The sequence below is a fragment of the Pseudomonas sp. PDM25 genome (assembly GCF_019219045.1).
GTDB lineage: Bacteria > Pseudomonadota > Gammaproteobacteria > Pseudomonadales > Pseudomonadaceae > Aquipseudomonas.
This window is the reverse complement of the sequence record NZ_JAHUWL010000005.1, coordinates 1-57,671: the sequence shown is the minus strand read 5'-3', so window position 1 is coordinate 57,671 and position 57,671 is coordinate 1. Positions and strand designations below refer to the sequence as shown.

General features: G+C 60.5%; 48 protein-coding genes and 1 tRNA gene. 10 read left to right on the top strand and 39 right to left on the bottom strand.

From position 1 onward, the window contains the following. The first annotated feature begins 28 nt into the window (after window positions 1-28). Window positions 29-1,018: a sensor domain-containing diguanylate cyclase gene (locus KW848_RS10640; protein ID WP_218536779.1), complete on the top strand. Its 990-nt coding sequence runs from the start codon at window positions 29-31 to the stop codon at window positions 1,016-1,018. Between the two features lie 157 nt (window positions 1,019-1,175). On the opposite strand, the gene KW848_RS10635 is transcribed toward KW848_RS10640, so the two are convergent. The 3 genes from KW848_RS10635 to gabD form a co-directional block, all read right to left on the bottom strand. Next, the gene (locus KW848_RS10635) at window positions 1,176-2,390 is read right to left on the bottom strand and encodes a response regulator (protein ID WP_218536778.1); all 1,215 of its coding nucleotides are present in this window, start codon (window positions 2,388-2,390) and stop codon (window positions 1,176-1,178) included. A 149-nt stretch (window positions 2,391-2,539) separates the two neighbouring features. Next, window positions 2,540-3,817 (bottom strand): 4-aminobutyrate--2-oxoglutarate transaminase, encoded by a 1,278-nt coding sequence (gene gabT, locus KW848_RS10630; protein WP_192409783.1) that lies wholly within the window; start codon window positions 3,815-3,817, stop codon window positions 2,540-2,542. Window positions 3,818-4,000: 183 nt separating this feature from the next. Beyond that, window positions 4,001-5,443: an NADP-dependent succinate-semialdehyde dehydrogenase gene (gabD, locus tag KW848_RS10625; protein ID WP_218536777.1), complete on the bottom strand. Its 1,443-nt coding sequence runs from the start codon at window positions 5,441-5,443 to the stop codon at window positions 4,001-4,003. A gap of 350 nt (window positions 5,444-5,793) precedes the next feature. Between gabD and KW848_RS10620 the strand changes: the two genes are divergently transcribed. After that, a tRNA-Arg gene (locus KW848_RS10620) sits at window positions 5,794-5,870 on the top strand. A 142-nt stretch (window positions 5,871-6,012) separates the two neighbouring features. On the opposite strand, the gene KW848_RS10615 is transcribed toward KW848_RS10620, so the two are convergent. The 5 genes from KW848_RS10615 to KW848_RS10595 form a co-directional block, all read right to left on the bottom strand. After that, a complete protein-coding gene (locus tag KW848_RS10615; protein WP_256365108.1) occupies window positions 6,013-6,279 on the bottom strand; it encodes a hypothetical protein in 267 nt (88 codons plus the stop codon). Between the two features lie 20 nt (window positions 6,280-6,299). Next, the gene (locus KW848_RS10610; RefSeq protein WP_218536775.1) at window positions 6,300-6,923 is read right to left on the bottom strand and encodes a hypothetical protein; all 624 of its coding nucleotides are present in this window, start codon (window positions 6,921-6,923) and stop codon (window positions 6,300-6,302) included. Next, on the bottom strand, window positions 6,920-7,486 hold the full coding sequence (locus KW848_RS10605) for an RNA polymerase sigma factor (protein ID WP_218536774.1): 567 nt from the start codon (window positions 7,484-7,486) through the stop codon (window positions 6,920-6,922). Before KW848_RS10605 ends, KW848_RS10610 begins: the two co-directional genes overlap by 4 nt. Before the next feature lies 1 nt (window position 7,487). Then, a complete protein-coding gene (locus tag KW848_RS10600) occupies window positions 7,488-9,197 on the bottom strand; it encodes a VWA domain-containing protein (RefSeq protein WP_218536773.1) in 1,710 nt (569 codons plus the stop codon). An 89-nt stretch (window positions 9,198-9,286) separates the two neighbouring features. Continuing rightward, entirely contained in the window at window positions 9,287-9,847 is a 561-nt protein-coding gene (locus KW848_RS10595; RefSeq protein WP_111449527.1) for a YbhB/YbcL family Raf kinase inhibitor-like protein, read from the bottom strand. 139 nt (window positions 9,848-9,986) lie between these two features. Here KW848_RS10595 and KW848_RS10590 point away from each other — a divergent pair, with 139 nt between their 5' ends. Next, a complete protein-coding gene (locus tag KW848_RS10590; RefSeq protein WP_218536772.1) occupies window positions 9,987-11,516 on the top strand; it encodes an apoptosis inducing factor family protein in 1,530 nt (509 codons plus the stop codon). Between the two features lie 119 nt (window positions 11,517-11,635). Here the strand turns inward: KW848_RS10590 and KW848_RS10585 are convergent, their stop codons facing one another. From KW848_RS10585 to KW848_RS10555, 7 genes are all read right to left on the bottom strand, one after another. Continuing rightward, the gene (locus tag KW848_RS10585) at window positions 11,636-13,141 is read right to left on the bottom strand and encodes a YdgA family protein (RefSeq protein ID WP_218536771.1); all 1,506 of its coding nucleotides are present in this window, start codon (window positions 13,139-13,141) and stop codon (window positions 11,636-11,638) included. Between the two features lie 328 nt (window positions 13,142-13,469). After that, window positions 13,470-14,108 (bottom strand): NADH:ubiquinone oxidoreductase subunit N, encoded by a 639-nt coding sequence (locus tag KW848_RS10580; RefSeq protein ID WP_111449530.1) that lies wholly within the window; start codon window positions 14,106-14,108, stop codon window positions 13,470-13,472. Window positions 14,109-14,190: 82 nt separating this feature from the next. After that, the gene (locus KW848_RS10575) at window positions 14,191-15,639 is read right to left on the bottom strand and encodes an efflux transporter outer membrane subunit (protein WP_218536770.1); all 1,449 of its coding nucleotides are present in this window, start codon (window positions 15,637-15,639) and stop codon (window positions 14,191-14,193) included. Further along, a complete protein-coding gene (locus KW848_RS10570) occupies window positions 15,636-16,523 on the bottom strand; it encodes an HlyD family secretion protein (protein ID WP_218536769.1) in 888 nt (295 codons plus the stop codon). Before KW848_RS10570 ends, KW848_RS10575 begins: the two co-directional genes overlap by 4 nt. After that, a complete protein-coding gene (locus tag KW848_RS10565; protein WP_008148151.1) occupies window positions 16,520-16,729 on the bottom strand; it encodes a DUF1656 domain-containing protein in 210 nt (69 codons plus the stop codon). Before KW848_RS10565 ends, KW848_RS10570 begins: the two co-directional genes overlap by 4 nt. Further along, the gene (locus tag KW848_RS10560; protein WP_218536768.1) at window positions 16,726-18,798 is read right to left on the bottom strand and encodes an FUSC family protein; all 2,073 of its coding nucleotides are present in this window, start codon (window positions 18,796-18,798) and stop codon (window positions 16,726-16,728) included. Before KW848_RS10560 ends, KW848_RS10565 begins: the two co-directional genes overlap by 4 nt. Beyond that, a complete protein-coding gene (locus KW848_RS10555) occupies window positions 18,795-19,223 on the bottom strand; it encodes a MarR family winged helix-turn-helix transcriptional regulator (protein WP_218536767.1) in 429 nt (142 codons plus the stop codon). Before KW848_RS10555 ends, KW848_RS10560 begins: the two co-directional genes overlap by 4 nt. A 197-nt stretch (window positions 19,224-19,420) precedes the next feature. On the opposite strand from KW848_RS10555, the gene KW848_RS10550 reads away from it, so the two are divergent. Continuing rightward, window positions 19,421-19,600 carry a hypothetical protein gene (locus KW848_RS10550; protein ID WP_218536766.1) on the top strand — a complete coding sequence of 60 codons (180 nt, stop codon included), beginning with the start codon at window positions 19,421-19,423 and terminating at the stop codon, window positions 19,598-19,600. 14 nt (window positions 19,601-19,614) lie between these two features. Here KW848_RS10550 and KW848_RS10545 read toward each other — a convergent pair whose 3' ends face one another. From KW848_RS10545 to KW848_RS10530, 4 genes are all read right to left on the bottom strand, one after another. Further along, window positions 19,615-19,896 (bottom strand): type II toxin-antitoxin system RelE/ParE family toxin, encoded by a 282-nt coding sequence (locus KW848_RS10545; protein WP_218536765.1) that lies wholly within the window; start codon window positions 19,894-19,896, stop codon window positions 19,615-19,617. After that, window positions 19,886-20,131, bottom strand: a complete 246-nt coding sequence (locus tag KW848_RS10540; protein WP_008148141.1) for a type II toxin-antitoxin system Phd/YefM family antitoxin — start codon at window positions 20,129-20,131, stop codon at window positions 19,886-19,888. Before KW848_RS10540 ends, KW848_RS10545 begins: the two co-directional genes overlap by 11 nt. Window positions 20,132-20,274: 143 nt before the next feature. Continuing rightward, a complete protein-coding gene (locus tag KW848_RS10535; protein WP_008148139.1) occupies window positions 20,275-20,520 on the bottom strand; it encodes a DUF2789 domain-containing protein in 246 nt (81 codons plus the stop codon). A gap of 137 nt (window positions 20,521-20,657) precedes the next feature. Beyond that, window positions 20,658-21,119 (bottom strand): aminoacyl-tRNA deacylase, encoded by a 462-nt coding sequence (locus tag KW848_RS10530; protein ID WP_033058638.1) that lies wholly within the window; start codon window positions 21,117-21,119, stop codon window positions 20,658-20,660. A gap of 197 nt (window positions 21,120-21,316) precedes the next feature. Between KW848_RS10530 and KW848_RS10525 the strand changes: the two genes are divergently transcribed. From KW848_RS10525 to KW848_RS10515, 3 genes are all read left to right on the top strand, one after another. After that, window positions 21,317-21,850 (top strand): NfeD family protein, encoded by a 534-nt coding sequence (locus KW848_RS10525; protein ID WP_111449568.1) that lies wholly within the window; start codon window positions 21,317-21,319, stop codon window positions 21,848-21,850. 2 nt (window positions 21,851-21,852) lie between these two features. Further along, window positions 21,853-22,611 (top strand): slipin family protein, encoded by a 759-nt coding sequence (locus KW848_RS10520; protein ID WP_008148132.1) that lies wholly within the window; start codon window positions 21,853-21,855, stop codon window positions 22,609-22,611. Between the two features lie 344 nt (window positions 22,612-22,955). Further along, window positions 22,956-23,339, top strand: a complete 384-nt coding sequence (locus KW848_RS10515; protein ID WP_192409771.1) for a DUF6124 family protein — start codon at window positions 22,956-22,958, stop codon at window positions 23,337-23,339. A 122-nt stretch (window positions 23,340-23,461) separates the two neighbouring features. On the opposite strand, the gene KW848_RS10510 is transcribed toward KW848_RS10515, so the two are convergent. From KW848_RS10510 to KW848_RS10480, 7 genes are all read right to left on the bottom strand, one after another. Then, window positions 23,462-24,412, bottom strand: coding sequence for a sulfotransferase family protein (locus KW848_RS10510; protein ID WP_218536764.1), 951 nt, complete (start codon window positions 24,410-24,412; stop codon window positions 23,462-23,464). After that, the gene (locus KW848_RS10505; RefSeq protein ID WP_218536763.1) at window positions 24,409-25,185 is read right to left on the bottom strand and encodes an aspartyl/asparaginyl beta-hydroxylase domain-containing protein; all 777 of its coding nucleotides are present in this window, start codon (window positions 25,183-25,185) and stop codon (window positions 24,409-24,411) included. The genes KW848_RS10510 and KW848_RS10505 overlap by 4 nt, the downstream gene beginning before the upstream one ends. Then, on the bottom strand, window positions 25,182-25,787 hold the full coding sequence (gene cysC / locus KW848_RS10500; RefSeq protein ID WP_218536762.1) for an adenylyl-sulfate kinase: 606 nt from the start codon (window positions 25,785-25,787) through the stop codon (window positions 25,182-25,184). The genes KW848_RS10505 and cysC overlap by 4 nt, the downstream gene beginning before the upstream one ends. Beyond that, a complete protein-coding gene (locus KW848_RS10495) occupies window positions 25,771-27,285 on the bottom strand; it encodes a TolC family protein (RefSeq protein WP_218536761.1) in 1,515 nt (504 codons plus the stop codon). The genes cysC and KW848_RS10495 overlap by 17 nt, the downstream gene beginning before the upstream one ends. 41 nt (window positions 27,286-27,326) lie before the next feature. Further along, window positions 27,327-35,216, bottom strand: a complete 7,890-nt coding sequence (locus KW848_RS10490; RefSeq protein ID WP_256365107.1) for an Ig-like domain-containing protein — start codon at window positions 35,214-35,216, stop codon at window positions 27,327-27,329. Between the two features lie 51 nt (window positions 35,217-35,267). Continuing rightward, on the bottom strand, window positions 35,268-36,113 hold the full coding sequence (locus KW848_RS10485; protein ID WP_033053006.1) for a sulfotransferase: 846 nt from the start codon (window positions 36,111-36,113) through the stop codon (window positions 35,268-35,270). Between the two features lie 118 nt (window positions 36,114-36,231). After that, the gene (locus KW848_RS10480; protein WP_218536760.1) at window positions 36,232-37,803 is read right to left on the bottom strand and encodes a glycosyltransferase family 39 protein; all 1,572 of its coding nucleotides are present in this window, start codon (window positions 37,801-37,803) and stop codon (window positions 36,232-36,234) included. A 249-nt stretch (window positions 37,804-38,052) separates the two neighbouring features. On the opposite strand from KW848_RS10480, the gene KW848_RS10475 reads away from it, so the two are divergent. Both KW848_RS10475 and KW848_RS10470 read left to right on the top strand, forming a co-directional pair. Continuing rightward, on the top strand, window positions 38,053-38,640 hold the full coding sequence (locus KW848_RS10475; protein ID WP_218536759.1) for a phage tail protein: 588 nt from the start codon (window positions 38,053-38,055) through the stop codon (window positions 38,638-38,640). A gap of 54 nt (window positions 38,641-38,694) precedes the next feature. Next, window positions 38,695-39,006 carry a DUF6916 family protein gene (locus KW848_RS10470; RefSeq protein ID WP_218536758.1) on the top strand — a complete coding sequence of 104 codons (312 nt, stop codon included), beginning with the start codon at window positions 38,695-38,697 and terminating at the stop codon, window positions 39,004-39,006. A 136-nt stretch (window positions 39,007-39,142) separates the two neighbouring features. Here KW848_RS10470 and KW848_RS10465 read toward each other — a convergent pair whose 3' ends face one another. The 13 genes from KW848_RS10465 to KW848_RS10405 all read right to left on the bottom strand — a co-directional run bounded on the left by KW848_RS10465 (window position 39,143) and on the right by KW848_RS10405 (window position 55,992). Next, window positions 39,143-39,640, bottom strand: a complete 498-nt coding sequence (locus tag KW848_RS10465; protein ID WP_218536757.1) for a GNAT family N-acetyltransferase — start codon at window positions 39,638-39,640, stop codon at window positions 39,143-39,145. Window positions 39,641-39,651: 11 nt separating this feature from the next. Continuing rightward, window positions 39,652-41,748, bottom strand: coding sequence for an efflux RND transporter periplasmic adaptor subunit (locus tag KW848_RS10460; protein WP_218536756.1), 2,097 nt, complete (start codon window positions 41,746-41,748; stop codon window positions 39,652-39,654). Continuing rightward, window positions 41,749-43,068 carry an HlyD family efflux transporter periplasmic adaptor subunit gene (locus KW848_RS10455; RefSeq protein ID WP_218536755.1) on the bottom strand — a complete coding sequence of 440 codons (1,320 nt, stop codon included), beginning with the start codon at window positions 43,066-43,068 and terminating at the stop codon, window positions 41,749-41,751. Continuing rightward, complete coding sequence (locus tag KW848_RS10450; protein WP_111449548.1) at window positions 43,065-43,838, bottom strand: efflux RND transporter periplasmic adaptor subunit; 774 nt, start codon at window positions 43,836-43,838, stop codon at window positions 43,065-43,067. Before KW848_RS10450 ends, KW848_RS10455 begins: the two co-directional genes overlap by 4 nt. Continuing rightward, a complete protein-coding gene (locus tag KW848_RS10445) occupies window positions 43,759-44,205 on the bottom strand; it encodes a hypothetical protein (RefSeq protein ID WP_111449549.1) in 447 nt (148 codons plus the stop codon). The genes KW848_RS10450 and KW848_RS10445 overlap by 80 nt, the downstream gene beginning before the upstream one ends. A gap of 63 nt (window positions 44,206-44,268) precedes the next feature. After that, window positions 44,269-45,135: an ABC transporter permease gene (locus KW848_RS10440; protein ID WP_218536754.1), complete on the bottom strand. Its 867-nt coding sequence runs from the start codon at window positions 45,133-45,135 to the stop codon at window positions 44,269-44,271. A gap of 20 nt (window positions 45,136-45,155) precedes the next feature. After that, entirely contained in the window at window positions 45,156-46,016 is an 861-nt protein-coding gene (locus KW848_RS10435) for an ABC transporter ATP-binding protein (RefSeq protein ID WP_218536753.1), read from the bottom strand. 5 nt (window positions 46,017-46,021) lie between these two features. Further along, a complete protein-coding gene (locus KW848_RS10430) occupies window positions 46,022-47,047 on the bottom strand; it encodes an ABC transporter substrate-binding protein (RefSeq protein WP_218536752.1) in 1,026 nt (341 codons plus the stop codon). Window positions 47,048-47,065: 18 nt separating this feature from the next. Next, window positions 47,066-47,962 (bottom strand): TauD/TfdA family dioxygenase, encoded by an 897-nt coding sequence (locus KW848_RS10425; protein ID WP_192409757.1) that lies wholly within the window; start codon window positions 47,960-47,962, stop codon window positions 47,066-47,068. A 186-nt stretch (window positions 47,963-48,148) separates the two neighbouring features. Next, window positions 48,149-50,695 (bottom strand): EAL domain-containing protein, encoded by a 2,547-nt coding sequence (locus KW848_RS10420; protein WP_218536751.1) that lies wholly within the window; start codon window positions 50,693-50,695, stop codon window positions 48,149-48,151. Between the two features lie 388 nt (window positions 50,696-51,083). Continuing rightward, window positions 51,084-52,451, bottom strand: a complete 1,368-nt coding sequence (locus tag KW848_RS10415) for an HlyD family type I secretion periplasmic adaptor subunit (RefSeq protein ID WP_111449555.1) — start codon at window positions 52,449-52,451, stop codon at window positions 51,084-51,086. Beyond that, entirely contained in the window at window positions 52,441-54,597 is a 2,157-nt protein-coding gene (locus tag KW848_RS10410; protein ID WP_111449556.1) for a type I secretion system permease/ATPase, read from the bottom strand. Before KW848_RS10410 ends, KW848_RS10415 begins: the two co-directional genes overlap by 11 nt. Window positions 54,598-54,639: 42 nt before the next feature. Further along, window positions 54,640-55,992 carry a TolC family outer membrane protein gene (locus tag KW848_RS10405; protein ID WP_111449557.1) on the bottom strand — a complete coding sequence of 451 codons (1,353 nt, stop codon included), beginning with the start codon at window positions 55,990-55,992 and terminating at the stop codon, window positions 54,640-54,642. Window positions 55,993-56,347: 355 nt separating this feature from the next. On the opposite strand from KW848_RS10405, the gene KW848_RS10400 reads away from it, so the two are divergent. Beyond that, window positions 56,348-57,671, top strand: a 1,324-nt coding sequence (locus tag KW848_RS10400; protein ID WP_218536750.1) for a retention module-containing protein, incomplete at its 3' end; no start/stop codon positions are given.

Sequence of the window (57,671 nt, the reverse complement as noted above, 5' to 3'; positions counted from 1 at the left end):
GGCACACGCCCTTTGAGACTTTGTGTCGATGGTCAGTAAAAACCTACAAGACTCATCCCTCCCGCAGTGGCCCGAGGCCGCGCAAACCCTGCTGGCGCTGATGCATGCACAAGGCGAAGTGGCGCGCCTGAGCGAACGAGAACAGCTGTTCAGCGCTCTGCTAGTGAGCGTCAACGCGGTGCTTTGGGCCTTCGACTGGGAATCCCGTCGGGTGCTCTATGTCAGCCCCGCGTATGAACGGATTTTCGGCCGCTCCGCAGGCTTGTTGCTGTCCGACTACAACCAATGGCGCGACAGCATTTACCCCGACGATCTGGACTATGCCGAACGCAGCCTGGCCGAAGTACTGGTCAAAGGCGCCGATGAAGACCGCGAATACCGAATCATTGCCGCCGACGGCCAGGTCCGCTGGCTCAGAGACAAGTGCTTCATCAACCGTCAGGCCGAGCCCGGGCAACCGGTGATCATCGTCGGCATTGCCGAAGACATTACTGACAAGAAGCAGATTGAAACCGAGCTGCAACGCCTGGCCACTACCGACGTGCTGACCCAGAGCAGCAACCGCCGACACTTCTTCGAATGCGCCCACCGTGAATTCGAACAGGCACGGCACCAACGCACGCCGCTGGCTTTTCTGCTGCTGGACATCGATGACTTCAAAGTCATCAACGATACCTACGGCCACCAGGAAGGCGACAACGTGCTGCAACGAATCGCCGAGTGCGGTCGCGCGACGTTGCGGCGAGGTGATGTGTTCGGGCGAGTGGGCGGTGAGGAATTCGCAGCGGTGTTTCCCGGCTGTGCGCCAGACATGGCTATGCAAGTGGCCGAGCGCCTGCAACGGGAGATTCAGCGATTGAGTTTCAGCCATGGCGACCAGACGTTCGGCATCACCGTCAGCCAGGGCCTGACCAGCCTCACCGCCGAAGACGAAAGCATCGACAGCCTGTTTGCCCGCGCAGATGCGGCAATGTACAAAGCCAAACACCAGGGCAAGAACCGCATCGTCGCCGGCTGACAGGTCCAACACAGACCCCATGTGGGAGCGGCGGTGCGGCGATCCGACTTGCTCGCGAAGGCGTCGGGTCAGGCAACTCAATGTCGACTGGATGCCCGCCTTCGCGAGCAAGTCGGATCGCCGCACCGCCGCTCCCACATGGGGATTTGTGTGAAGCCTATTTCTTGCGCAAGCGCATCAATTCCGGCAACCCGATCTTGAGCAACCGCGCCGTCCGGCTCTTCGCCAGGTCCTCAATGCCCTCATGCTCGGTCAGTCGCGCCAGTTGCGCAGCCATGTTCATCACCAGCGCTTCACGGGAATAAACCCCGCCACCGAACTGGTAGACCGCCGCAATCAGCTCTCGCAGCTCCAGCGGCAGGCGCCAGCGAGTGCGAAGCGCCGAACCATAAGCCGCGCCGAACTCAGCCAGCGCCTCGCCGACCTCCTCCCATTCATCCAGCTCGCCCCCGGCCTGCTTCCATTCCTGCAAACACCGCAACAGCGCAAGGTCGCCGAGGCGATGCAACATGCCGGCGCAATAACAGCGCTCCTGATCCAGATCCAGCAAACGCGCCAGGGTGCGGCCATACTCGGCAGTGCGCAGCGACAGCTCCCAATAGCGCTCGGCATAATCGGCCAGAAACGGATCGCTGAGTCGGGCACTGCGCTTGAGGGCCAGCCCCAGAATCAGGTTCATGCTTTGCCCGGTGCCGAGGCGGTGCAGCGCCTGTGACAGGGTTTGTACGGCGGCGCCATGGTGCTGGGCCGCGCTGTTGGCTGCAGCGATCAGCACAGCGGTGACTTGCGGATCGGTACGGATCTCGTCATGCAGCAGCGTCAGGTCGAGGCCATTGGGATTGAGGCTGCGTTTGACCGCCAACTGTACGTCGGTCATCAGTGGTGCACCGTCGGTCAACTCACGTCGACGCTCCAGGTAAACCGCCAACGTCATGCCTGGCGACAGTGAAGGCGTTTCGCAAGACACCTCTTCACCGGCGTTCAACAGCAAATCCTGCAGGCGCTGGGTCAAGCTTTCCATGTTAAGGGGCTTGGTCAGGTACGCCGCAGGCGCCAGCGGCAGAGCTTCGCGAACGCTGGCGCTGTCGTTACGGCTGCTCATCAGAATGAAGGGCAGCGGCGGGTAGCGTTTGCGCTGACGGACATTGCGCAAGACATTCAAACCATCGACGCCGGGCAGCTCCCAGTCGACGATCACCAGGTCGTAAGGATTTTCCGCCAACAGGTGCAACGCTTCCTGACCATCGGCACACAGATCCAGCCGTGCGTCGCAGCGCACATTCAACAAAACCTGCTTGAGCAGGTCGCGGGACCAGGGGTCGGCCTCGGCAATTAGCACACGCGGCGCAGCGGGTAACACCACAGCAGTCATTTACACACTCCAAAGTAGTGCTTGCACCTTAGTCAATGCTGGCCATTCGATACAGCGCATTTGCCATCGATGGGTCCCAGGGACACAAAAAAACCCGCCGAAGCGGGTTTTTTTGTCGATCAGTTCACACATTCATCAGAGCTTGGAGATCACAGCTCGGAGAAGCACTCTTCGATGATCGCCAGACCTTTGTCCAGTTGCTCGTCCGGCGCAGTCAGCGGTACCAGGACGCGCAGAACGTTGCCGTAAGTGCCGCAGGACAGCAGGATCAGACCCTTGTCGCGAGCCTTGGCCACAACAGCGGCTACCGCTGGAGCGTTCGGCTTGTGGCTGTCGCCATCAACGAACAGTTCGACCGCGATCATCGCGCCCAGGGCACGGACTTCGCCGATCACCGGGTATTTGGCCTGAATGGCTTTCAGGCCAGTGACCAGACGCTCGCCGACAGCTTTGCAGCGGTCCAGCAGGTGCTCTTCTTCGAACACTTCCATCACGGCCAGGGCCGCGGCGCAAGCAATCGGGCTACCGGCGTAAGTGCCGCCCAGGCCGCCTGGAGCAATGGCGTCCATGTATTCGGCCTTGCCGCACACACCGGCCAACGGGAAGCCGCCAGCGATGGATTTGGCGAAGGTGGTCAGGTCGGCAGCAACGCCCATCTGTTCCATGGCGAAGAAAGTGCCGGTACGACCAGCGCCGGTTTGTACTTCGTCAGCGATCAGCAGGATGCCGTGCTGGTCGCACAGCGCGCGCAGACGCTTCATGAACTCTTTAGGCGCGACGTAGAAACCGCCTTCACCCTGAACCGGCTCGATGATGATTGCAGCGATGTCACGCGGCTCGGCGTCGTTCTTGAAGATGCGTTCGATGCTGGCGATCGAATCGTCGATGCTCACACCGTGCAGTTCGTTCGGGTACAGCGCGCGGAAGATGCCGCCTGGCATCAGGCCCATGCCGGCCGAGTAAGGCACGACTTTACCGGTCAGGCCCAGGGTCATCATGGTGCGGCCGTGGTAAGCGCCGGTGAACGCGATCACGCCGGCACGGCCAGTGGCGGCACGGGCGATCTTGATGGAGTTTTCCACGGCTTCGGAGCCGGTGGTCACCAGCAGGGTTTTCTTGGCGAAATCACCCGGCACCTTGGCGTTGATTTTTTCGCACACTTCTACGTACGGTTCGTAAGCCAGCACCTGGAAGCACGTGTGGGTCAGCTTGTTCAGCTGCTCGGTCACGGCGGCGATGATTTTCGGGTGCACGTGGCCGGTGTTCAGCACGGCGATACCGCCGGCGAAGTCGATGAACTCGCGACCTTCAACGTCGGTCACGGTGGCGTTCTTCGCGGACTCGGCGAAGATCGGGTGAATCTGGCCAACACCGCGTGGTACAGCGGCTTCGCGGCGTTTCATCAGGGATGCGTTAGTCTTGCTCATAAAGTCCTCATTCACCGCTCATCGGGCGGCGTGGTTCAAGGAAAATGCGGCGGGGAGGCAACTACGGCAGCATGCGATGATCGACTGCCACAGCTTTCCCGACCACAGAGAATATTCCGTTTGAAGCACGCAAAGGGACAGCGCTCTCGTGCCCTTTGCGTTTGAAGCAATGCCCTGCCGGGCTTAGATGCCCAGGCAGAGGTATTTGATTTCCAGGTAATCTTCGATGCCGTACTTGGAGCCTTCACGGCCCAGGCCCGACGCCTTGATGCCGCCGAACGGCGCGACTTCGTTGGAGATCAACCCGGTGTTGACGCCGACCATGCCGTATTCCAGGGCTTCAGCCACACGGAACACACGACCCAGGTCGCGAGCATAGAAGTACGAGGCCAGACCGAACTCGGTGTCGTTGGACATCGCGATCACGTCGGCTTCGTCTTTGAAGCGGAACAATGGCGCCAATGGACCGAAGGTTTCTTCCTTGGCCACGGCAGCGTTTTTCGGCACGTTGGTCAGGATGGTCGGCTCGAAGAAGTTGCCTTCCATGACCTTGCCACCGGCCAGAACGGTTGCGCCTTTGCTGATCGCGTCAGCAATGTGCTCTTGAACCTTGGCCACGGCTTTTCCGTCGATCAGCGGGCCAGTGGTGGTGCCGTCATCCAGACCGTTACCGATCTTGAGTTTGGCCACGGCCACTTTCAGCTTCTCGGCGAACGCGTCGTAGACCGAATCCTGAATGTACAGACGGTTGGCGCAGACGCAGGTCTGGCCGTTGTTGCGGTACTTGGAAATGATCGCGCCTTCGACGGCCTTATCCAGGTCCGCGTCGTCGAACACGATGAACGGCGCGTTGCCGCCCAGTTCCAGGGACACTTTCTTGATGTCCTTGGCGCATTCAGCCATAAGCTGACGACCGATTTCGGTCGAGCCGGTGAAGGACAGTTTGCGCACGATCGGGTTACTGGTCAGCTCGCTGCCGATGTCGCCGGCACTGCCAGTCACCACGCTGAACACACCGGCAGGAATGCCGGCACGCTGGGCCAGTTCAGCCAGCGCGAATGCGGAAAACGGAGTTTGCGAAGCAGGCTTGAGCACCATGGTGCAACCGGCTGCCAGGGCCGGGCCCGCTTTACGGGTGATCATCGCGGCAGGGAAGTTCCACGGGGTGATTGCAGCGGTCACGCCGATTGGCTGCTTGATCACGATCAGGCGCTTGTCTGGCTGGTGACCTGGAATCACGTCACCGTAGATGCGCTTGGCTTCTTCGGCGAACCACTCGATAAAGGAAGCGGCGTAAACGATTTCGCCCTTGGCTTCGGCCAATGGCTTGCCTTGTTCGTGGGTCATCAGGCGAGCCAGGTCGTCCTGGTTCTCGATGATCAGTTCGAACCAGCGACGCAGCTTGTTGGCGCGGTCCTTGGCGGTCAGTGCACGCCAGGCCGGCAGCGCTTTGTCAGCGGCTTCGATTGCACGGCGGGTTTCGGCAGCGCCCATTTTCGGCACGGTGCCCAGAATTTCGCCCGTTGCCGGGTTGTTGACCTTGATCGTCTGACCATTGTCCGCATCAACCCAAGCGCCATCGATGAAGGCTTGCTGGCGGAACAACTGGGTGTCTTTAAGCTGCATGTCGGCTTTCCTTAACAGCACCGCGGCAAGCGCGGAGCGAATTATGATTGTAGAAAGGCGCCTTATAGGCTGCCGTCAGGGAAATCATTCACCGGGCTGAAGCACATAAATAGCGCACTGATTGAAACTCGTGCGGTTCAGCACCCAGACAAGAGCGTTTGAAATCTCAAACGAATCCTAGGATCAAAGGGGGTAAAGGACAATAGCCTGTTCGAAAAAAAGAACGAAAACGCCGCATTTGCCTAATTTTTCTGATCAACGTAGCAACCGCAGGTTACGCTTTGGAAAACCGCAGGCGATTCAGCAGCATGGACGCCCGCAGTGCATATGAGTATCATGGCGCCCGCATTGCACCAGTAGCTCAGCTGGATAGAGTACTGCCCTCCGAAGGCAGTGGTCGTGGGTTCGAATCCCGCCTGGTGCACCATACGTAGAAACGAGAAAGCCTCAGATCTTAGGGTCTGGGGCTTTTTTGTGTCCGTCGTTAAAGCCTCAGGACGCGCGCTGGAAGCAGTTGTTCGGTTTAACCGAACAACTGAGCCTGAAAAAAAACCGCCGAAGCGGTTTTTTCATTCAGTCGTCCAATCAAACTCGTCGTACTCATCATCCTCTTCGTCCTCGACCACTTCATCATCAAGAACGTCTTCCTCATACGCTTCCTCTTCCTGCTTCGCCAGCAGAAACTCCTTACGACTCTCAGTCACCGCGCGCCGTAATTCCTGCCCCTTCACCGGGCAGTTGAGCATTTGGGCGATGCGGTCGATTTTTTTTGCCATGGCTTCCTCCAACGCATCGGCTATGGGCCGATAGTGCGCGCTTTCGGGTGTCGATGCCAAATGACTGACCGCCCTGCGGCTCAGTTTTTCTGCAAATCCTTGAGCCTGGCTGTGAGATTTTCCTTGGGAAAGCGTTTGTGCAATGTCGCCATCAGGTCAGCAGCCGCTTGAGCCTGACCAGCCTTTTGCAGGCGGATCACTTCCCTTAATTGATCGTCGATAGACTTTGCCGGCGCTATCGCAGAGCGTTTGCTGACCTTCGCTTCGTCAGCCATTTCAGCGCTGATCGATTCGCTCTGCGCGGGGGCAGCAAGATCGGCCATTGGGGCCGCAGGCGCGGGGGCGGACATCGCGCCGGCCGGAGCTGCCAGAGAGCGCGCAACTGATGGCGGTGCTTCTTTTTTGGCGACTGGCGCAGACACTTTGTGTGCAGGCGCGAAGTCGTAACTCGGCAGTTGTTCCTCCGTGCGTTGCACCAGTGCAAGCATCAGGGCGACGCCGACGAGGCTGGCAAATGCGACCTGCCAACGGGGTTTCTGGCAGGCCTGGACCCAGCGTTTCCACAGACCTGGCTTGTGCATCGGGACTTCGCGCTGTGCGGCAGCCAGGAGGAACGCGTCGAGATGGGCCGGCGGTTCGCTGGTCGCGTGTTCACGATAGTGCTTCAACACTTGGTCTTCTGGCGTAGGACGGGCGTCAGTCATGTCAGTACCTCCTCGGCCAGCAGCCGACGCAGTTTTTGCTGGGCGTAGCGCAAGCGGCTTTTGACGGTTTCCAGCGGTGTTGCGGTGAGGGTGGCGATCTGCGGCAGGTCGAGATCGCCGTGGGCGCGCAGCAGGAACACTTCGCGCTGGTCAGCGGGCAGGTTTTGCAGGGCCGCTTCGAGGCGCTGGCTGTCGCGGCTCAGGCTCAGCAGTTGTTCGGGATCGGCAGCGTCATCGCTCAGCGCGTGGATCTGTTCGTCATAGCTGTCGTGCAAGGGGTTGTGGATTCCGTGTTTGCGCCAGTGATCGATCAGGCGGTTGCGGGCAATCTGGTAAAGCCAGGTACGAAAATTCGCCCGACCTTGTGGCTGACTGGTGCTGCGGATCAGGCTCAGCCAGGTGTCCTGATAAACCTCTTCGGCCAGCTCGGACTTGCCGCTCAGGCCGAGCAGGAATCGGTAGAGCCCTTGGCGGTGACGGGCGTACAGAATCTCGAACGCCGGCCCGTCGCCTGCGCGATAACGGGCCAGCAGCGATTCATCGCTCGATTCAGGAGCAGACATTTCAGTTGTAGCCTCCTTTAAGCGGCTCACTGTTCGATGCGGTCGTGGTCCGCAGACTTTGCGCCAGCTCCACCAATTGCACGAACTCTGCCCGCAGACCAAATCGATCTTCGCCCCGCGCACCGCGCGCCAAAGCCTCGGTGTCCTTCAGGCTGAAATCGCCGGTATAACGCCCGTCCTTGAGCTGCTGGGAAAACGCCGCCACGGCCGCCGCAAATCGCAGGTCTTCACTGGCTGGCGCAGCACTGTCAGTGATCGGCCGCTCAATCAAGCGACTGTTCCCACCTTCGGGTAACTGATAGCGCACGCGCAGTATGGCCATTTCCCCAGATTTCCCGGAAGTAACTGCCCCGGAGCTGCCATACCGCAACGGCTCCAGCCAGCCCTTCTCGCCCTTGGGCACAATTTCGTACAACGCCGTCACCGTATGCCCTGCGCCGATTTCACCGGCATCGACCTTGTCGTTGCTGAAATCCTCACGTTTCAACGCACGATTCTCATACCCCAACAGCCGATATTCACTGACCTGTGCCGGGTTGAACTCCACTTGCAGCTTCACGTTTTTCGCCACGACCGCGAGGGTCGAGCCGAGTTGATCCACCAGCACTTTGCGCGCCTCGCGCAGGTTGTCGATGTAGGCATAGTTGCCATCGCCGGCATCGGCCAACTGTTCCATCAGGTGTTCATTGTAGTTATCCACACCAAAACCCAATGTGGTCAGGGAAACGCCGGTCTTGCGTTTATCCACAGCCATTTGCTTGAGGCTGTCGAAGTCGCTGATGCCGACGTTGAAGTCACCGTCAGTGGCCAGCAGGATGCGGTTGATGCCCTTGGGAATAAACGCCTGCTGCGCCATTTGATAAGCCAGTTCGATGCCTGACGCCCCGGCGGTGGAGCCGCCGGCGGTTAATTGATCGATGGCTGTACGAATTTTCGCTTTTTCGCGTCCGGACGTTGGCTCCAGCACTACACGCGAATCGCCGGCATAGACGACCAATGAAACCCGGTCCTGCTCGCGCAATTGATCGACCAGCAATTTCAGGGTGCTTTTGACCAGCGGTAAACCCTCGCGTCTGTCCATCGAGCCGGACACGTCAACCAGAAACACCAGGTTCGCCGGGGCCAGTTGCGCAACCGCGCGGTCCGAGGCCTTGATGCCAATGCGCAGCAATCGGGTATGCGGGTTCCACGGCGACGGCGCCAGCTCTGTGGTCACGCCGAAGGGCGAGCCATCGGTGGGCAATGCGTAATCGTAGGGGAAGTAATTGACCATTTCCTCCAGTCGCACCGCACCTTCCGGTGGCAGGCGCCCTTGATTGAGCAAGCGGCGGACGTTGGCGTATGCACCGGTGTCGACGTCCGCGCTGAAAGTCGAGACGGGCGCTTCGGCCACGCTGTGAATCGGGTTATCCGCCAGCGCTTGATACTGCTCCCGCTGCTCATCCCGATAGCCCTGCGGAGATGCCTCGCCCGCCGGCATCGGCGCATAGCTCGTCGCTGGTGCCGCACCGAGGCTGCGCTTGGCCATCGAGGTGTCCGCCATGACAGCCTCGCTGCGCACCAGTACTTCAGCCGGCAGCGCACCTTGAGCCGGCGGCGCAGCCGAGGCGGAATCAGGCTTGGATGAAACGCCGCAACCGGCAATGGCCAGCAGCAACCCGGCGGCGAAACCCTGGGCGGCCGGGCGGAGGAAATGCAGAGGGAGGGACATGGGGGCTGACCTCAGGAGGAAATTGATCCATTCATCCTCTGAGACGGACAGCCCGACAGGTTCGGGTTAAACCGCAGTGAAAAGAATCTTCAGCGGTGATAACGCCGCACTACGCTGCTGTTTCTCAGCACATGGTCTTTGATCTTTTCCAGTAGCTGTGCGCGGGTAAGGCCAGCAGGCAAGGCGTCCGGTGCCAGGTCCAGGGCATAAATCTGGATGATGTAGTGGTGCGCGCTATCGCCGACCGGCGGACAAGGACCGACATAACCTGTGGTGCCTTTGACGTTCATGCCCCCGACGCCTTCCAGGGCGGATTTGGCGCCGACACCGGCCGGGATCTGGTGGGTGGTCGGTTTGATGCCGTAATGCACCCAGTGATCGACACCCTGGCCTTTCGCGCCATCGGGGTCATGCATGACGATGGCGTAACTGAGGGTGCCCGCCGGGCCGGCATTCCAGTTCAAGGCCGGTGACTGGTTGTGCCCACCACAATTGGGCGCATCGCTGGCGGCCGCCGAGGTAAACAGTCGATCGTCGGTGACACCTGGGATGTTCAGGGTAAAACGCTCCTGGGCCTGCGCCGGCAATTGCACGCAAAGGGCGACTGCAACGGCCGCCAGCCAAGGGTTCAGAGAGGTCAATCGGGTCATACCGGAGCACCTTGTGCGGGTGGGGCCGTCGTCGGCGTGCAAACTATAGCTGGACCGTTCACTCGGTGGCAGCAGGAATTGGCTGAACCTCCAGATAAGCGCCAAACTCTTAAGTGAAACGCTTGCCTGGAGAGTGATCATGGCACTGCACCGCGTCGCCCGTTTCGCCGATGTGCCCGAAAACCGGGGCCTTGAAGTCCAGGTCGCGGACACGAAAATTGTCCTGCTGCGGGTGGGCGATCATCTGCGCGCCTTTCAGGGCGAATGCCCCCATGCCGGGGCGCCGCTGGCCGACGGCGCTCTGTGCCACGGACGTTTGATCTGCCCCTGGCACAAGGCTGCGTATCGGATCGAGGACGGTGCGCTGTGCGAACCGCCGGCCCTGGACAGCCTCAAGCGCTATCGGCTGGAAGTGCGCGATGACGAAGTCTGGGTCGACGATCAGCCGATGTCCGACGCTCATACCCCACCGGCGGACGACGAGCGAACGTTTGTAATCATCGGCGCCGGCGCCGCAGGTACAGCGTGCGCAGCAGCGTTGCGCGAAAAGGGCTTCGGTGGCCGGGTGCTGTTGATCGACCGTGAAACCGACGCCGGTTACGACCGCACGGTCCTGAGCAAATTCGTGATTGCCGGGGAGATGCCGCCGGAAGAAGTCCCGCCGCTGCGTGATGAAGATTTTTACCGCGAACAGCGCATTGAGCGGATGAACGCTGAAGTGATGAGCCTGGACGCCGCGAACAAGACGTTGCGCCTGGCTGATGGTCAATCGCTGAGCTACGACGCGGCCCTGCTCGCCACCGGCGGCACACCCAATCCGCTTACGCTGCCTGGCGCCGACCTGCCGCAGGTGTTCGTGCTGCGTTCGAAAGATCAGGCGCAGCGGATTCTGGGCTCGGCAAAACCTGGCCAACGAGCGGTGATCATCGGCGACAGTTTCATCGCTATGGAATCCGCGTCCTCCCTGCGTCAATACGGCCTGGACGTCACCGTGCTGGCCCGCCACGCCGTGCCTTTCGCCAAACAGTTTGGCGACGCCGTCGGCAAGGCGATTCGTGCCCTGCACGAGGCCAATGGCGTGGTGTTTCATACGGATGGCAATGCAACGCACATCGAAGGAACCGCCAGCGTCGAAGCGGTGCGCCTGGACAACGGTCAACGTTTACCGGCGGATCTGGTGTTGGTCGGCATTGGCGTCAGCCCGGCAACCGGCGCATTTACCGGCCTTCCTCTGGAAAAAGACCAGTCGCTGAAGGTCGACGGCGGGATGCGCGTGACCGATGGGCTTTGGGCCGCCGGCGATATCGCGACCTTCCCGCTCAACGGCCAGCCCCAACGGATCGAACATTGGCGCCTGGCACAGCAACAGGCACGGATCGCGGCGATGAACATGCTCGGCGGCGACGAACATTACCTCGACGTGCCCTATTTCTGGACCTGGCACTTCGGTAAAAACTACGACTACATTGGCCACGCCGCGACCTGGGACGAGGTCGAGTTCAAAGGCGACCCTGACCACCCTCCCTTTATCGGCCTGTTCGGCAAGGAGGGATTGGTGGTCGCCGCGGTGGCTTGCGATGAAGAACGTGCGATAGCGCTACTCGCCGAACGGATGAAACAGCCGTTGCCGGTGGATGAGGCGTGGCGGTTGATTCGGGACTTGAATTAACGGGAAGTGGGAGTCCTTCGGCCTCCAGCGGGAGCAAGCTCCCTCGCCACAAGCCAGACAGCAAAACGCCCGGCGTCTGCGTTGCGCAGAGGCCGGGCGTCGGTCTGTAAGCCCTGGTGTTACTCGACGGCGACATTACCGCCGAATTTGCTCATGACAAACCCGCCAAACTCTTCGACGGTCATCTTCTGGCCGTTGAATTCCACCTGATTATTGGCGTAGTGCAGTTTGGAGACGATGTTGTTGTCGTCCAGTTTTGCCAACTGCGTACCGACTGCCATGCTGCCAAACATGTCGGCGGTGGCGGTGGCCTGATCGGCGATGAGTTTCGCGTCGGTCTGACCTTCGATTTGCGACTGCACGCTCAGCAGGTCAACGAGCATTGGCTTGGACACTTTCACGTTAACGTCCAGCAGCGCGATCAGTTGTTGGGTCAACTGGTCCGGCGGCAGGTCCATGGATTGTGGTTTGGTCAGGTCGAGCACCAGGTTGGCGCGGCTTTCACCATTGGCGGTGTTGAACGACAGATTCTCCAGGGCGACCTGCGGGCCGGCAGCCAGCAGTTTCTCCAGGCCGGTTTTGACCTGCGCCTCTTCGGCCGGGGTCAGGACCAGCTGTGGCGCCGGTTCACCCGCAGCGGCGGCCTCAGCGGCGGCCCTCTCGTACGGTTGCAGTTTGGTCTGGTAAATCTGCATCAACGACATGGTTGCCGGGATGTCGAGGTTCTTCAGGCTCATGGCCATCTGCGCAGACCCGACAGCCTTGCCGTTCAAGGACACTTCACCCACCTTGTAATCGGCACGCCCCGAAGCGCTGGTGCCGGACTCCTCGGTCTGGTTCTTCATTTCAAATTTCTTGAAACCCAAAACCGACTGCTTGGCGCCGAAGGTGGTCTTGCTGTCGGTCAGCTCGACGGTGTTCTCGCCGGTGTAGTAGCCGTAGGTACTTTTTGTCAGGTTGCTGGCCACGGTCAGGCCATTCAGTTCGACCTTCACCGGCGTCTGATCTTCAGCCACCGTGCTCAGGGTCAGGCTGTCCATGTAACCGTCGGCCTTGAGCTTCTGCGCTTGAGCGCTGGCGGCGACATCGAGGTTCAGCCCGGAGAATTTCAGGTTGGACTTGTCGTCAAGCGCCACGTCCAGCGGCAGCAATTGCAGGGTGCCGTTGGTGGCATTGTCGTAACCGATATTGACCACGCCCGTGATTGGCGATTTGTCCTTGGCAGCGGCGAACCACTTCTCGGTGTTAGGCGTTCTTTCCAGTTCGTAGTGACTGGTGGCCAGGACCGGCAGCCACTTCAACGACATCAGACGCGAAAACGGCAGCGGACCGTGTTCGATGCGATCGACGAACAGCAACTCCACCGGTGCTTCACCGAACATCTCGCCTTCGCCCTTGAGGCGGTAGTGCGCGGTGCTGCTGAACACATGGCGCTCCAGCGACACCAGCTCCAGCGACGCTGTGCCGTTGGAACCGACCAGCGCAGCTTGCAACTCTTTGTTGGCGTCGGCGATCGAGGTGTTCAGCACACCTTCGAGCTTGGTGCCGGTGTACCAGGCACCGCCAGCGCTGATTGCGCCGATGGCAACGACGATTCCAAGAAGCACGCCTGCTGATTTATTCATGAATGACCCGATCAATGTCCGTTGTTTGAAGGTGTGGTCGTCTTCCCTGAACCCGACGGGTTACGGTCACGACTGCGTTAAAAGTGCGATGGAGATTAGCATCAGGCGCACCGGGCGACCCAATGATTAAAGGTGAAAGAGTGTCTATGGAATGCCACTGCTTGTGGACAACTGGCAGGGGGTGAGAGTTTCAGTACTCATTAGATCGCCTTCGCGAGCAAGCCCGCTCCCACATTAGATCGGTGGCGAACACAGAATTTGTGAACACCTGAGATTCAATGTGGGAGCGGGCTTGCTCGCGAAGGCGTCAGGTCAGGCAACATCCCATTCAAGAATACTGAACCTCGATCTCATCAAGCTGATGATCAAAGCTCTTGAGCCGTGCGGTCCATGTATAGACCAGCACTTCGAAGTCGCGATTGATCACCGCCGTGCCGCTAGGGGATTCCGAGCGCGGATCGCAGAAGTCCAGTTGATAACGTTCACGGGCCATGGCGGTGGCGACATCGGAGAGTTCACGGGCGTTATTGAGCCAGTGCCAGCCGTCCTCGGCCACTTGCTTGTCCAGCGCCAGGCATTGTTTTTTCAGGGTTTCGAGGCTTTTTTCCAGCGGGGTGCCGGTCAGTTCGCCCATGACTTCCTGGAACGTACGCCCCGGTTGCCAGTAACTGCCCCAGAAATACCGATCGAACACTGTTTCGACACGGCGTAGCGCGACCTTGGTGTCCCAGATCAGCACCAGGGTCTTGCCTTGTTCGAGCTGTCTTTTTTTGATGCGCGTGCCCTGGACTGAAGCCCAGGCCACCACCACGATTGCCATCACGGCAATCAATGCCGCGGCGCTGTCGAGGAACACCAGTGCCTTGTCGATCTGGTGGGCGAGCATGATGCCGTAGAAATAGGTGGCCGACAGCAACACCAATGCCGCTATAGCGCACCAGAAGCCGGGAGCATAAGGGTTTTTCATTATTGGAATCCCCATGACCAACGCGAGCCTTGATTGATGAGTTCGACGCGCGACCTCATCAAATCAAAGCATAGCAACGGCCTCAGGGTTTGCCGGAGTTCGTGCCTTGCGTTCGTCCGCTTTCCCAGCCGCCGCCCAATGCCAGGAACAAATCGATCTGGCTCATCGCAACCTGCGTACTGGCGGAAGCCAGTTGCGCCCGCACGTCGGTGTAGGTGCGGGTCGCCTGCAAGTCCGCCAGGAACGATGCGCGGCCAGCCTGGAAGAAGCGGTGGGTCTGGTCTGCGGCCAATTGCGCCGATTGCTCGGCGTCGGCCAACGCATCGCGGCGCTGCAACAGCGCGGAGTATTGCGCCAGGCCGGTTTGGGTTTCGCGGATGGCGTTGAGCACCACGCCATCGAAATGCGCCAACGCGCCTTGGGTTGTTGCTTCGGCCTCGCGGATTCGCGCGCGGGAGCCGTTGGACGGCACGGTCCAGGTCAGCAACGGCCCGAAGCCCCAGCGATTGGTCGCCGGTTTGCCGAGGTTTTCCAGGATGCCAACGGTACCGACGGTCGCGCCGATGCTGATGTCCGGGTACAACTCGCCGGTGGCGATGCCGATACCGGCGGTCGCGGCAGCCAGTCGTCGCTCGGCCTGCCGCACATCGGGACGGCGCTTGAGCAACGTCGCGCCGTCACCGACCGGCAACAATTGCGCAATCTTTGGCAGCTGCGCGCAGCGGTCGGTGCCGGCTGGCAGTTGATCCAGCGGTTTGGCCAGCAGCATCGACAAGCGGAACAAACCAGCCTGACGCGCGGCCTCATAACGCGGCATGTCGGCGCGCAGGGATTTGAATTGGGTTTGTGAGCGGGTCACCTGGGTTTCATCACCGCGCCCGGCGTCACGCAAGCGCTGGATCAGCGTGGTGCTCTGGGCTTGCAGGTCGAGAGAATGCTGGGCGATTTCCTGCTCTTCGTTGGCGGCGCAGACTTGGGTGTAGGCCCGAACGACATCGGCCACCAGCGTGATTCGCGCGGTATCGGCTGCGGCTTGAGTCGCATCGGCATTGGCTTTGGCCGCTTCGATGCCGCGCTGCAACGTGCCAAACAGGTCGAACTGATACGAGGTGGTAATGCCAATGTCGCCGACGTTGGCCACCGGCACTTTCTCCGGCAGCAGGAATGCTTCGCCGGACTCCTGCAAACGCTGGGCGCCCATCTTCACCCCGCCGCTCCAGCCACCTGCCGCTTGAGCTTCATCGACCTGCGCACGCGCTCGGGAAAGGTTCGCCGCCGCCACGCGTAAATCGGTGTTGGAGGCCATGGCCTGCTCGACCAATTGATCCAGGCGTGGGTCCTGATACAAGCGCCACCAATCGCTGGGCACGGGTGCCGAGACGACATTTTTGCCGTTCACCGCCAAGTCGCCCTGCAAGTCTTCACGGTGTACGGCGGCCTCGTCCGGCACGTGATAATCCGGCCCGACCACCTGACAGGCCGACAGCAACAGGCCTAACCCGGCGATAGCCAAACCCGAGGCCCTGCTCATTTCGAAGGCTCCTGGGTTTGGTCGTCAATGATCGACACCGTGGCGGTCCGCCCGGCAATCATGCGGAAATCCGCCGGCACATCATCGAAGGCGATCCGCACCGGAATTCGCTGGGCCAGCCTCACCCAGCTGAACGCCGGGTTGACGTTGGGCAGCAAGTTGCTGCCGCTGCTGCGGTCGCGGTCTTCGATGCCGGCGACGATGCTTTCCACATGCCCGCGCAGGCGAGCGCGGTCGCCGATCACCCGAATATCGACGCTCTGGCCGACATGAATGCCGTCCAGCTTGGTCTCTTCGAAATAACCGTCGATGTGGAATGAATTGCTGTCCACCACTGACAACACTGGCCGCCCAGCCGTGACGAATTCCTGGTTGCGCGGTGCACGGTCGTTGACGTAGCCGTCCACCGGGCTGCGGATGGTCGAGCGGTCGAGGTTGAGCTGGGCGCTGTCCACCGCCACCTGGGCTTCCATCAACGCCACTTCGGCGCGGGCCACCCGGGACTGGCTCTCTTCCAGCTGCTCGCCCGGCACCAGATTGCCGAGGCCGCGGTTACGTTTGGCTTCGCGTTGCGCCTGCGCCAGGGTTTCCTGACGGTCGGCGACCGCCGCCTTGGCCTGACGCAGGGCCAGTTTGAAACGGTCCTGATCAATGCTGAACAGCACCTGGCCACGTTTCACCAGTTGGTTGTCACGCACGTCGACCTGCTGGATCAGCCCGGACACGTCCGGCGCGATCTGCACGATGTCAGCACGGATGTGGCCGTCGCGGGTCCAGGGCGCGAACATGTAATACATCACCATGCGCCAGACCACGACAACGGCGAAGCTCACGATCAGCAGGGTCAGCACCACGCGACCGAGGGTCAAAAAAGGTTTTTTCATGTCATCAGGTATCGACTGAGTGAGTCCACGGCGCCGAGCAGCAAAGCGTAGAGAGCCACGTTAAACAATGCCCGGTGCCAGACCAGACGGTAAAAGTGCAGACGCGTCAGCAACCCGTGCACCAGCAGGAACAACACGTACGTAATGCCCATCAGCACCAGTAGCGTGGGCAGGAACACCCCGCTGATATCCAGATCACCGATCATAAAGGCGCTCCATCGATGCCATGGGGAAGCGGCTCTTCGAGCTCGCCACTGCCGACGAATTCCACCCCTGGCAGCAGCGACAGGCGCAGGCCGCTCAAGGCATGCAGCAGATGCAGACGGGCGCCCTCATCGCACTCCGTGTTGAGGGCACGGCGGGTGCGGTCCAGGGTCATCAACAACGGACTCGGTGCCGGCAAACGTTCGCCAGCCTTGAGGCAGGCCTTGAAATACTCGCCGACCTCGGCCACCACCTGGTGCAGCAGCACTTGCGGTGCGCCGAGGACTCGTGGTGTATAGGCGAGCAAATCCAGCAGGTTCAGCGCCACGCGCACTTCCCGCAGGGCGATGCCGGTGTCCTGGCCGGTCATGGCCAGGCGCGGCAAATGCTGCATCAGGCGATCGAGCATTTGCACGCCCAAGTGCCGGTGATCGGCCAGCGACGCCGGTTCTGTGAGGCTGACAATGTCGTGCCAGCTGAAACGGGTCAGGCGCTTGGCCGCCAGTTCGGCGCCGAACGGCCGGGCGATCAGGGTCCAGACGAAGGCGAACAACAAGCCCACGGGACCGGCTAGGTTGGAGTTGGCGAAGCTGAGAAAGTCCGCGTCGTAGGCGCCCTGAATACTGATGAAAGACGAGGTGTTGACCAGGGTCAGCAGCATGCCCAGATAGAACTGCGGCTTGACCGTCAGGGTGCCGATGCAAATAAACGGCACGGCAAACGCCAGCACCAGCATCGGGAAGTCATGCAGGTTGGGCAGGACCAGAAACAAATAAAGACTGGCGAACAATACCGACATTGCCGTCCAGAAAAAGAACCGGTAAATCTGCGGCGCCGGGTCGTCCATCGAAGCGAAAAAGCTGCACGCCACCGCCGCCAGAATCACCGCGGCGCCGCCGTCGGTCCAGCCGAGCAGAATCCACAGCACCGACGCGACGATGATGGCGGTGACGGTGGACACCGCCGAATAGAGCATCAGCCCACGGTCGAGAAACGGCGACAGCCGACCCAGCCGCCAGTGCCGATACACCGCGCGCCAGCTGTCCTGGCTTTCGCACTGGATGGCGTACTGCAGGCTGCGACAGTCCTGCCACAGATCAATCCACTCGCCGAGGCGATACAGGGCGTTGGAGAACAGCAGCTGCTTGCGATCATCCAGCGCTTCGGCGGACGGTTGCAGGGCTTCGAGTTGATCTTTCAGTGCTTGCCAGCGGGCGAGGTCGGCGTCTTTATGGCCGAGCCATTCGGTGGTCGCGGCCAGCAGCGGCGCGAACTTATCCACAAGCTCAGGCGTGCGTCGCTCAAGGGCATAGAGCGCGTCGTCGAGGGCGTCGATCACTGGCAGTAGGTGAATCATGCGACCGCGCAGTTCCTTGGTATTGCGTACGGTTTGCGGTCGCGCGCCTTCGTGGGGCAACTGGCCGATCATCAATTCCAGCGTGTTGAAGGTTGCGACCATCGACGAACGCAGCGCACTGACTTCGTCCGGCTGCACGTTGCGGCTAAGGAAACGCAGGCTGTAAGTCGAAGCATCGGCAAACCATTTGTTCACTGAATCGTTGAACACCGGCGCCAGTCGCCGGGGCCAGAACATGGCGCCGACCACCGCTGCCACGGCGATGCCGAGGAAGATTTCTTCAGTCCGCGCCTCTGCGATGTCCCATACCGCTAACGGGTTATCCACCACGGGCAAGGCAATCAGCGGCAAGGTGTACCCGGCGAGCATCAGCGCGTAATTGTTGGCGGTGCGCAGGTGCATTGAGAGGAACAGCAGAGTTCCGGTCCACAGCGCGATGACCATCACCAGCACATAGGGGCTCTGAACAAACATCGGCACGAAAAAAACCGCGGCGGCGGCACCGAGAAGGGTGCCGACTGCGCGGTACAGCGCCTTGGAACTGGTAGGGCCGACAAACGGACTGGAAACGATGTAGACCGTGGCCATCGCCCAATAAGGCCGGGGCATTTGCATGAGCATGGCGATGTACAACGCGATCATCGATGCCGCGAACGTTCGCACACCGTAGAACCAGTCCCGCGCCGGGGGCATGCCGGTAAAAAATCCGTTCAAGGGTTGATCACCGGCAGATGATTGGCCGATTCAAAAGCCCTCAGCACCCGCAACGCTGCTTCCAGATCACTCTGATCGATCCCTTCGAGCACTTCATGGCGCAAGCGCACCAGCTCGATTTCGACGGCTTGCACCAACTCACGACCCGTCTCGGTCAGGCTCAGGCATTTGGCGCGACGGTCATGGGCGTCTTCAGTACGGCAGACGTAGCCGGCATGACACAACTGATCCAGCAGACGCACCAAAGACGGGCTCTCCATCCCGGCCGCCTGAGCCACCGTCACCTGCCGCACACCCTCGCCCAAACGCCCGATCATCAACAACGGAACGGCGCAGGCTTCGGAGATTCCATAGTTGACCAGCGTGGTCTGGCAGATCCTGCGCCAATGCCTGGCGGCCACCACCATGGAGCTGCTGATGTTCATCTGGAGAGCGTCGAGGTTCTTCGGCACGAGGGAATGCACACACTGTTAGTTTGCTAACTATCAATATGGCATTTGGGGGGAAAGCTGGTCAAGTTTTGAAACAATTTGGTGGGCATGGTCCATGCCTAGACTCGGTAGAAATCGCCATAGCATTCGAAACTGCGTAACGAATTCGCGAACCCACCGAGACTTAAACCATGATTAAACGTCCTGCTGAACCAGAAAGTACTTTAGATTCCGAAGACTCAACGCAGTACCGCAACTTCCTGCAAAGGAAAGTGGACGCCGCACGGCGATCACTGCGCAAGGGCGAAGGCCGCGGTAATGAAGAGATCGAAACTGAATATGCCGCTAAGCGGGCGCAGGCGACAGAATAAAAGGGTCGACGCCATCAGCGTTTCTTGGCTCGATCATAAACAGCGCTTCGCTCACGCTTACCCACTGCCACCACGGAAACGACTACACGCTCATCAATAACCTCGTACACCAACCTGTACCCCGATGACCGCAGCTTGATTTTGTAGCAGTCAGGCATTCCATGTAGTGAATCTGAGGGCACTCGCGGGAGCTCAAGTCGCTCTGTCAGTTTCTTTTTGAATTGCTCGCGCAATGTATGACCCAGTTTGTCCCACTCCTTGCGTGCAGACGGCAGGAATTCGAGCTTATAGGTCATCCAGATTTACCGGGATCGGCGTTTCATGCCTACGTGAGCGAACAATTTCTGCCAATTCAAGGTCATCGAGACGTTCCATCATGGCCTCGAAAACATCGGCCGGGACCATGTAGCCCATCACTCGATTGTGATTCAGCACCGCGACAGGCCCGCCATGGGCGCCGCTCAAAACCGCAGATGGATTTTTCTTCAACTCAGACACACTGACAGCCATGTCGGCCAGAACATTTTGCATAATTAAGACCTCAATTCAGGTCACGATTCTGGTCTATTCACACTTTATGAGCAACCTAGAAAAAAACTTGAAATTGGATATCCACCCAGATTTCTTCAACTCTTGTAAGTTTTTTGCACATTCCAGCCATTTCGCTCAGATTTTTACACCCCCCGCCCCTTCCTCAACAGCACATCCAGCTGATCCACCACCTCCGCCCAATCGGCGTCATCCAGAATGTCGTCACGCAGGAAATCCGCCTGGCTCTTGGTCCAGAAGAACGCATCCGCCAGGTGCAATTCGGGTTTGAGCGGTGAGTGGGTGGCGATGAATTTGTCGATGCTTTCGGCGTCGTCAGGCAGGCCGAGTTGTTTGAACAGGTTGGGGAGGCTGTGGGTTGGGGATTCCATGGTGGGCTCCTTTTTCATGGCAAATGATTGGGTGACTGCTGCGCAGTCAATCGCGAGCAGGCTCGCTCCCACATGGAATCGCGCTCAACTGTGGGAGCGAGCCTGCTCGCGATGGCGATGTAACTGACGCCGAGAATCTACTGACTCAACTCGCACACTTCAGCATGCGGCACCATTTTCAGGAATTCCGGCACGCTCATGTGCACCAGGTTGTTGTGGTTACCCGCCTCCAGGTAGATGTCTTTTTGCCGGGTCAGCAGTGGGTCGATGACCATGTCCAGGCCATAGGATTCGCCCAACGCCGGCACGGCGCCGCGTTCGCAATCCTGGAACAGATGCGCCAGGGTGCTTTCCCGGGTGATCTGCCATTCGCCACTGCCACGTACTTTGCTCAGGTCCAGGTGACGGCTCGCTGGCAGCACAGCCATCAGGTAATGGCCGTGGTGGTCGTCGAGGATCACCGACTTGGCCACCCGCTCGGCAGGAATGCCTGCGACCCGCGCCGTTTCAAGGCTGCTGGCCGAGTGCGGATGGGTGACGACGTCAAATTCGCATTGAGCCTTGTTAAGGCTGTCCTGCACTGTTCTTGCCATACGCATGATGCACCTCGGTGTCCGCAACAACGTTTCGCGGACGATGGTTAAACCTTTCTCACCACTAAAAGTCTAGGCCCGCTGGCGCCATCGCGCGGGAAATCTGCCCGCCGGAATAACGTCAGTAACTGATCAAAATTCGTACAATCCAGAGCTCAGCTAGACTGTATAAAGAACCATCAATGACTCTCCCGGAGGGTCACGTGAACATTCGTTGTTGTGCAGTTGCGCTGCTGTTGGCCTTGAGCGGATCGGTTTTCGCGGCGGACACCGTCGTCCTGCTGGTGCCCAACCCCATCGGGATCTGGCTGATCACGTTCGGCATCGCGTTTCTGATCGCCGAGGCAGCCCTGCCCAATTACGGCGTGATCGGTCTGGGCGGCATTGTGATGTTCGTGATCGGCGCGGTAATTCTGACCAACACCGAGGTGCCGGTTCCGTTGATGATCGGCCTGGGACTGATCAGTGCCCTGTTGCTGATTTTCCTGCTGATCCGCGCCCTGAAAACCCGACCGCGCCACAACGTCAGTGGCGATGCCGAACTCATTGGCAGCGTGACCTCGGTGATGTCGTTACAAGCCGACAACGCCTATAACGGCTGGGTGCACCTGCAAGGCGAACAGTGGCAAGTACTCAGCGCCACGCCACTGCGCCCCGGGCAACAGGTCCGGGTGGTGGCACGCAAGGGATTATTGCTGCAAGTGGCCGCGGCTGACGCGGCGCCGGGTGGAGAATAACCATGGGCCTGCAACTGGGTTTTGCTGCGCTGCTGTTACTGGTGATTGCGCTGGCGGGGTCGACCTTCCGCATCCTGCGCGAATACGAGCGCGGGGTGGTGTTCCAGCTCGGGCGCTTCTGGCAGGTCAAAGGCCCTGGCCTGATCCTGCTGATTCCGGTGGTCCAGCAAATGGTTCGCGTCGATTTGCGTACCGTGGTCCTCGACGTGCCGCCACAAGACGTGATCACCCGCGACAACGTCTCGGTCAAGGTCAACGCGGTGTTGTATTTCCGCGTCCTCGATCCGCAGAAGGCGATCATTCAGGTCGAAGACTTTCTCATGGCCACCAGCCAACTGGCCCAAACCACGTTGCGGGCAGTGCTCGGTAAACATGAACTCGATGAACTGCTGGCCGAGCGTGAGCGGTTGAACATCGACATCCAGCAAGTGCTTGACGCCCAGACCGATGCGTGGGGCATCAAGGTCGCTAACGTCGAGATCAAGCACGTGGACCTCAACGAATCGATGATCCGCGCCATCGCCAAACAGGCCGAAGCCGAACGGGAACGCCGGGCCAAGGTGATCCACGCCGAAGGCGAATTGCAGGCTTCGGAAAAACTCATGCAGGCCGCCGAAATGCTCGGGCGCCAGCCTGGGGCCATGCAGCTGCGGTATATGCAGACATTGAGTTCGATTGCCGGGGACAAGAGTTCGACGATTGTCTTTCCGCTGCCGATCGAGTTGCTCAAGGGGATGGCGGATTTGTCGTCCAAATCCTGACCTTTCCTACAGGCACCAACGTCCGGTAACCGCGTCGGAGATTTCCTTCAAGTTGTAGCGGTGTTGGTGAACTTGTTCCGGTCCGAAGCCGGGTCTAGTCTGGCTTTGTCACTGAATAAACGGTGACACGGACGTGCAAGTCCGACGAAACTGTTTAGGTCGCAATTGCCATATCTCAATGAGCATTTATAGGCTCGCTGCTTTATGGCGGCTGCGCGCAGGAGATCCTCGGATCTGCTGGGTGTCCTAAACAGTCCCGGTCTTGCACACCTGCGCTCAGCCGCCACCCCATTCGCGTGCAAACGAACGGTGGCGGTTCCAACTTACTGTTTAGGGAGTTTTATATGTTCAAGGTATCTCCAAATCCGCCAGACAACTCTGGCACCCCCTCCGAAGATCCACTCGAAGCCGAAAAACTCAAAGAAGCCGCCGACCGCGCCTTCGCCCACTACTTCCCCCCGACCACCGAAAAGCCGCCCAGGCACCGCAAAGGCCACCTCTTCACTGTTGCCCCCGAGGTCAACACCGAAACCCTGCTGGCCAACGCCGCCGAAGACCTGCTGTCCATCAGCGCCATCGCGGCCAATCTGGCAGACGAAGTGGACGGGACACGGCGCTCCGTAGCCCTGGCGCTCAGCCGCATGGCCGATGGCGTGCAATTGCTCGTAGAGCGAGTGCAGGATCATTGGGATGAATCGGAGATCATGCAGGCTCGGGTCAAGGTTTAGCCGGGTAGATTTGTGGTGAATTGACCACCGCTTTCGCGAGCAAGCCCGCTCCCACAGGGGACCGCATTCCAACTGTGGGAGCGGGCTTGCTCGCGAAGGCGTCGGCACGGTCAATGAATGAATCAGCGGTTATCACGGCGATCTTTTTCCAATGCTTCATAAGGCCCTCGCGCCCACCGCTCCACACATTCGTGCAAAAGCGCCGAGGCCTCGCGACGCTTGTCATCGCTGTCCCCGACAAACACCTCTGAAGGCCGTTTGGCATGCTGCCCCACCGCCGCAAACACTTGCTCACGCTGCACGTCATCCAATCCAAAAAAATCAGCTAACCGCCCGGCCATAGCCCCCGGCAACTCACTGTAATTCACCGCCAACCCACCAAACTCCCGACATTGCGCCAACCCCGACGCCAGCAACCGCCCCAACCGCCGTGCGATGAAGTCCTCTCGGCCTTCAAACGGCAATTCGTCATCCAGCACACTCGCGCCGATCATCCACGGCACCATGTGCATGCCCGGGCGGCGTAGATGTGAAACGGCAATTTCCAGCGGATCGCGATAAAGAAACAGCCACGGTGTTTCGGCAAAACATTCGCGCAGCAACGGCAGTTCACCGATGTTCCAGGCATCGAGTTTGATCACCAAACGTTGCTCGACACCGAGCCGACGCTGTCCGTAGGCCGACAGCAACCCTTCGATGGCAGCGCGACGTTCGACGGCGGGCAAGTCGCTGCGCAATAGCGCATCCAGTGGCGGCGGTTCGCTGATCACGATGTGGTTATCGAGTTGTGCGAGCATTTGGCTGATGAGGGTCGAGCCGCAGCGAGACGCGTGAAAGATGAACGCACTCGGGGCCAGACCGGGACTGCAGATTTGCCAGTCAACGAGGGTCGACAACGGCGTTTCCCGGCGAAACGCCTGATTGAACGGCAATCGCAGCGCGTCTTCCACGGCATCGCGAAAAAACGGCTGATGCAGTGGCGTATCGCCGAACCAGCACCAGTCGACGCGCCATTGCCCAGCCTCTTGCCAGACCCGGATCGGCAACCAGCCTTCGAGGTTCATGCCTTTCATTGTTTGTTCCATCGTCGGCGGCCGTCGCGCATGGCTGCGCGCAGTTCTTCGCGGGAGAGCGGCAAGCCTCGCGCCGCCGCCATTTCCAGGGCTCGGGTGATAAAAGCTTCGCCGTCCTGCAACCCCTGCAAGGTTTTGCACAGCGGCGGATCGCTCTCCACCAGTGCCTTGAACTGTGCAAGGCATCCATGAAAAACATCGGTATCTGGCGTGGTCAATTCGCCGTCGATAATCGCCTGCTCCAGCCAGGCGCCGGGCCGACAATCGAGCACCAGATGAATGCGCGCCCGAGTACCACGATTGTCCACTCGATGCGGCCGCGACAGGTCGAGAAACCAGCATTCACCGGCAGCCATCGGCATGCGCTGGCCGTCCAGCAGAAAGTCCACTTGAGGCGCGCTGACCAGCGGGATGTGCAGACGCAGATCGGCGTCCGGTTCGCCCAGGTCGTAGTCGCGATGTTCGTGAATCTGCCCACCCGGCCCGAGCCGCAACAAGCGCGCGCTGACGATTTCCAGCGGCAGATCGCGCAAACCTTGCTGCCATCGGACATCCCGCAACCAAGGCGCGCGCAGCAGCGGTTTGCCGCGACCCGGCGACAGTTCAGTCAACGCATCCGCCGCCGAAATCAGCGCAACACCGCTCCAGTCGCCAGCGTAATAAGCATTGTTGAAATGCCCCTGCCAGCTGTCCTCGTCAACGGCGGCCAACGCCTGTAACAGCAGCGGCAAATCCACGGCCACCGGCAAGCGGGAGAACGCCGGTCGGCTCATCGTTTCGGCAACACCGCGCACTCGCCGAGCCAGGTCAGCAAGTGATCAAGACAGGCCTCCACCGATTGCACGCCGGTATCGAGCACCAAAGAGGCGGACGGCGGCGGTTCATACGGTGCAGACACGCCAGTAAAACCTGGCAAATCACCCCGGCGTGCACGGGCGTAATGACCTTTCGGGTCGCGCTGTTCGCAGACGGCCAAGGAAGCGCTGCACCAGACTTCGCGGTAATCCTCGCCCAGTCGCCGGGCGAACACCTCACGTAACTCCATCAGCGGCGCGATCATCGCCAGGATGACGATCTGCCCGTTCTCCACCAGCAGCGCCGCGACTTCGCTGGCGCGACGGATGTTCTCCAGACGATCACCGTCGGCGAAACCGAGATCACGATTGAGCCCGACCCGCAGCCCGTCGCCATCAAGCACGATGCTCTGCACGCCGTGCTCGAACAGCTCGGCGTGCAGCGCCTGGGCCAGGGTCGATTTACCCGCCGCCGGCAAACCGGTCAGCAAAATCGCCGTGCCGCGATGGCCGTTGCGCGCCTCCCGTTGTGCGCGGCTGATGCTCGCGGTCGGCGCCAGCAGGTTATTGGACCGGGGCATGGGCCACCGGCGTCGTGATGTTCCCGGCCGCCCACGCCGATTCGCGGTTGGCCAACGCGGTGGCAATGGATTGCACTTCGGTGGATTGCACCTGATCCGGCAGCGGATCGAGCCCTGCACTGGCAAAGATCTGGCCGTAAGCGTTACGCAGATCGGCGTACGACAGGTCGCGACGCAAATCGGCCTGCAAGGTGTTCAGTTCGCCCTGGATAAGGTCCAGCTCACCCAGCCCGGCCGCCTGATATCGGTTGCGCAGCTGGCCAACAATCTGCCCGTCGATGTCCGACAGCTGCTGATTGGTCTTGAACTGCCGCAGCGCCTCGCGGTAGTTGGCGTTGGCCACATAAAGCTGCGCCAGCACCGCGATCGACATGGCCTGGCGGCGCGCTGCGGCGACTTCTTCGCCGGCCTTGGCAACGTTGATCGCCGCCGGGGCGGAGATCACGTTGAACAGGTTCCACGTCACTTTCACGCCGTAGTCGGCCCAACCCTGCTCCACCAGGAACGAGTTGCTGTCGTAATGCCCGCCGGCCGAGAACTCCAGCCCCGGCAGCAGCCGCAACATGGCTTTGCGGGTTTCGGCCGCGCTGATGCGGCTTTGGTAATCCTGTTCGCGCAGCTCGGGACGACTGGTCAGGGCTTCCTGTTCCAGGCTGGCGAGGTCAACTTTCAGTTCCGGAATGTCATAGTCGTCCTGGGTCGCCAGGGTCAGGTCGGTGCCCAGCGGCAGATTGATCAGGGTCGCCAGTTCGGTTTTCGCCAGCGACAACGCACGACGCTGTTCTTCCAGTTGGCGCGTGGCTTCGATCAGCGAGCGTTGATAACCCAGCGCCTGAACCGGATCGCCGATTCGCTGCTGGCTCATGCTTTGACTGTTGCCGCGCGCGGTGTCGACCCGGGCCATGAGGCTGTCGATCTGCTTGAGCAAACGCTCGGCGGCCATGGCCCGCCAATAGGCCGAGCGCACGTCCTGAACGATGGTGTTGATCACCTTGCGCCGACGCTCCTGAACGATCAGTCGCTGGTCGCCCTGTTGCTTGGCGCTGATGTAGCTGACGCCAAAATCGAGCACGTTCCAGACCATGGTCAGGTCGGCGACGTCACGGTCGCGGTCCTGGGAGGTCGATGGCTCCAGAGACTGGGTGCCGGTCCGTACGCTCTGGCTGCTGGAGGCGTTGACGTTGTTGCGGCCGACGTACCCGGCGTCCAGGGCCATGCGCGGCAGCATGTCGAAACTGGCGAGGTCGAGTTGGCGCTTGGCCAGGGCCTCTTCCATGATCTTGAGCCGGCCTTCGAGGTTGTACTTCACCGCGCGGGCCATGGCTTGATGCAAGGTCAGCGGACCGCTGAGGGGCTCCTGATCCTTGTACATGTTTTGCAGGTCGCTCCTGGCGCGCTGTTGGCTGACGCTGCGTTCGATCGGTTCACTGGTGACTGCACATCCGCTGACTGCAAGCGCCAGCAGGCTGGCGCCAAACAACTTAGAACTTCTATTCATCCTTGACTGCCCCTGGACACAGCATTGTTTTAGGTGTTTTTTCAGGCCTGCATTTCGCTGATGCCGACTTGTCGCAAAGCCGCGGCCAGGCTGTCGACCTGCCGTTGCTCGGTGTCTTTGAGCTGTTGCAATTGCTGGACGAGACTCGGCGCGCCAAACACGCCGCGCAGCCCCTGTGAAACATCTCCGGCCTTGATCGAATGACTGCCGAATGAGTTCAGCGAGTCTCGCTCGTTGCCGGCGTCCTGATTGAACAAGCTCGACAACGTACTGGTACCGAACACCCCGCCATCGCCACCGCCGAAGCCGAGGAAGCCGTTGCCCGAGCCATCGCCGCCGCTGTCACTGCTGCTGAACACCTGGGCGATGAAGCTGGGCGCCAGCGCACCGTGGTTCATGAAGATGTCGCCCAGCGGCCGGATGCCGTTGCCGATCACGCGGCTTTCGAACAACGGGGTAAAGGTCAGCGGTGAGCCGAGATCGCCGGTCGGGGGCGTGAAAATGATCGGTTGCAGCGGTACGTTGGGCTGATCGGAAACGGTGACCGGTGGCGGGATCCGGGCCAGCGGGTCAGGCGTCACGACCACGGCAGGCGTCTGCACCGGCACGGTGTCGATCACGTAATTGTTGGAGACCGCCACGCTGCTACCGGCATTGCCCGAAAGGTCGCTGACGTTGCTGGTGTCCAGCGCAATGAAATTGCTCGGGTCGGTGATGCTCGCGGTCGGCGTGAAGGTCGCCGTCCAGGTCTTGCCGCCGTCGCTGCTGGCCAGGTTGGTCAGCTCGCCGTTGGTGACGCTGAGGTCCGACAGGTCGAAATCGCTGACCACTTCGCTGAAGCTGATCGTCACCAGCGTGGTTTGACCCACGCCCAGGTTCGGGTTGGCGACCACGATGGTTGCCGTCGGCCGGGTGGCATCGAGCGCGTAGTTGTTGGAGATCGCGATCCCGGCACCGACGTTGCCCGCGGCGTCCGCCACATTGCTGCTGTCGAGCAGGATCAGGTTGGTGGTGTCGTTGATGTTGGCGGTCGGGGTCAGTGTGGCGGTCCAGGTCTTGCCGCCATCGCTGCTGAGCAGGTTGGACAAGGTGCCATTGGCGACGCTGAGGTCCGACAGGTCGAAACCTGAAACCGTCTCGGTGAACGTGATGGTAACCGTGGTCGTCTCGCCGATGCCCAAGCGGTTATCCGCCACCACGATGGTCGCCGTCGGCCGCGCTGTGTCGATGGCGTAGTTGTTGGAATCGGTCACGCCCACGCCACTGTTGCCCGACACGTTGGTCACACCGCTGTTGTCGAGACGGATCAGGTTGGTGGTGTCCGTCACGTTGACGGTTGGCGTGAACGTCGCGGTCCAGGTGATGCCGCCGTCGCTGCTACTGACGTTGCTCAAGGTGCCGTTGGCAATGCTCAGGTCCGCATTGGTGAAACCGCTCACCGCTTCGCTGAAGGTGATGGTCACCCCTGAGGTTTCACCGGCCTTGAGGGCGTTGTCGGCCACCACGATGGTTGCGGTCGGCACTTGGGTTTCCACCACATAGTTGGCGGAGTTGGTCGTGCCAGAGCCCGCGTTGCCGGCCAGGTCCGAGACGCCGGTATTGTTCAGGGTGATGAGATTGGTGGCGTCGGTAATCCCGATAGTCGGGGTGAAGGTCCCGGTCCAGGTGATGCCGCCATCGCTGCTGCTGACATTGCTCAGCGTACCGTTGGCGACGCTCAAATCGCTGTTGTCGAAACCGCTCACCGCCTCGCTGAAGGTGATGGTCACCAGCGCGGTTTCGCCCGGTTTCAGGGTTGTATCGCTCAACACAATGGTCGCGGTCGGGCGTTGGCTGTCGATGGCGTAGTTGTTGGAGTCCGTCGTGCCGCTGCCAGTGTTGCCCGCCCCATCGATCACTCCGGTGTTGTCGAGGGTAATCAGGTTGGTCGAATCGGTGACGCTCGCTATCGGCGTCAGGGTGGCGGTCCAGGTGATGTTATCGCTGGTGCTCAGATTGCTCAGAGTACCGTTGCTCACCGTCAGGTCGGCTGTAGTAAAACCGGTTACCGCCTCGGAGAAGGTGATGGTCACCATCGATGTTTGACCCACACCCAGCGCCGCGTCCGTCACCACGATGGTCGCGGTTGGGCGCTGTGTGTCGATGGCGTAGTTGTTGGAGTCGGTGGTGCCGCTGCCGGTGTTGCCCGAGACGTTTTGCACGCCAGTGTTGTCCAGGGTGATCAGGTTGCTGGTGTCGGTAATGCTGGCCGTCGGCGTGAACGTTGCTGTCCAGGTAATGCCGCCATCGCTGCTGCTCACCGCCGTCAACGTGCCGTTGGCGATGGTCAGGTCGGCGTTGCTGAAACCGCTGACCGCTTCGCTGAAGGTAATGGTGACCAGCGACGTTTCACCGACGCTCAGCGCATTGTCGGCGACGACGATGGTGGCGGTCGGCCGCACGGTGTCGATGGTGAAGTTGGCCGAATTGGTGATGCCGCTGCCTGCGTTGCCGGCAATGTCGGCCACGCCGCTGTTGTTCAGGGTGATCAGGTTGGAAGTGTCCCTGACGCCGACTGTCGGGGTGAAGGTCGCCGTCCAGGTGATGCCGCCATCGCTGCTGCTCACCGCGCTCAAGGTGCCGTTTGGAATGCTCAGGTCACTGTTGTCGAAACCGCTGACCGCCTCGCTGAACGTGATGGTTACCAACGACGTTTCGCCGGCACTCAGGGTTGGGTCGGCGACGACAATGGTGGCGTTCGGACGCAGACTGTCGATTGCGTAGTTGTTGGAATCGGTAGTGCCCGCGCCAGTGTTGCCGGCCGCGTCCGCCATGCCGGTGTTGTTCAGCGTGATGATATTGGTTGCATCGTTGATGCTCGCCGTCGGCGTGAAGGTCGCGGTGTAGGTGATGTTATCGCTGGTGCTCAGGCCGGTCAGGGCGCCGTTGGCGACCGTGAGGTCGGCGGTGGTGAAACCGGTCACCGCCTCGGAGAAGGTGATGGTTACCACCGTGGTTTGACCCAGCGCCAAGGCGGTATCCGTCACGACGATGGTCGCGGTTGGGCGCACGGTGTCGATCGCGTAGTTGTTGGAATCGGTGGTGCCGCTGCCGGCGTTGCCCGAGGCATTTTGCACACCGCTGTTGTCCAGGGTGATCAGGTTGGTTGCGTCGGTAATGCTGGCCGTCGGCGTGAAGGTCGCTGTCCAGGTGATGCCGCCATCGCTGCTGCTCACTGCCGTCAACGTGCCGTTGGCGATGGTCAGGTCGGCGTTGCTGAAACCGCTGACCGCTTCGCTGAAGGTAATGGTCACCAGCGACGTTTCACCGATTTTCAGCGCGTTATCGGCGAGCACGATAGTGGCCGTCGGAGCGACGGTGTCGATGGTGTAGTTGCCGGAGTTGGTCGTGCCGCTGCCCGTGTTGCCAGCCAGATCGGCCACGCCGGTATTGTTCAGGGTGATGACGTTGCTCGGGTCACTCACGCCGACGGTTGGCGTGAAGGTCGCCGTCCAGGTGATACCGCCGTCGCTGCTGCTCACCGCCGTCAATGTGCCGTTGGCGATGGACAGGTCGGCATTGGTGAAACCGCTCACTGCTTCGCTGAAAGTAATGGTGACCAGTGAAGTTTCCCCGGCACTCAGAGTCGGGTCGGCCAGAACGATGGTCGCCGTAGGGCGAACCGTGTCGATCGCGTAGTTGTTGGAATCGGTGGTGCCGCTACCGGCGTTACCCGCCAGGTCGGCGACGCCGGTGTTGTCCAGGGTGATCAGGTTGGTCGTGTCGTTGGTGCTGGCGCTCGGCGTGAAGGTCGCCGTCCAGGTGATGCCGCCGTCGCTGCTGCTCACCGCGGTCAAGGTGCCGTTGGCAATGGTCAGGTCGGCGTTGGTGAAACCGCTGACCGCTTCACTGAAAGTGATTGTCACCAGCGAGGTTTCGCCGATTCTCAGCGCCGTGTCCGCGACCACGATGGTTGCCGTCGGGCGCACGGTGTCGATGGCGTAGTTGTTGGAATCGGTGGTGCCGCTGCCCACGTTGCCGGTGGCGGCAGCCTGCACGCCGCTATTGTCCAGGGTGATCAGGTTGGTCGCATCGGTGGTGCTGGCCGTCGGGGTGAAGGTGGCGGTCCAGGTGATGCCGCCGTCACTGCTGCTGACCACGCTCAACGTGCCGTTGGCGATGGTCAGGTCGGCGTTGGTGAAACCGCTCACCGCCTGGCTGAAGGTGATGGTCACCAGTGACGTTTCACCGATTTTCAGGGCGTTGTCCGCTACCACGATGGTCGCGGTCGGCGGGGCGGTGTCGATGGTGTAGTTGCCCGAAGAACTGGTCCCGCTGCCGGTGTTGCCCGCGATGTCGGCCACGCCGGTATTGGCCAGAGTAATAACGTTGGTGGTGTCGTTAATGCCTGCAGTCGGCGTGAAGGTCGCCGTCCAGGTAATGCCGCCGTCGCTGCTGCTCACCGCCGTCAAGGTGCCGTTGGCGATCGTCAGGTCGGCATTGGTGAAACCGCTCACCGCCTCGCTGAAGGTGATGGTCACCTGCGAGGTTTCGCCCTGTGTCAGCGTCGAATCGGCCAACACAATCGTGGCGGTCGGGCGCACGGTGTCGATCGCGTAGTTGTTGGAATCGGTAGTGCCGCTGCCGGCGTTACCGGCCAGATCCGCTATGCCGGTATTGTCCAGGGTGATCAGGTTGGTCGTGTCGTTGATGCTGGCGGAAGGTGTGAACGTCGCGGTCCAGGTGATGCCGCCGTCGCTGCTGCTCACCGCCGACAAGGTGCCGTTGGCAATGGTCAGGTCGGCGTTGGTGAAACCGCTGACCGCTTCGCTGAAGGTGATCGTCACCAGCGAAGTTTCGCCGATTCTCAACGCCGTGTCCGTCACCACGATGGTTGCCGTTGGCCGCACAGTGTCGATGGCGTAGTTGTTGGAATCGGTGGTGCCGCTGCCGGCGTTGCCCGACAAGTCGCTGACCCCGGTGTTGTCCAGGGTGATCAGGTTGGTCGTGTCGGTGATGCTGGCGGTCGGGGTAAACGTCGCCGTCCAGGTGATACCGCCGTCGCTGCTGCTCACCGCGGTCAAGGTGCCGTTGGCGATGGTCAGGTCGGCGTTGGTGAAACCGGTCACCACCTCGGCGAAGGTGATGGTCACCAGTGAGGTTTCGCCGATTTTCAGCGCATTGTCCGCCACCACAATGGTTGCGGTTGGACGAAGTGTATCGATCGCATAGTTGTTCGAATCGGTGGTGCCGCTGCCGGTGTTGCCGGCCAGATCCGCTATGCCGGTGTTGTTCAGGGTGATCAGGTTGGTCGTGTCGTTGGTGCTCGCGGAGGGTGTGAAGGTCGCGGTCCAGGTGATGCCGCCGTCGCTGCTGCTCACCGCCGTCAAGGTGCCGTTGGCGATGGTCAGGTCCGCGTTGGTGAAACCGCTGACCGCTTCACTGAAGGTGATCGTCACCAGTGAGGTTTCGCCGATTTTCAGCGCATTGTCTGTCACCACGAGGGTCGCCGTTGGCCGCACGGTATCGATGGCGTAGTTGCCCGAATCGGTAGTGCCGCTGCCGGCGTTACCGGCCAGATCTGTGACGCCGGTGTTGTCCAGGGTGATCAGGTTGGTCGTATCGGTGATGCTGGCGGTCGGTGTGAAGGTCCCCGTCCAGGTGACGCCGCCGTCGCCGCTGCTCACCGAGGTCAAGGTGCCGTTGGCAATCGTCAGATCCGCGTTGGTCAGTCCGGTGACCGCTTCGTTGAAGGTAATGGTTACCAGCGAGGTTTCGCCGATTCTCAGCGCCGTGTCGGTAAACACGATACTGGCGGTCGGGCGTACGGTGTCGACCGTGTAGTTGTTGGAGTTGGTGGTGCCGACGCCGGCGGTGCCCAGAATGTTGATCACCCCGGTGTTGTCCAGGGTGATGACGTTGGTCGTATCGGAAATACTGGCGGACGGCGTAAACGTTGCCGTCCAGGTGATGCCGCCATCGCCGCTGCTCACCGAGGTCAACGTGCCGTTGGCGATGGTCAGGTCCGCATTGGTGAGACCGGTCACGGCTTCGGAGAAGGTGATGGTCACCAGGGACGTTTCGCCGATGCTCAGTGTGGTGTCAGCGACCACAATGGTCGCGGTCGGCGGTGGTGAATACGCGGTGTTGAGTATGCCGCCGTCGTTATAGATGGTCGCGACGGCGGTTGGCGAAGTGCCGGGGCTGCCACCGCCCTGCGCGGTACCGCCTGCACCACTGGCCCCGGCATTACCGGCCAGGGCCGCGAAGTTGGCGGCCGTGATCAGCAGCGTGCCTTTGTTCCAGATCGCACCGACGCCCCGGCCACCAATGCCGCCATTGCTGGCATTGCTGCCTTGGCCACCACCACCGCCGCCACCGCCGCCGGCACCAATGTTGTTGCTGATGGTGGAGGTGCCGACAATGGTGATGGTGCCGCTGCTGGCGTTGTAGATCCCGCCCACCGCGTTGCCGCCGGCGCCACCCACCTTGTCCCAACCGGCCCCGCCGCCCCCGCCGCCAATGGAAATCGTGCCATTGGTGGCCGTCGCACCGTTACCGCCGTTGCTGTAATAGGAAACGCCTACGCCGCCAGCCCCGCCAGTGGTGGTACCACCGCGACCGCCCATGTGGGTGGCGTCATAACCGCCGCCGTAACCACCGACACCGCCGCTGCCCGCCTGGCCGCCCAATGTGCCGGTGCCCGGTCCCGACGAACCGCCATGCCCGCCGCCCTGGCCACCCAAACCGCCGCCGCCACCACCGCCACCGCCGTAAAAAGCGCCCGTCACACCGCCGCCGCCACCACCACCGGAAGCGCCGTTAGAGGTCACGCTGACGTTGTTCAGGGTCAGAATCCCTGCGTTGAAAATGCCCCCAGCCATCGAACCCGTGGCACCGTAGCCACCGTTGCCGCCGGTGCCCGACACCAGGCCACGGGTGATCACCAGGCCATCGAGCGTCACGATGCTGCCAGACGACACTTCAATCACTCGGGTCCTGTACTGACCGTCGAGAATCACGTCAGCCGCGCCGTCGTTGTTCAAGTCGCCATCAACGGTGATGTTCTTGTTGATCAGCAGTTCGGACGTCAGCTGCACCGTCATGCCGGTGCTGAAGGTGACGAGATCGCCGTTCTGCGCCGAGGCGATCGCCGCGCGCAACGAACCGACGCCCGTGTTGGCGTTGTTGGTGGCGGTCCAAGTGGCCAGGCCCCACTGATACTCGCTCATGCCCTGGGTCGACAGCACGTTGGCGCTTTCGATACTGCCAGTAGCAATTTCCAGATCCCAATCGCCACCGATCCCGGTGCGATTGCTGGAAGCGGCTACATCGCGGCCAGTCAAATGTGCCAGCGAGTCGACAAAACTCAAGCCACGCTCACCTTCGGCGGTGTAGCAGCCGTAAATCAAAATGTCGCCGCCGACGTTCATGTCCTTGCCGATTTCCGCCAGCACGGCACTGCGGGCCGCGACGTTGTCGGCGGACAGGTAACTGTCGCCCAACCACAGATCGCCCGCGTTGCCATGGGCAATGATCTGCACCGAACTGATGCCCTGATGTGTGTCCAGATAGGCGGCAATTTGCTGCAAGCCGTCCTTGCTCGCGTCCAGCTGGACCACTTGGGTGCCAGGCGCCACGCCCTTGAGCAGGCTATCGGCATCCTTGACCCGCGAATCGACGAACACCACGCTCTGGCCCGGCACTGCAACGGGGGCTGGTGCAGGTGTGGCGTCGGCCTGGCCGTGGGTGTCCTTGCTGGCGACCGGTTGGTCGGCCGTTGGCGTCTTGGCGGCATCAGCCGTGGTGTGGCTGTCCGCCTGAGCGGCATCGGCCACCGTGGCCGCCACCGCGCCGTCGAACAGCATTCGCGGTTCCAGGGACATGATCATGGGCGAGGCCAGCGCCCGTGCGCCTTCGGTAACTCGCGACTTGCCGTTGCTCCACCACATGCTGCTCACCCGGACTCGAACTTGCTTGACGCGTCAATGAAAACGCCGCGATCAACTGATCGCGGCGTCGGCCTTCATACGAATGACATTGGCGGCGCTGGCTGAGCCATCGAGCCAAAAGGACAACTCTGCGTATTGCTTGAACAAATCCGGCGGCAGGATCGTGCGCCGCGATTGCAGCTCGACCTTGGGTTTGACTTTGTGCAGGCCGGAGACGCCGAGGGCTTGATCGAACTCTGGCGCATCGTAGGCGAGGTTGTTGAAGTCATGCTCGAACCACGGCTCGCCAATGAAGTCGTAGACCAGCCGCATGACCCGATCGGGGGCCTGGGTCAGCAAGTCGTAATCGACAATCAGCAATGAGTCGGCGTGTTCGCCGTAATAGGCTTCCTTGAGCGCTGCCCAGGCAAACCCCACCAGACGATTGCGCTGCGCCAGGGTTTCGCAACGGCTGTAGACCGTGTTGCGCTCGACCGCGTCGCCGAACAGCTTGGTATTTTCAAAGGGGTTGGCGCGATACAAACGCTCGATGCTGTCCATGACCCAGGCGACATTGCGCACGCAGGCAATGACCTTGGCTTGCGGGAACAGATCGCTGATGGCCGGCAGGCGCGAGCTCCATAACCGATTGGTGTCGAACACCACCGGTTTGTCGGCCTTGTCGGCGTAGAAGGAGTCGAACAGTCCGCGAAGCAAACGGCGGCGCAGATCGGTATCGATCACCGCACCGAACTCGCTGCCGGCGCTGCACTGTTCCAGAACACCGGAAAACAGGGCGCCAACGGGGCTGGTCATGCCGGCATGAAAGCGCGGGTTCTGCAAAAGGATCGCAGAAAGTAGGGTCGAACCTGAGCGCGGCAAGCCGGAAATAAAATGGAACTGTGACAATCCCTTCACCCTGATCAGAAATCCTTTATCTACGACGGAGCGTAGACCATGAACAGCCTTATGGGTAATGGTGTTTTGATATCAAATCGAAATTAATCGTCTGAAAAACGCGATTTTGGTTACAGGCTCAATGCAACACGAACAAGCGCGCGTTGGCACCACCCGCCTGTGTTTCGCCAACTTTCTGCCAGCCTGCGGGCAACGGCGCGAATTCGTCCGGCACATCGACGGTACCGATCAACCACACTCGGCCAGTGCCTTTGGGCAAATCGCCGAGGTTGTCGAGGTAAATGTCCTGGGTCACCAGCGTGCCGAAACCATAAGCATTCGGCCGGCTCGAAGCGCCATTGGCCAACGGCGGGGTGTACAGCAGCGGTTTGGCGTCGGTGCGGTTGTAATAGACGTAACTGAGGTACCAGAGCAAGTCGCTGGTGACGATCCGGTCACCGGCAACGAAGTGCTGATTCACGTAGTCGACCATGACGCTGATCTGATCGTTGGTATCGACCGTGGCGTTGTTGTTCAGGCCCACCAGTTCGACACCGACAAACAACACCAACACCGTCAACGCCAACACCCGGAAGACCGCGTACAGGCGATCGATGGCCAATGCGGCAATCATCGGCAGGCCGAGGGCATACGCGGTGAGGTAACGCTCGATGAACACCGGCGAGATGAACGACACCAAAAACACCAGCAACAACGGCAAAACGGTGTAGATCACCACCAACGCACTGCCACGAATCACACTGCGATCCCGCGCCAGCGCCACCCACACCAAGGCCAGCGACGCCAAAGGCAACGTGATGAACATCGGTGCAGTCAGGGACTCGCCATCGTCCTGGATCAGGAACGACCAGATCATCGAAGGCAACGAGGCGAACGTCACCGGTGTCTCCCACCCCACATCGCCATTGGCTTTGAGTAGATCCATGTGTTGAATCAGATCGATCAGGCTGGGCACCCACGGCAAGTACACCAACACAATCGCCACGTTCGCCCACCACCAGCCGGGCTGCTGGATATGCCGCAAACGATAGCCAGGCTGTACGCGGATCAGCCCCAGATACAGCCAGTGACACAGCACGCACAGGGCGGTGAAGTAATGGGTGTAGAACGCCGCACTCATCAGCAGTGCGTAAATCACCAGATAGCGCTTACGTCCGGGGTGTTTGATCCAGTAGACCAGGGCAATCGTGGCACCGATCAGCCACAGCCCCAGCAACGAATACATGCGCACTTCCTGGCTGTAACGCACGGCGGTAGGCAGCAGCGCCAACAGGACACCGGCCAACAACGCGGCGCGGCGAGTGGCGAGCAAGTCCACCAGCCAGACGCCCAACGCCACGGTGGCAATCCCCGGTAGCGCACTCAGGCTTCGAATCGAAAAAATGCCATCGCCGAACAGCTCGATCCAGCCATGCAGCAGCATGAAATACAGCGGCGGATGCACATCATGGGCGGCATGCACCCAGATCCCGGCCAGCGAATACTGGCTCAGCAGCAGACTGGAACCTTCATCGCCCCATATAGCCGCCGCTGTCAGGTCATAAAAACGTACCAGCGCGGCCAATGCCAGGATCGGCAGCAGCCAATGTTCGCGCACCCATCGCAGCAAGCGCTGAACACTCGCCCAGGCGCCGGGTGCCGCGTGGGAGCCTTGGGTGCCGTCAACCGGCGTTTCTCTTCGCGCCTCCATTGCCCCCCCTCGAGACTGCCGGTGAAAAATCTTGAAGCTTGCAATCACTGTAGGACAGCGACAGCACCGTCGTCGATGCTGGCTTTGCGACCAACGACATTCGGCAGCCATACGGATCCGGGTCTACGCTCTGGCGTGGCGTGACCCAGCCTCGGAGATGAAAGGAATCGGCTGTTCGCAACGATCTGCCCGGGGGCCCGGGCCACCCGCGTGGCGCGCCAGACAACTAACCCTGAGGGATGAGGAACTATGGAAGTATTCATGGGCACTGTTCAGTCTTTCGCCTTTAACTTTGCCCCCAACGGCTGGGCCCTGTGCAACGGCCAGACACTGGGGATCTCGCAATACCAGGCGCTTTTCTCACTGCTGGGAACCTACTATGGAGGCAATGGCACCACCAATTTCATGCTACCCAACCTGCAAGGCCGTCTGCCGATGGCACAGGGCAACGGCCTGGGCCTGACCCCGCGCGTCATCGGTGAATTCTCCGGGACCGAGAACGTTACCGCCACCATCACCAACCTGCCCAATCACACCCACGCCTTGTCCGGGCTCACGGCCGCCACCACCCTGCAACTGGCCAGCCCGGCGAGCAACCCGGTCACCAACCCGACCGCGACCAACTCGTACATCGGTGCCTCGGGCGGCGGCCCGGGTTCGGCGAGCATCTACTCCGACGCGCAAGGCGCTTCAGCCGTGCCACTCAAAGGCGTGGCCACCACGGTCACGGGAGAAATCTCGTCCGCCGGTAACGGCCTGCCCATGGATACGATGAACCCCTTCCTGGTGCTCAACTTCAGCATCGCCTTGAACGGGTTGTTCCCTTCGCGCAACTGAGGAGCCGCCGGGGGATTCAAATCCCCCGGCCACTTTCAATTCTGGAGTGACACCATGCTGCAACAGGTTCAAAGCCAACACTTTCAGGCGCTGCTGGGCAAGACGGGGACGCTGCGACTGCCGGATGGAAGTGAATTGCCGATCCATATCGACAGCCTTGAAGAAACACCCCGCTCGCGGATGCCCAACAACGAGCGCATGCCATTCAGTGTCGAGTTCAACAGCTTGAAACCCACAGAGTTTGTCGATGGGTTATGTACGCTGGAATTGCCGGAACTGGGTCAGGTGGAAAACATCTTTGTCTCCCGGGTGCCGGCCATGGGCCGTGACCCGGGCGTGGGGTATTTCTACATCGCATTCAACTGAACGCATGAAGATCACAATGTGGGAGCGGGCTTGCTCCGGGCGGCGTTCCGACGAATGCGGTGGATCATTCAAAGTTGATGTTGAATGTGATGACGCCTTCGCGAGCAAGCCCGCTCCCACAGGGTCGGCGGCGGGCTCAGCCCTGCGGATACCACACCAACCGCTCCGCTGCCGGGTTGCGCTCTTCGACCTGAAACCCCAGCGCCAGGTAATGCTGGCGCGCGTGGGGATTGTTGGCCCAAACCACCGTCGCTACCGGGCAACGAACCTGTTGCGCGGCTTTTTGCACACCTTGCAGCACCTTGCGGCCATAGCCCTGGCCGCGAGCCTGGGGAATGAACGCCAGGTACAACACACGAATTTCATTCGGACCAAAATCGGTGGTCAGCGCACCGATGGCCGTGTCGAGCTTCTCGATCACGTAATGCATAGCGTTGGGGAAGCGTTCACCCAGCCCTTGTTCCTGCACTCGAAATTGCTGGGCCACCACCTGCTCAACCACCTCTTGCTCACCATCGATCCATTGCAGATCCGGCCGCGCCGACTGATAGAGGCTGTGCAGAAAAGCCCCATCGCTGGCCCGTGAAGGTCGAACCACCAAGCCATCGGCCGCCACTGAATCGGTATTCGCCATCGTTGCTCTCCCTAAAAACCGCTTTCCCTTACGCCCAGCGCCGCCAGACGCCGCCAGGCGACACCCAGCAACGACTCGCCGCGCCCCTGCAGCACCACAATGCCGCGCAAGGGTTGCACCGGCGTCGGTACCTCTTCGAGGACGCTCAACCGCGCCCCATATTGAGCCTGTACCGGCTCCGCTCTTTGATGCTGATCCCGGCGCACGGCAATCGGCCCATGGTGATCGGAGGTCAACGCTTCCTGATCGACAAATTCCGCGCCGTTGGTGTCGATTTCGCTCAGTTGCACGGCGATCGCCGGGTGCATCGGATCGTCGGCGATGAAGCGTCCGCTGGCGCCCGTGGCGACGCGCCAGAGCTCGACTTCGGCCAGATAACCACGCAACCGCGCGCCGTCTTCGACCACCCGCGCCAGCGGATCTTTGCTCGACAACCAGCGACCGACTGCCAACTGCGGCAACAGATCGCGCACCTTGCCCGCGTGGGGCGCCCGCAGCAGCAGGCGCTCACGCTGGGCGGCCAGGCCTCGGTATTCGGCGACCGCTTCGGCCAGGCGCTGTTCGACGATACCGGCGTCGGCGGCGGTTTCACTGCGGCTGGCCTGGCGGCGCATCTGCAACTGCTGGATCTGGATTTCGCGACGGACGATGGCCTGGCGCGAATCCAGGTCCGGGGATTCCAGTTCGATTAGCACCTGGCCCTGGGTAACCGCTTCACCATCGTGAACATTCACCGTTTTGACCCGCGCCGCGACGGGCGCGTGCAAGGCACTGGCGCGGCCCGCCTCCAGCATCGTCGGCAACTCCACGGCGCTGCGCCACGGTACGACCAGCATCAGCAACAGCCCAAGCAAGGCCAGGCCACTGAGCAGCACCCGAGGCGCATGCGCCTGTTCGCGGCGCGTCCACCATTGCCGCCACTCATTCATGATCGGCAGGAAGATGAACCACACCAGCTCCACCAGCATCAGGAAAATCCCCAACACCTTGAAGAACAGGTGGTAGACCGCCAGCGCAATTCCGAAAAACAACGCGGCGCGCCACAGCCACGAACCGTAACCCCAGATCAGCAAACGCCGTTGCATCTTCGGCGACCAGGGCTCCGGCGCTGGCGCACCGTAACCGAATAAAAACTCACGCAAGCGCCAGCGACAAAGGGCAAACGCACGCCCTTGAAGGTTGTCGACTTGCCAATAGTCGCTGAGCAAAAAATAGCCATCAAAGCGCATGAACGGGTTGAGATTGATCACCAACGTGGTCATCCAGGTAGCACTGGCGAGCATGAAAGCCGCCGTGCGTCCGGGACCGTCTGGCAGCAGCGACCAGGCGAGCAGCGCGAGGCTCGCCAAAAGCAATTCCGCCAGCACGCCACCGGCGCCAATCAGCAGCCGCGCACGGCGATCATTGACCCGCCAGGCGTCGCTGACATCGGTGTAAAACATCGGCAGCAACACCATGAACGCCACGCCCATGCTCTGCACTCGACAACCGGCGCGCTTGGCCATGAAAGCGTGACCGAACTCGTGGCAGAGCTTGGCGAAGAACAGCGCCACGCCGAACGCCAGCGCGCCACCGAGGCTGAACAAATGCGGGAAGGTCGCGATAAAGCGCTGCCAGTCCCGGGACACCAGAAACACGCCGAGCCCCAGGGTTGCTGGCAATCCGTAGCGTAATGCTCGCGGGCCGAAGCGCTCCAGCCATGGCCAGGCGCGATTGAGAAAAGCGTCCGGGCGCCACAGCGGAATACGGAAAAACAGGTATTGGTGCAGCAAGATCTGCCACAGCGACTGGCGTTGAGCGGCCGCTTTGAGGCTGTAACTGGCGCGCTGTTGCGGATCGAGGGCGGTGATCAGGTCGTGGCTGCGCAGAAAGCCCAGCAATTGCTCAAGCTCCGCGCTATCGAGCGGCAAACCTGGCTCGCGGTTGGCGGCACGCAGCACCTGTTCGGGATCACCCAAGGACCAATGGCGCAGCAGGCGCATCGCCGCCACGCCGAGTTTGAAGTATCGACCGCGCACCGGATCGGCCAGGGTCCAGCGCGGCGAGCCATCGAGCGCCGGTGATGCAGGCGTCAGCTGCAAATCTGCGCGCAGGTTCGGCAGGCTCATCTAAAGCCCCACGCTCTGGCGTAAACCGGCCAGGGGTTTACGTAACAGGTACAGCGCCAGCGGCGCACGGTCACCGAAGACTTTCGCCGTCCCGCGCAACCCGATACGTGGTGGCGTCTGCTGGAAACTGGCGTCGAGCCGATAAGCCAGCTGACCGCCGGCCGTGGGTTGTGCTTCATAAGCTGCGCGTTCGAGCCGGGCCAGATGCCGTTGCAACGGATCACTGTCGAGAAACAGCGCGACCTGCGCGCCCGGCTCCAGCGCAATCGCATCGCCCACCGCCAGTTCGATGCGCAACTCAGCCTGGGTCGGATCGGCGATTTCCATCAGCCGCTCGCCGGTCTGCACCGGTTTACCGGTCCAACGTTCCGCGTCGGCGAATACCGCAATACCGCCCCGTTCGGCGCGTACTTCGCTGCGCTTGAGCAGTTCGCGGGCGTAATCCCTTTCAGCGCGCTTTTGCTCGACTCGCGCGGCCAGCAGATCGATTCGCGAGCTCGATTCAGCATCAGCGAACGAGCGCTGGGAATTAGCCTTGAGCTCAGCTTCAGCAACGCCCAAGGCGCGCTCGGCCACGTCGGCCTGGGCCCTGAGCGTGGTGCTTTCAAAGCGCAACAACAGGTCGCCGGCTTTCACCGTCTGATTGGGTTTGACCAGGAATTCGGCGATCACCCCGTCCAGCGGCGCCGCAACGACTCGACCGCCCAGCGGAACGACTTCGGCCGGAGCCAGCACCGATTGGCGCACCGGAATCAGCAGCCCGAGCAACACCACCGCGACCAGCGCCACCTGCCGCTTTCGCGTCCAGCGCAGCCGCCACGGTTTGCGCGGTTGCTGCGCCAGCCAGGCATGGCTGTAGGTGTCACCCAATTGCGACAGCAACACTTGCTCGGAAGGATTCCACGGCAGATCCCGCGCCAGCCACAGACCGCCAAACACCTCACCTTGGTGATCGATCAGTGGCAGCCAGAACACCTGAGCCGCGCAAAGACTTTGCCAGTCCGCCTGAATCGATTCGCCCAGAACATTCGCCGGAATCACCCGCGCCTGTTTCAGCACCTCGAGCTTGAACAACTGCGCCACGGCTTGCTCGACAAACGCCACGAACGGCGCATTGGGTTCCACCGCACTGACGCCCGTCACGGCCTGTACCTTGCCGGCGATCAACAGCGCCGCGTGGCGAAAGCCGAACAGCGCCTGACCGTCATTGACCAGGCTGTAGGCCAGTTGCGCAGGCGTGCGAGCAGCGCGGGTCAGGCGTTCGAGATCCAGAAACCTTGCGAACACTTGTTCAGCGCCACCTGTGACCGGAGCGTTCACTTGAACTCCGCGAAACGTGCCGTGCCACTCATGCCGGCCAGCAAACCGTTGGCGTTGGGAAGCGTCGCCACCAGCAGCAAGGTCTGACTGCCTTCATCAATCCGCGCGCCGAGGCGTTTGACCGTGGCATCCAGTGGCTGACCGGTTTCATCGGGAACAAAACTGAAGGTCTGGCCAGGCTTGAGCCGGGCCATCCAGCGTGACGGCACCAGCAGATGAATTTCCAGGGTGCGGTTGTCGACCACGTCCAGTAACGGCGTACCGGCAGCGACGCTTTCATAACGCTTGACCTTGCGCTCGACGACCTGACCATCGAACGGCGCCAGCACGCTGCAGCGTTTGACCTGAACCTGATAAACCTGGGATTGCGCCTGAGTCTCGCTGACCTTGGCCTCGGCCCGCGCCACTTCAAAACGCCCGACCGAATTCAACGCCGCCAACTGCTTGTTGTGGGACAGCTCTTCACCGGCGCCACGGCTGGCAGCCTGGGCCGCATTGAGCTGGGCCTGATAAGCCGAACAATCAAAACGCGCCAGGATGTCGCCCTTCTTGAACGACTCGCCCTCACTGAACGGCAACTCGACAATACGCCCGGACAACTCACTGGCGAGCACCGCCTGATCCCGGGCACGCAGCACACCACGGGCCTCGCTGCTGGCGTTTGCACTGGCGCTGCTGTCCAGCAGCGGATCATCGGGCGCAGACGTTTGCGCCTGTACTACGCACGTTACAAAGGTCAATCCAATAACCCACAAACAAACACGCCGCATAACCGTAACTCCCTGACGGATGAGCGGAGTCTATGACAGCGTGGGTGGACGTCAAGCGGATGGGTGTCATTGGATAGAAATGTGATGTTTCAAAAAGGACAAAATTTTCAGAGCGCTGAATTGTTCTTCCCGTCATGACGGTGTGGGGTACTTTCGGCGGCTCGCCCATCAATAGGCTCAAGGCGTTGATCAGTTGCGACTGGCGCTGCTCCAGCGCCGGCAGACGCGATTCAATGGCCGCTACCTGGGCGGCGGCTTCGGCGACATCCAGATCGGTGGCGACACCCGGCCGATGTGTTGGCTGGTCTGGCCCCTTCGCGAGCAAGCCCGCTCCCACAGGGTTCTTTGTCGTACGGAAAATGTGCATCCATTGAAGATCCTTGTGGGAGCGGGCTTGCTCGCGAAGGGGCCAGATCAAATACCACAGAATCTAGCGCTGCATTCCCCAACGCTTCACCGTCACCCGCTCCAGCGTGCTGAACACCAGATTTTCCACCAGCAAACCGATCAGGATTACCACCGCCAACCCGGCAAACACCTTGTCGGTGTACAGCTCGTTGCGGTTCTGGAAGATGTACCAGCCCAAGCCGCCCTTGCCGCTGGTGGCGCCGAACACCAATTCAGCGGCGATCAGCGTGCGCCAGGCGAAGGCCCAGCCGATTTTCAGCCCGGCGAGAATCGATGGCAGCGCTGCCGGGATCAGGATGAACAGCACGAAACGCATGCCCTTGAGGCCGTAATTGCGCCCGGCCATGCGCAGGGTTTCCGACACACCGAGGAACCCGGCATACGTGTTCAACGCCAAGGCCCACAGCACTGAATGCACCAACACGAAAATCAGACTGTTCTGCCCCAGGCCGAACCACAGCAGCGCCAACGGCAACAGCGCAATCGCCGGCAGTGGGTTGAACATCGAGGTCAACGTACTCAGCAGGTCGCGGCCGAACTGCGTCGACACCGCCAACGTGGTCAGGGCAAACGCCAGGACGATGCCGATCAGGTAACCCTTGAGCAACACCACCAGCGAAATCCACACCTTGCCCAGCAACTCGCCGCTGAGCAAACCTTCATACAGCGCGCTCCCGGTTTGCAGAAAACTCGGCAGCAGCAGGTCGTTGTCCTGAACGCGGGCAACCACCTCCCACAGGACCGCGAACAAAATCAGGATCAGGCTTTTACGTAACCAGCCTTGTTGCCACAGGCGCTGACCGAGCGGTAATACACGCTCCAGCGGCACGCTCGTCAGCGGCTGCAACACCGTTTCAAACTCTTCACGCGGGGATGATAAAAGGCTCATCGGGCACTCCTCTCAATGGCTCAATAAGCGATGCGGATGTCGGAGAAATCCAGCTCACGGCTGGTTTCCGGGGACTGACCTTCATCGAACAACAACCGATGAATACGCCGCGCCGACTCCTGAAAAGCCACGCCGCCGAGGCTGTGCAAGTCGTATTGATGGCTGTGGACTTCTGCTCGCACTCGCCCCGGATGCGGTGACAGCAGCAGGATTCGATTGCCCACCACCAACGCTTCCTCGATGGAGTGCGTGACGAACAGCAGCGTGAAGCGCACCTCTTCCCAGAGCAGCAGCAATTCTTCCTGCATCTTGCGGCGGGTCAGTGCATCGAGGGCGGCGAAGGGTTCGTCCATCAAGAGGATTTTCGGCTGCATGGCCAGTGCACGAGCAATCGCCACCCGCGCCTTCATGCCGCCGGACAAGGTATGCGGATAGGCATCGGCAAACGCCGCCAGACCGACCTTGTCCAGATAGTGCAGCGCCCGCTCCTCGGCTTCTTTGCGCTTGAGGGTTTTCGAGGCCAGCAGCGCAAACATCACGTTCTGTTTGACGGTTTTCCACGGCGGCAGTTGATCGAATTCCTGGAATACCACGATCCGGTCCGGCCCCGGGGCATGAACGGTTTGCCCCTGGAGACGAATTTCCCCCTCACACGGCTGGATGAACCCGGCGACCGCCTTGAGCAACGTTGATTTTCCGCAACCGGACGGACCGAGCAGCACAAAGCGGTCCGCCGGATCGATTTCAAAACTGACCTGATGGGTCGCACGAACCACCCGCTGAGGCGTGCGGTATTCGAGGCTGACATTGTCGACCGACAGCAGCGCTTGGGCTGCCGCGATCGGTTTGCTGACCGTGTGGCCTTGCAAAGGGGCGTTCATCTCGGTCAGCTCCCTTGCAGCGGTTTGGCGTCCTGGAAGAAGTAGTCCTTCCACGAATCCGGCTTGTTTTTGATTGCGCCGACGCGGTAGAGGAACTCGGCCAGCGGGTAAGTATTTTTCGGCGTGACGCTGAATTCGAACTGCGGGTTATCGATGATCTTCAGCAGCGCAGCGCGGTCGATTTTGGCCTTGGTGACGCGGATGTACGTGTCCGCCGCTGCGCCTTTATCGTTCTGGGCAAACTCGGCCGCCTCAGTCAGCGCCTGGACGAACGCCTGATAGGTTTTCGGGTTCTCGTCGCGGAATTTCTCGGTAGCGAACAGCACCGTCGGCGAGTTCGGGCCGAGCACGTCATTGGAGTTCAGCACCACGTGGACGTTAGGGTTGGCCAGCTCTTGATCCTGGAACGGCGGGTTGGAAAAGTGCCCGGTCAACTCGGTGCCGCCGGCAATCAGCGCCGCCGTGGCGTCGGGGTGCGGAACGGCGATGGTGAACTTGTCGAGGCGATTGAATTCCTTGTCGCCCCACTGCTTGGCAGCCGCGTATTGCAGGATGCGCGACTGCACCGACACGCCGACCGCCGGCACCGCGATGCGGTCCTTCTCGGTGAAGTCGGCGATGGTTTTGACCTTGGGATTGTTGCTCACCAGGTAGTACGGGAAGTTGCCGAGGGAAGCCACGGCTTTGACGTTTTGCTTGCCGTGGGTGCGGTCCCAGATGGTCAGCAGCGGACCGACACCCGCACCGGCAATATCAATGGAACCGGAGAGCAACGCATCGTTGACCGCCGCACCGCCGGAGAGCTGCGTCCAGTCGACCTTGATGTCGATGCCTTCCTGCTTGCCGTACTTCTCGATCAGGTTCTGATCGCGCACCACGTTGAGCAACAGATAAACAATGCCGAACTGCTCGGCGATACGGATTTCACCTTCGGCGTGGGCCACGGTCGGCGCCACCAGAGTGCCGGCGATCAGGCTGAAACCCAGGCCGATGGCCGCGGCCAGCGGTGCAAAGGGAAGACGTTTGGACATGAGTGTTTCTCCGACAAATCAGAAAGGCGCGTCGCCCTGGATGGTGGTGCGATACAACTTGCGGCGCAGGTAGCTTGGGCATCCGGCGGCGAGATGAATCAGCGAACGGTTGTCCCAGAACACCAGGTCGTGGGCCTGCCATTGATGGCGGTAGATGTTTTGCGGCAGCACGCTGTGGGCGTAGAGCTCGTCGAGCAGTTGCTTGCTCTCGTCTTCTGGCAAACCAACGATGCGGGTGGTGAAACCCTCGCTGACAAACAATGCCTTGCGGCCGTTTTCCGGGTGAGTCCGAACGATCGGGTGGACCACTTCAGCCACCTGAGCCAGTTGCTCGGGCGTCAGCGTCGGGCGCCAGTTACCTTCGAATTTGGTCTCGCTGTAACGCGCCGTGTAGGAGTGCGCGGCCGAGCGACCTTCGACGGCTTTGCGCAGCGCTTCGGGCAGGTTGTCCCAGGCTTTGTGCATGTCGGCGAACAGCGTATCGCCGCCCTCGGACGGCAGCTCCTGGGCGTGCAGCATCGAACCCAGGCTTGGCAGTTCTTTATAGGAAAGGTCGGAATGCCAGAACTTGCCAGCGTCACCGAGGCCGATGGATTGGCCGTTTTCGATGATGTTGGAAACGATGAGGATTTCCGGGTGCCCGGCCAGCAGGAATTGCTTGAGCACGTGGATCTGCAACACACCAAAGCGGCGGCTGAAGGCAATGTGTTGCTCGGGGGTAATGCGCTGATCGCGGAACACCACGACGTGATGATCCAGGTGCGCGCGGTGGATGCGGGCGAAGTCCTGATCATTGATCGGGCGGGACAGGTCGAGGCCGATGATTTCGGCACCGACGGCGCCACTGAACGGGCGGATGTCGAAGGTTTGCGGCGCGATGTTCGCGGCGCTTGGGGAAGCCGTTGCTGCAGACATAAATCACTCCCACGCACGGCACGCTCAAGGGCGCGCGCGTCGATCAAGAAACTCACGGAGGTTCCGTGTTGGTTCGTGTCGTGCGGCGCGCCGATTGGTCGGCAGGTACGCAGGAAAATGACTTTATAGATATAAGAACTGAAATTTAAATACCGTTAGCGAATAACGATATGGCATTTGGCGTGCTCAGGCGAACGCATGGCGTTTTTCCAGCCAACAACCCAAATCCTCCGCCGCCAAGGGTCTGGAGATCAGGAATCCTTGCGCGATCCGGTAACCCTGATTTTGCAGAATTCGCTGTTGCTCCAATGTCTCGATCCCCTCGGCCACTACTCTTAATTGCAAACTTTCGCCGATGCGAATGACGGCCTCGCTCAGTGCCTGACTGGTTGCGTCACTTTCCAGATCATGCACAAAACTACGATCAAGCTTAAGTTCCTGGATCGGCAAACGCCGCAAGTAACTCAGGCTGGAATAACCCGTGCCGAAATCATCCATCGCCAGGCTGATACCCAGGGCATGCACCTCTTCAATTGTGGTCAGGGTGTCTGGGTTAGAGTCCATCAGAACACTTTCGGTAATCTCCAGCGTCAGGTCCTTTGCCTGCAAACCGTGTTGTTCAAGTGTCCTGGCGATGATGCTCGACAGATTGCGATTATGGAAATTGGTCGGCGACATGTTCACCGACACGGTCGGCACCCGCAGCCCTTGCTGCCGCCACGTCGCCAATTGACGGCAGGCTTCACGCAATACCCATAAGCCGAACTCACCGATCAAGCCGCATTCTTCCGCCAGCGGAATAAAACACGCGGGCGAGACTTCCCCTAATTGAGGATGAGTCCATCGCGCGAGTGCCTCGATGCCATAAAGCTCGGATCCGCCAAGGTCGATCTGCGGCTGATAAACCAAATGCAGGGCTTCGCCATCAATGGCTTCACGTAAAGCTGCCTCCAGACGCAAACGCCCCTGGGCCAGTTGATCCAATCCGTCGCTGAAAAAACAGACACTCCCGCGGCCGCTGGTCTTGGCTTGATACATCGCCATATCGGCACGATGCAGCAACACCTCCATCGTACGACCGTCATCCGGAAACATACTGACGCCGATACTCACCGACGGTTTGAGGGTCACGCCTGAGATCTGGCACGGAGCGCTCAGTTGCCCTCTCATCTGTTCTATCAAGTCGGTGGCATGCGCCAACGTGCACTGCGGCAGGACCAGAACGAACTCATCACCTGATAGCCGGCTGACAATATCGCTTCCCCGCCGACGTTCGGACAATCGATGAGCAATGACGCGCAAGAACTCATCCCCGGCGGGGTGTCCAAGGGAGTCGTTGACCTGCTTGAATCGATCCAGATCGATAAACACCACAGCCAGACTCGAATGATGCCGCGAAGCTTGAGCAATGGCCTGTTCCGCCCGGGCATGCAACAAGTTGCGATTGGCCAACCCCGTCAGGTCGTCATAGAACGCCAATTGGCGTATGTGCAGGCGCGACTCCTCACGCTCCAACGCCAGGGCGCACAAATGGATGCACGCATCGACCAACAAATAGTGAAGTGGGCTCGGCTCGCGCGATTCGCGGAAATAGAACGCGAACGTGCCCAACACTCGCCCGTCGCTGGATTTTATCGGTGTTGACCAACAGGCCTTCAAACCGAGCGGCAGCGCCAGATCACGGAATTGCTCCCAGAACGGGTGAGAAGCGATATCGCTGACCATGACCGATTCGCCACTGAACGCCGCAGCCCCGCAAGAACCGGCCCCAGGCCCGATTGCCGTCCCATCCAGCGCCTTGGAATAAGCGGCCGGAAGTCCAGGGGCCGCCAACGTATGCAGTAACCCCTGCCCATCGACCCGCAATATCGTCGCAATCACTTCCGGCGCAATTCTCTGCACTTCCGCACACGCCAGGTTCATCAAGGTTACCAGCGACTCTTCACGAACCATCGCTTCCAACATTTTATGGCGCAGTACTTCATGCATCCGTGTGTGGGTCACATCAATCATCACACTCACGGTATTGGTCAGTTGCCCGTGAGGGTCGTGAACCGGGTAGGTGGTGACGTTACACCACACGCGTTGGCCGCCCCGGTCATAACCGAATTCCTGCCCATGATAAGCATCATTCTTGACGAGCTGACGGCGGATCGCTGCAATGCGCGAAGGCGTGAAGTACGGCGCCAACACTTCGGTTGGCGTCCTGCCGACAACTTCTTGCGCGCTGTAACCGAACATTTGCGTGAAGCCATCGTTGACGTAAATGATCGCTCCTGACGCGTCAGTAATGATGATCGCGTTCTCGGTGGTATCGACCACCAATGACAACAGGTACAAGCGGCGCTGCTCTTCATGTTGCCGGGTAATGTCTTTGATAAACGCGGCGTAGAGGATCTGCCCCTGAGTGTCGATCCTGGAAATGGACATTGACCCCCATCGCCGGGAGCCGTCCTTGCACTCGATCAACACATCGCGACTGGTGCCGACGATTTTGTTGATGCCGGTACGGCGGTTCGCTTCGATATAACCGTCGTGCAGGGGGCGAATCAGTTTCGGGACCAGTTGCTCGACATTTCGGCCCAAGACCTCGTCACGGCCGTATCCCCAGAGCTTTTCCGAGGCCTCATTAAACAAAATGATCCGGTTTTGACTGTCGATGACCACGACACTGTCAACGCTTTGCTCCAGGGTCTGGATGAAGACTTGCGAGAGATCCTTACGGTTCGACATGGCGGTGATCTACTGAATGGGAAGCGATGAAGGGCTGGGATCCTTCCCAAATATCAGGCGCTCGGCGAGGCAAACCCAGCCGATTTCCGTATGCGGTCGAGTAATCGAAATGAGGGGTCAATAACTGGCTGGATGAAATCGCAACGGCCCGCAGAAAGGGTTGAAGCGTGCAGCAGGATGTTGCGAAGACATTTGAAATATCTGCATGCGGCCTGTCTCTTTATTAGTAGAAGTATCGGTCTTATGCCGATATCAATATGCCGCTACTGCGCCTTTGCATGCTTGATTCAAATCAATGGGCAAGTCGAAAAGGGATATGACTTTTTCACAAACGACGCCATTTGGCGCCGCTTGCTCGCGAAAAAGGGCCATCAACCCCAGACAGAAATCACCGCTCGTGCAACGCCTCGGCCCGCGCACGAATAATCGGCTTGAGCAGGTAGCTGAGCACAGTCTTCTTGCCAGTAATGATGTCCACCGAAGCCACCATCCCCGGGATGATCAGCAATGGCTTTTCATCCGTCCCCAGGTGACTGCGATCGGTGCGTAGCTTGATGATGTAGTAGGTGGTTTTCTTGTCTTCGTCGGTGATGGTGTCAGCACCGATCTGCTCAAGCTTGGCCTTCAGCCCCCCATAAATGGTGTAGTCGTAAGCCGTGAACTTCACCGTCGCTTCCTGCCCCGGATGCAGGAAGGCAATGTCTTGCGGGCGAACTTTCGCTTCTACCAGCAAGGTGTCGTCCAGCGGCACGATTTCCACCAGGTCGCTGCCCGGCTGGATCACACCGCCGATGGTATTGACCAGCAACTTGTTGACGATGCCGCGCACCGGCGAGGTGACCAGCGTCCGGCTGACCCGATCTTCCAGCGCCTTGCCGGTGGCCTGGGCCTTGTTCAGATCAGTGCGTGCTTCATTGAGTTGAGTCAGTGCTTCACTGCGGAATTTGCCACGAGTCTCGTCGATCTTGCGCTGCACTTCCTTGATCGCCGATTGGGCGCGAGGAATGGCCAGGGTGGTCGCGTCCAGTTGCCCGCGGGTTTCAACCTCGGCGCGCTTGAGTCGCAACACTTCAACCGGCGATACCGCGCCCTGGGCCACCAACGGCTCGGACATGTTGATTTCCTGACGCTGCAACGCGAGACCGCTACGGTACTGCGACTGTTTGGAGGTGAACTCGCGCAGCTCTTGCTGACGCTGGATCAACTGCTCCTCCAAACCGCCAATTTCATCGTGCAACTGCTGGCGGCGGCTGATGTACAGCGACTCTTCGCTGGCTGCCTGACCGGGCACGGCCTTGAGCACATCCGCCGGGAAATTCAGCGGACGGTCATCGACTTCCGCGCTCAAGCGCTCGACTCGCAGCAGCATCGACAGCCGATCGGCCTCGGTTTCGCCAACGTTGGAGGCGAATCGCGTGTCGTCCAGGCGAATCAGCGGTGCGCCGGCCTCGACGATCTGCCCTTCGGTCACGAACAACTCGGAGACGATACCGCCCTCAAGGTTCTGGATTTTCTGGATCTTGGACGAGGGAATCGCCTTGCCGTCGCCCTTGGTGACTTCGTCGATCACGGCGAAGTTGGCCCAGAGCAGCAGGAACACGAAGAAGCCGATGATCGCCCAGATGGTCAGCCGCACCACACGTGGGGCGTCTTCGATCAGCGCTTTGTTGACCTCGGGAAGTGGCTGGCCATGCAGCGAATCGGAGCCTTTGAAATAACGGCCGATCGAATTCTTGAAACCCGACTTAAGCAACACTGATCTGCCCCTTCTTCAACGCTTCCATCACCGCGGCTTTCGGGCCGTCGGCGAGTATCTGCCCGCGGTCGATGACGATCAGACGATCCACCAGCGACAACAGCGAAGCCCGGTGCGTTACCAGCACCACGGTTTTGTTTTCAACCACCGCCGCGAGGCGTTGCTTGAGGCGTTCTTCGCCGGTGTTGTCCATGGCGCTGGTCGGTTCGTCGAGCAGCAGGATCGGCGGGTTGAGCAGCAACGCACGGGCCAGGGCGACGTTCTGGCGCTGACCGCCCGACAGGTTCTGCCCACGCTCGCCGACTTGCAGTTCATAACCCTGTGGGTGCAGACGGGCGAATTCGTGGACACCGGCCAGCTCGGCCGCTTGCAGCACCATTTCGTCTTCGACATAGCGCGCGCCCGACACCAGGTTGTCGCGCAGGGTCCCGGCCAGCAACTGGATGTCCTGGGCCACGTAGCCAATGTTGTGGCGCAACTCGCTGACGTCGATCTGACGGATATCGACGCCATCCACCAACAGGGCGCCATCGTCAGGCTGGTAAAGGCCTACGAGCAATTTGGCCAGGGAGCTTTTCCCCGAGCCGCTGCGACCGATGATGCCGATCTTCTCGCCAGGCTTGATGATCAGGTTGATGTTCTTCAGCGCTGCGTTCTGTTGGTTCGGGTAGGTGAAGTTCATCTGCCGGCATTCGATGGCCCCTTGCAGCACATTGCGGCTCAGTGGGCGTTCATCGAAGTTGCGCTCTTGCGGCAGCTCCATCATCTGATCGACCGAGGTCATGGTTACCCGCGCTTGCTGGTAACGCGTCAGCAGGCCAGACAGCGAGGCCAGCGGGCTGAGTGCGCGGCCACTGAGCATGTAGCAGGCGATCAAACCGCCCATGCTCAGGTGACCGTCGATGATCTGGTACACGCCGAAGACGATCATGATCACCCCGGCCAGTTGCTGGATCAGCAAGGTGATGTTCATCGCCAGACCGGAGAGCATTTTCACCCGCAGCTCGAGGCGGCTGAGGGTGCCGATGGTTTGCTCCCACTGATATTGGCGTTCGCTTTCGGCGTTGTTGACCTTTACTGCATCGAGACCGGCGAGGGTTTCGATCAGGCTCGACTGCCGCTCGGCGCCCAGGGCCATGGTTCGCTCCATGGTCGCCACCAGCGGCTTCTGCAAGGCATAGCCGATCAGCAGGGCAATCGGGAACGCCAGCACCGGAATCCACACCAGATGCCCGCCGAGAATGGCGATGACCATGAAGATCAGCAGCGTAAACGGCAGGTCGATCAGGCTGGTGAGGGTCAGCGAAGCCAGGAAATCGCGCAGGCTCTGAAACTCATGGATGTTCTGGGCGAAGCTGCCGACCCGCGCCGGGCGGTACTTCATGGCCATGCCGACGATGCGCTCGAACAACGTGGCCGAGATGATCAGGTCGGTTTTCTTCCCGGCCAGGTCCAGGCAGAGGCTGCGCAGGCTCTTGAGGATCAGGTCGAACAGGTACGCCCCGGTGATGCCGATGGCCAACACCCACAGGGTCGATTCGGCCTGGTTCGGCACGACGCGGTCGTAGACATTCATCACGAACAGCGGCGCGGCCATGGCAATGATGTTGATCAGGAAGCTGGCGGCGATGGCGTCGGCGTACAGCCAGCGCGAACGCTTGAGGGTGTCGCGGAACCACGAGCGAGCGCGCGGAATCAGCGTGCCGTGATTGACGTCGAATTTGTGCTGGGGTTGAGCGAAGAACACTTTGCCGATGTAGTCATCGGCCAGCAGTTCGCGGCTGACGACACTTTCGCCACCATCGCTTTCGCTGAGCAGCAGGCGCGCCTGGTCGTCACCGTGCCAACCAATAAGGACGGCACTGCGACCATCCTTGAGCAGCAACAGCGCCGGCATGGCAATCGCCGGGATCTGCTCCAGTTTGCGCACCAGCACCCGCCCTTGCAGGCCGGCGCGAGCGGCTGCGCGGGGCAGCAGTTCAACAGTCAGGCGCTGCTTGGGCAACGGCAGGCCGGTGGTCAACATCGCGGCGCTGGCCGGCTTCTGATGCAGGATGCAAAGAGCCAGCAAGCCGTCCAGTAACGGATCGTCGTGCAGCGCGCGTGGATCATGAATGAGTTGAACTCGACTGACTTCTGATTCCACGCTCGGCACTCTTGGCTAACAATTGAACAATGAAGGTTCTGCTCAGTTCAGACCTGGCAGTTGAACCTTGGGCTTCACGTCGTTTTGCACAACGGATGCCAACGGTGCGACCACTCCCTGGCTTTTGAGCAACTCGCCCATGGTCGCCTTGATTCGGTATTGAGTAAATAACTGAATGTTCTTGATCTCCGCCAGACGACGAGAAGCCGAGAATAGCTCGTTTTCACTGTCGAGCAGGTCGAGCAAGGTGCGCTCACCGAGACTGAACTGCCTCTGATAGGCGGTGCGCACGCGGGTGCTGTGATCGACATATTGCTGGGCGATCGGCACTTGGGCATTGGCGTTGTTCAAGGCATTCCAGGCCAGGCCCAAATCTTCGTTCAACACGCGCAAGGCGTTGTTGCGAATATCCAGTGCCTGGTTGGACAGGTAAGACTTGGCTTCGAGATCAGCCTTGTTGCTGCCGCCGGAATACAGATTGAAGCGCATGCGCAACATGGCCTGCCATTCATTGCTGTGACCGTTCTGGCCGTCGATATCGTTGTCGGCAGTGCGACCCAATTCGGCATCGAAGCGCGGGTAGAAGGTCGACTTGGCGGCTGCGTACTGTTTCTCGGCAGCGGCAATGTCGGATTCGGCGGAACGCAGGATCGGGCTGTTTTCCAGCATCTGCGCCCGGGCTTCATTCAGGCTGGCCGGCAACAGCGCCATGAAATCGGAAGGACGCTCCAGTTGATCGGGCATCTGGCCAACGGCGCTGAGGAAGTTGGTCTCGGCGTCAGCCAGGTTGGTCTGTTCGGTAATCAGGTTGTTGCGGGCCTGGGCCATACGCGCTTCGGCTTGATCGAGGTCGGCGCCGCTGCCCACGCCACGCTGGGTGCGCAACTTGATCTGGTCGAAAGTCCGTTCGTGGTTCTTCAGGTTATCGGTCGCCAGACGCACGAACTCACGGCGGGTCAGTACGTCGAGGTACACCTGAGCGACAGTGAGCGCGGTGCGTTCGGAGGTGCCCAGCAAGGAGTAAGCGCGGGAATTAACGGTGGCTTGTTGACGCCCCACTTCACTCGACGTCGCAAAACCGTCGAAAACCATTTGCGACAACCGCACGCTCGACTCGCTGCGATTCAGGTTTTCCCAGTGATTGTTGTTGCCGGCGGCACGTGTGGTGACGTTGTCAGTGCCTTCGCGACCATAGCCGCCCAGCAGATCGACCCGAGGGAGGTATCCACCTTTTGCGGCCTTTAACTGATAATCCGCGGCCAATCGACTATTAACGCCTGCCTGGATCTCCGGATGGACATCCAGTGCCTGTTGCATGGCTTCCGGAAGGGACTGCGCCTGAACGAAACTGGCGGCAAGGGCGAAGGGTAAAGCCTTGAGCAGGTGCAAACGCATGGTTGGAATTTCCAGGATTTACTTGTCTTGAGTCACTGCAGATCGTGCCGCTGCATCGGATGATGACATCCGGAATGACCGTATGTCGGAAAGTTGCATTTTGGAACTGCATCACACTCTCTGGCACGGGCCAGCACTTAAATATCAATGTGACATTACGGAGGGGAGTGTTTAGGATGGCGTGCACAAGGTCAATAGTTTGGCATAAAGTTTATATCGAAAAAATATAGCCAATTTATTGACTAATACCCGCGTCAAAGTTGTGCCTCTAATCTTGAAAGAACGTCCAGACTGTATGGCAAACACGCCGCCAGGTTCATGGAAGTCAAACTGAATGCGACACCCGGAGAGTCTTATGAGCAGTGTTGTGGCCATCGTCAAAAGCATTGTCGGTCAGGTTTTCGCGGTGTCCCCAGAGGGCATTCGACGCGTACTCGTTGAAGGCGATCGGTTGTTTGTCGGCGATCAAGTAGACACCGGCGCAGCGGGCGCCGTTACGCTTGAGCTGGCTGACGGCCGAACCCTGGACCTGGGCCGCGACACTCAGTGGAGCGGCAGCGCGCCGGATTCCAGCGCTGACCTTGCCCAAGCCACTGAACAAGCCGCGCCATCGGTTAAAGAGCTGCAGCAAGCCATCGTTGCCGGCGCCGACCCGACCACCGATCTTGAAGCCACTGCGGCCGGCCCGACGGCTGCCGGCACAGGCGGCGCGGCAGGTGGCGGCCACAGCTTCGTGATGCTGGATGCAACCGCTGGCCGGGTCGACCCGACTATTGGCTTCCCAACCAACGGTCCTGATTCCGCTGCCACAGCCACCACACTCAATATCGGCAATCAGAACACCACGGCCACCAACGCTCCGGGCGTACTGACCGCGGATACTGGCACACAGGCCGAAGACAGCGTCGCGACCGGCAATGTACTGAACAACGATAGCGATGCCGACACGCCACTCAGCGTCGCCAGCTTCACCGTCGCCGGCATGGCCGGCAGTTTCACCGCAGGCCAGACGGCGACCATCGTCGGCGTCGGTTCGTTGACCATCGGCACCAATGGCGACTACAGCTTTACTCCGGACGCCAACTACAACGGTGCCGTGCCGCAAGTCAGCTACACCACCAACACCGGCTTGACCAGCACGCTGGATCTCACCGTGACGGCGGTCGATGATCCGGGCGTTTTGACTGCAGACACACAAACCATCGCAGAAGACACCCCTGCGATCGGCAATGTGCTGAGTAACGACAGCGACATAGACAACGTCCTGAGCGTGTCCACCTTCAGCATCGCCGGCGTCAATGGCACCTTCACAGCCGGCCAAGTTGCAACGATCGCCGGCGTTGGCACAGTGACTATCGCCGCCAATGGCGACTACAGCTTCACCCCGGACACCAACTACAACGGTGCCGTGCCGCAAGTCAGCTACACCACCAACACTGGCTCCACCAGCACCCTGGACCTGAACGTCACCCCGGTCGACGACGCGAGCGTGCTGACCGCCGATGCTCAAACCATCGCCGAAGACACCGTTGCAGCCGGCAACGTGCTGACTAATGACAGCGATGTCGATAACACCCTGAGTGTCGCGACCTTTACCGTCGCTGGCGTGACCGGCAGCTTCACCGCCGGCCAAGTTGCAACGATCGCCGGCGTTGGCACAGTGACGATCGCTGCCAACG

What these genes read in the sequence shown, in the direction of transcription:
- KW848_RS10640 (WP_218536779.1), top strand. Translation starts at nt 29, where the DNA reads ATGGTCAGTAAAAACCTACAAGACTCATCCCTCCCGCAGTGGCCCGAG.
- KW848_RS10635 (WP_218536778.1), bottom strand. Translation starts at nt 2,390, where the DNA reads ATGACTGCTGTGGTGTTACCCGCTGCGCCGCGTGTGCTAATTGCCGAG.
- gabT (WP_192409783.1), bottom strand. Translation starts at nt 3,817, where the DNA reads ATGAGCAAGACTAACGCATCCCTGATGAAACGCCGCGAAGCCGCTGTA.
- gabD (WP_218536777.1), bottom strand. Translation starts at nt 5,443, where the DNA reads ATGCAGCTTAAAGACACCCAGTTGTTCCGCCAGCAAGCCTTCATCGAT.
- KW848_RS10610 (WP_218536775.1), bottom strand. Translation starts at nt 6,923, where the DNA reads ATGACTGACGCCCGTCCTACGCCAGAAGACCAAGTGTTGAAGCACTAT.
- KW848_RS10605 (WP_218536774.1), bottom strand. Translation starts at nt 7,486, where the DNA reads ATGTCTGCTCCTGAATCGAGCGATGAATCGCTGCTGGCCCGTTATCGC.
- KW848_RS10600 (WP_218536773.1), bottom strand. Translation starts at nt 9,197, where the DNA reads ATGTCCCTCCCTCTGCATTTCCTCCGCCCGGCCGCCCAGGGTTTCGCC.
- KW848_RS10595 (WP_111449527.1), bottom strand. Translation starts at nt 9,847, where the DNA reads ATGACCCGATTGACCTCTCTGAACCCTTGGCTGGCGGCCGTTGCAGTC.
- KW848_RS10590 (WP_218536772.1), top strand. Translation starts at nt 9,987, where the DNA reads ATGGCACTGCACCGCGTCGCCCGTTTCGCCGATGTGCCCGAAAACCGG.
- KW848_RS10585 (WP_218536771.1), bottom strand. Translation starts at nt 13,141, where the DNA reads ATGAATAAATCAGCAGGCGTGCTTCTTGGAATCGTCGTTGCCATCGGC.
- KW848_RS10580 (WP_111449530.1), bottom strand. Translation starts at nt 14,108, where the DNA reads ATGAAAAACCCTTATGCTCCCGGCTTCTGGTGCGCTATAGCGGCATTG.
- KW848_RS10575 (WP_218536770.1), bottom strand. Translation starts at nt 15,639, where the DNA reads ATGAGCAGGGCCTCGGGTTTGGCTATCGCCGGGTTAGGCCTGTTGCTG.
- KW848_RS10570 (WP_218536769.1), bottom strand. Translation starts at nt 16,523, where the DNA reads ATGAAAAAACCTTTTTTGACCCTCGGTCGCGTGGTGCTGACCCTGCTG.
- KW848_RS10565 (WP_008148151.1), bottom strand. Translation starts at nt 16,729, where the DNA reads ATGATCGGTGATCTGGATATCAGCGGGGTGTTCCTGCCCACGCTACTG.
- KW848_RS10555 (WP_218536767.1), bottom strand. Translation starts at nt 19,223, where the DNA reads ATGAACATCAGCAGCTCCATGGTGGTGGCCGCCAGGCATTGGCGCAGG.
- KW848_RS10550 (WP_218536766.1), top strand. Translation starts at nt 19,421, where the DNA reads ATGATTAAACGTCCTGCTGAACCAGAAAGTACTTTAGATTCCGAAGAC.
- KW848_RS10545 (WP_218536765.1), bottom strand. Translation starts at nt 19,896, where the DNA reads ATGACCTATAAGCTCGAATTCCTGCCGTCTGCACGCAAGGAGTGGGAC.
- KW848_RS10540 (WP_008148141.1), bottom strand. Translation starts at nt 20,131, where the DNA reads ATGCAAAATGTTCTGGCCGACATGGCTGTCAGTGTGTCTGAGTTGAAG.
- KW848_RS10535 (WP_008148139.1), bottom strand. Translation starts at nt 20,520, where the DNA reads ATGGAATCCCCAACCCACAGCCTCCCCAACCTGTTCAAACAACTCGGC.
- KW848_RS10530 (WP_033058638.1), bottom strand. Translation starts at nt 21,119, where the DNA reads ATGCGTATGGCAAGAACAGTGCAGGACAGCCTTAACAAGGCTCAATGC.
- KW848_RS10520 (WP_008148132.1), top strand. Translation starts at nt 21,853, where the DNA reads ATGGGCCTGCAACTGGGTTTTGCTGCGCTGCTGTTACTGGTGATTGCG.
- KW848_RS10515 (WP_192409771.1), top strand. Translation starts at nt 22,956, where the DNA reads ATGTTCAAGGTATCTCCAAATCCGCCAGACAACTCTGGCACCCCCTCC.
- KW848_RS10510 (WP_218536764.1), bottom strand. Translation starts at nt 24,412, where the DNA reads ATGAAAGGCATGAACCTCGAAGGCTGGTTGCCGATCCGGGTCTGGCAA.
- KW848_RS10505 (WP_218536763.1), bottom strand. Translation starts at nt 25,185, where the DNA reads ATGAGCCGACCGGCGTTCTCCCGCTTGCCGGTGGCCGTGGATTTGCCG.
- cysC (WP_218536762.1), bottom strand. Translation starts at nt 25,787, where the DNA reads ATGCCCCGGTCCAATAACCTGCTGGCGCCGACCGCGAGCATCAGCCGC.
- KW848_RS10495 (WP_218536761.1), bottom strand. Translation starts at nt 27,285, where the DNA reads ATGAATAGAAGTTCTAAGTTGTTTGGCGCCAGCCTGCTGGCGCTTGCA.
- KW848_RS10490 (WP_256365107.1), bottom strand. Translation starts at nt 35,216, where the DNA reads ATGTGGTGGAGCAACGGCAAGTCGCGAGTTACCGAAGGCGCACGGGCG.
- KW848_RS10480 (WP_218536760.1), bottom strand. Translation starts at nt 37,803, where the DNA reads ATGGAGGCGCGAAGAGAAACGCCGGTTGACGGCACCCAAGGCTCCCAC.
- KW848_RS10475 (WP_218536759.1), top strand. Translation starts at nt 38,053, where the DNA reads ATGGAAGTATTCATGGGCACTGTTCAGTCTTTCGCCTTTAACTTTGCC.
- KW848_RS10470 (WP_218536758.1), top strand. Translation starts at nt 38,695, where the DNA reads ATGCTGCAACAGGTTCAAAGCCAACACTTTCAGGCGCTGCTGGGCAAG.
- KW848_RS10465 (WP_218536757.1), bottom strand. Translation starts at nt 39,640, where the DNA reads ATGGCGAATACCGATTCAGTGGCGGCCGATGGCTTGGTGGTTCGACCT.
- KW848_RS10460 (WP_218536756.1), bottom strand. Translation starts at nt 41,748, where the DNA reads ATGAGCCTGCCGAACCTGCGCGCAGATTTGCAGCTGACGCCTGCATCA.
- KW848_RS10450 (WP_111449548.1), bottom strand. Translation starts at nt 43,838, where the DNA reads ATGCGGCGTGTTTGTTTGTGGGTTATTGGATTGACCTTTGTAACGTGC.
- KW848_RS10445 (WP_111449549.1), bottom strand. Translation starts at nt 44,205, where the DNA reads ATGCACATTTTCCGTACGACAAAGAACCCTGTGGGAGCGGGCTTGCTC.
- KW848_RS10440 (WP_218536754.1), bottom strand. Translation starts at nt 45,135, where the DNA reads ATGAGCCTTTTATCATCCCCGCGTGAAGAGTTTGAAACGGTGTTGCAG.
- KW848_RS10435 (WP_218536753.1), bottom strand. Translation starts at nt 46,016, where the DNA reads ATGAACGCCCCTTTGCAAGGCCACACGGTCAGCAAACCGATCGCGGCA.
- KW848_RS10430 (WP_218536752.1), bottom strand. Translation starts at nt 47,047, where the DNA reads ATGTCCAAACGTCTTCCCTTTGCACCGCTGGCCGCGGCCATCGGCCTG.
- KW848_RS10425 (WP_192409757.1), bottom strand. Translation starts at nt 47,962, where the DNA reads ATGTCTGCAGCAACGGCTTCCCCAAGCGCCGCGAACATCGCGCCGCAA.
- KW848_RS10420 (WP_218536751.1), bottom strand. Translation starts at nt 50,695, where the DNA reads ATGTCGAACCGTAAGGATCTCTCGCAAGTCTTCATCCAGACCCTGGAG.
- KW848_RS10405 (WP_111449557.1), bottom strand. Translation starts at nt 55,992, where the DNA reads ATGCGTTTGCACCTGCTCAAGGCTTTACCCTTCGCCCTTGCCGCCAGT.